Here is a 56,744-nt window from a genome sequence, read left to right on the forward strand (position 1 = left end):
CTTTTGAGCCAGCGACGCGGCTTGCTTAACGAAGCGGAAGAGGAGTTTGGACACATTCGGCTCTTCCGCTTCGCTTCCGCCTTCAGAGCGACGCTATCCTGCTGCCTTCTGCGGATTCAACAGAGCAGACTCCTCGAAGTGCGTCCGTAGCTGTTCTTGATCTCCTTCGGGTAACTCGTCAGGGGTACAGATCTCGATCCCTTCGTCGGCGAGCGTCGGTTTGAGAACAGACTGCCAGTATTCCGACTGCTGCGCAAAGAGCGGGCGTGCGGTGTCGAGTACTTCGACCCACTGCTCTTTCGGTGTCCGTCCATCGGGCGTCGTCTTCGTCACACCGGCGTCGATCTGCTGTTTGAGTCCGCCAACGCGCTTCATGAAGAACTCGTCGGTGTTTTTCGTGAAGAACGCGAGAAATCGGAGCCGTTCGAGCGGCAGATTCCGATCGTCCATTCCCTCTCGAAGAACTCGCTCCTGAAACGCCAGTTCGGAGAGTTCTCTGTTGAGGTAGTACTCTGGGTTCGTGAGGTCTCTGTCGGTCACAGAATCACCCGCGTAAAGAGCGTTGATACCGTGAAGCGGCTCCTGTATCTGTCAAACTGAAAGATTCCTATCATTTTTGGGTCAGCGGAAACGACATCTTACAAATGAGAGAGTAGCACTCATGTTCTGGGTTCACCTGACTGTGATCGGGTACCTTTCGACATCGAGTTAGCGGGACGAGATCTCGACTGACGGTTCGGGTGCTGACAGAGACCCTTCGCCACCGGACAGGGCACCATCGGGAAGCCATGTGTCGTCGCGTTCCGTCCACTCCTCGATCGGAAGTCGCTGGTGAGTCCCCGAGGGAATGACAATCTCAGTAGCGTCAGAAACGATCCCGTACTTTCGAATCGCCATTTTGGGCTCGTTGAGATCGTGCCTACCTAGATGTGGCTTCACGCGAGCGTACAGATCCTGTTTCGAGTACTCGCTTCGTCGCCCTTCGAGTGCGCGAATGGCGTTACAAACTGGACAGCTAAGGACCATAGCCGATTCCATGACTTACAGATGCTACGCTAACTACAAGAAGCCCGATTAATAGTCGTCTATATCAATATATAATAGTTGAGAGCCAAATATATTTGCTACACTCAGTCCCAACGTCCCGATATAGTTGACGCCGCTGAAACCGTCCGTATTCAACTCGCCCTGAAGTCTGGGACGGTGACGCCGAGTGGCAAATTCACCGTTACTTGGCCGGTTTCGAGGCTAAGCTCACGGATAAGAACCTCTCCCACCGAGCGAAGTCGGTAGACTGAGCGAGGTAAGGTGGGGTTGTTGACCACGGTTGCTCCGGTCAGTGGGGGCGCTTCGCCGACGCGTCGGCAATCGTCTGAAACTGCGTCGGGTCTTGGAGGAACTCCTCGCCCATGTCGGTGATCGCCGACTGATCGATGTATTCGACGCCGTCGCCGTACACCGCTAGCACGGGCTCATTTTTGAAGTCGCCGATCGGGCGAGACGTGGCGCACTCTATTCCAACGTACGTTCCTCCCGGGAGGGTGGGCGCGTCGGCGTACGCCGCCGGGAGGTCGTCCCTGTGAACGCCCGCGAGCATGTGACCGGGAAGGATCACCATCGCGGTCCGGTAGCCGAACGCCGGCTGCGAAAGCATCGCGACTAGCAGATACGTGAGGTCCTCGCAGTCACCGCAGCCATCGACGAGCGTCTCCTCGACGGTTCGGATGTAGTCCGGCGCTCCCGTCGATTCCGCATCCGTCGCGTATTCGAGCGAGTGTACGAGTCCGATCGCCCCGTCGATAAGGACCGACTCAGGAAGCGACCGCCGAGTATACTTGCCCGTCGCGCTCGCGTTGACGAGCGCCTCCGTGAGCCGCTCGGCATGAGCACTCGCCTTCGCCGCTTCGAAGCCACTCAGATATCCGTGCATCTCGTCGGCCGCTTCTCTGTACGCGGACCGTTCGATCGGAAACTCCAGACGCCACTCACGCCCGGACCGGTCCGTCCACTCGTACGTCATGGCGTAGCCGTCCGCGGTCCGTTCCCGAGCGACCGAATCTCTCGCGTCGATGGGTGTCGGCCGCGTCGGCTCGCTCGCAGAAAGGGACAGCGCCGCAGACCACAGATCGGACAGTTCGACGACTGAGGAAGCGACGACCCCGAGCGCTACTCGGTCCAGCGCTTTGTTGAGGAGTTTCCGTCGTTTCATCCCCACCGACGGATCACCTCGGATTCGTCCGTCACCGGTAGAGGCGTCCGAATCGGCGGCAGGCGAAACATCCGAGTCCACGTTGACCAGGGCATCGGATTCGACATGGGCCGGCACCGTCGGGCTTCTCGACCGTCTCGCCCGACGCGGTCGCGGTACATCCGGGCGGTTATCGGAAGCATTCGGGCTTGACGACGGGGTCGACATCCACCGTCACCCACGTCGACAGCCGCTCGTCATCGGTCGCCTCTGCTGGGAACACCGTGACCCGATCGGGACCCGACGACCGCCTGTCGACTTGATGTACCAGACCAGTGAACGCGGGACTCACCGATTTCCGCCCGGTCGTCTCGTCGTTCCTCGACCCCCGGTTGGTATCCGTTGTCATCTGTTACTCGTTCGGGTTGTTCGGCAGCCTGCGCTTGAACCCTTATAATAGGTGAACGGACGCGTTAGAAGCCGACCGGTGGGATATATACTCTCGTGACCAGTCCGTCGTGCCCGTTCTCGCTCGACGAAGGCGAGTCCTCTCCGACATTTAGATCGCAGTTTTTCAGATTGAGATAATCAGACTATGGCGTAGGCCCGGACGGGACTCCGGAGATGGGCGATCATGTCATACTCGGTTTGATACAAATTCGATTCTCTCTTGATCAGAGAACGCCCCTTCGGTCGCTGATTTCGTACGGAGCAATATATATCACTCATAGCAACGAAAACCGTGCCTCGGTGAAATCCCCAGGTGTATGGCCTCGCCCGAATGCGGGACACTGTCGCCGGTACTCGATACGCTCCACACCGGTGTGGCGATCTATGACGCCGCCTCTGGGGCTGTTATCGATGCGAACGCGCGACTGGAGGAAATCCTCGGTTACAGTTCGGACCGACTGCGTGAGCTCTCCGTGGCCGAATACACGGCGAACACGTACCCACACACCGAGTCTGAGTTCCACAATCGACTCTCCAGGGCCGCCAACGGAAGCCCGCAACAGTTCGTGTGGCGAGCCAAACGAGCGGACGGCGAACTCATTTGGATTCAGGTATTTACTTCTCGACAGCGCCCGACGGTGGACCGCTGTGTCCACGTCGAGGTACGGGACATTACGCGTCACTACGACACCCATCATCGGGCGGAACTGTTCTGGCGCGTCCTCCGGCACAACCTCCGGAACGAGGCCGCGATTATCATCGGATGTGCGGAGCAGGCGATGAACGGCCCCGAGAGCGGACCGTCCGAAGAAGTGGTCTCAACCATTCTTTCTAGAGGCGAGAAGCTCGGGAACATCGCGACGTCCGTGAAACAAATCGAACACGCGGTGACCGACTCAAAAGGAAACCTCAACCGAGTTTCCGCCGTGAGCGCCGTACGGAACGTCGTGAGCCGGATCGGTGCCGAACATCCCGGCGCGGACATCCGGGTAAACGAACGAAAACAAATGTGGATCGACATAAACGACGCATTCAATTACGCGCTCGCACACGCCATTGAGAATGCGATTGTCCACGGCAACGACGAGGCGCCGGCAGTCGAGATAACGGTCGGCCCGTCGCCCAACACCGGTCGCGCAGAGATCCGCATCGAAGATACAAATCCGCCGATCCCGCCCGAGGAGATCGCCGCGCTGTTTTCGCCGACCGTCACCACGAGCACGTCCCACGGCTCCGGGATCGGCCTGTTCGTGATGAAGTGGTGCGTCGAATCGCTCGGCGGAGAGGTATTGTTCGAATCGCGGAATTCCGGGGGAAACGCCGTCTGTTTACTCCTGCCACCTAAGCAGTTCCCGGATTCGATGATGACCGATTGAGTTCGCTGTTCGCGACGGCGCGTACGTCTCGGTGGGAGTTACCCTCCCTCAGTTAGCACGAATAGGTCTCCAATTCGCTCCATTCGATATCGATCCGAGCGCTGTCGGCAGCGACATGTCCAGAGGCGAAACGGGAGGGTTCACGAAAACAACCGAGGCGACCGCACCTGTGAGTCACACTTGAGAATCGCAAGCGGCTCTGTTGAAATCCTCAAACGATAATATGTTTTCGGCGGCATGCTGAATATATCGCGCGAGTCGGTTAGGTGGGTGGCAAACGTGCCCGCGGACACCGGCCCGCTCACGAGTCGACACAGTCAGTGCCCACTGAGCCGACGGCGACGCTGGGAGGCCCACCCTGCGACCGCTCCGAGGGGAACGAGCAGGGCACCGACTAGCGGACTCCACGCAGTAGCGACGGTTCGAGTAACATCGACAGCAGTCCACAGCGGTTCCGGATAGAGCTGTATTGCGTAGTGTAACCCCTGGCCGGTAACGATACTGAGGAGGAGTGGAAACAGTAGTACGTACACTCCTGCCAGTATCGGGACGAGTGCCACGATTCCGAGGGCCATCGCGCTACCCACGAAGGCCCCCTGTTCCGGAGTAGATACCCGAGACATGACCCGTCGCCAGACGATGGTGCCCAGCACAAATCCCGCGACAAACGCGAACTGTAGCGCGTGTCCGACCCAGTACTGCGCGTCTGGCGACAGCCGTAACGGGACAACCATCGCCACGAGCAAATAAAGGATGGAGGCGGCGAGTGCCGCCGCCGCCGTGATGACCCCGGCACCCATATCCCGCCACCACGTCACCGAGCGTTGCTGCCACGTGACCATACGGCCTTGAACGCTGCGTGGGAATATAACTGAGCGCAACCGGTCGGTGACAGTTGTATCCTCTGTATTCAGCAGCTGGTTACTGTCAGCATCTGAGGATTACAACGGATGCTAATATACCAGCTCTCCTTTCAATTCTGCCAGACTGACTTGAATAGAAGACACGCATCAAACACATCCTCCGAGATTGTGGTGGTGTGTCAACGACGGGTATCTCGAGGCGCACTACGCGCAGCCGGGCGAGTGCGATGGCGCCGCTGCCGGAGGACGACGGCCGCAAGCCCGGTGACCAGCAGGCCTGGACGTCGGAACAGCGCCACGCCCTTACCCGCTACGTCGACGAACAGGCCCGCGACACTGTCGAGACGTACACGACACTCCCGGAGGAACTTCCCCCATGAATAAGCAGCGAGCACGCTACGCGGCGCTGAAGGCGGCTCGTGACCGGGCGCTGGTGTTCGTGCTCGCGTACACAGCTGTCCGCGTTGGGGAACTCCTCCGAGATCCAAACGACCCGCGTCGGCGCGGCGTCCGCTGGGAGGATCTCTCCCTCGACGACGGAAGTATGGACGTCTACCGGAAGAAACAGCAGTGGGACGCCGCCAGTCTACCTGACCCGGTGATCTCGCTGCTCCGGAGCTACCGCCAGCTGATGGATCCAGCCACGAAGCGCTGGCCGGTGTTCCCGACGTTCGACCAACGGACGCTCGCAGAACTCGTCGAGGAAGAGCTAGCCGAACGAGGGGAACGCCCAGAAGCGAGTACTGAGTGTCGTAACGAATACGCCCGCGACCTCCTGCTGGCGCTCGATGAGGGAATTCGACCGCTGTCGATCACGACGGACGGCGCACGGTCGATTCTTCAACGACTCTCGGAGGCCGCAGAGATCGATATCGATCATCCAAAACACGATTACCTCGCTCCGCATGGCGGTCGACGCAGGATGGGTGAGGTGCTTGTCCGGGCGTTCGGGTACACGGTGGCGGCCAGGTATCTCGATAACTCCGAAGAGATGGTTCGGGAGCGGTACTCTCACACCGAGGCTGGCAAACTCGGTGATGTGGCGACAGAAGCACTCAACGAAGTCGACTCTCTGAACCGTACGTGAACGAGGAAACGAGACGAACTTTGATGAGTAATCCGGACCGCACGGCGGTCGGCCACGCAACGGGATCGGGCCAGACAGTTCGACGCGGTCTTCAACGATTCGCGAACTGCGACGTGGGTGCTCGACCCGGATGGTACACTTGTCGGTGTGAATGAGACAGCACGAGAGGTGGTCGATGAAGCTATCGACACGCTCGTCGGCGAACCGTTCTGGACGCTTCCGTGGTGGTCACAGGCCGATACAACGAACACGGATGTCCACCAGCTCGTGGAGAAAGCACTCGACGGGACGTTCGGCAACGCGGTCGTCCCACAGCCGCCAGACGTCGATGATCCGCGCGTTATCGACCTCTCCGTGCGCCCCGTCGAAAACGAGCGCGACGATCTCGTCTCGATCGTTGTCGAAGGCGTCGATATCACCGAGCGTGTTGACCTCGAACGGAATCTCAGAGCGTGCGGGAGTCATCCGCCTCGACAGATTCGGATGCGGGCGTGAATCGAACGGCAGGATCGACGATACAGAGTGTCACAAATGCGTACGCGAGGTTTGTTCCGCGGTCTGGATTGACCGCACAGACGTGCGGTGTGTCGTCAGATCCGTAGTAGAGCCATTCGTGAATATCGAGCGCAACATCGACAGGACGAGTGAATGCCCGCCGACGGCGGGCGTGAGCGAACGTGGCTGCCCGGACGCCATCGAACTGAGCGTCGATGGTGTCCGGGCTCAGTCCACGAAGATGGTAGAGCAGTGATTTGGCAAGTGGACTTCGTTGCTGGAGAGCAATCTCTTCATTTCGAGCAAGCTGAAGCTCTTTGGCGGTTGTATGGACGAATTCGCCGTCGAAGGAACTCCGAGCGAGGACTTTCTGGAAGTCCTCGCTCGGATACTGTCCGTTCGGCTTAGTCGCAAAATCGAGATGTGTGAATAACAGCCTAGAAGCAGCACGAGACAGCTGTTTCGCCTCCGTTGCGTGAATCATGCCACAGATTAGTCACCAACAACGAAAACAACAACTCAGCTACTTCGGCACCTACTGTTCAGGCGCGGGAGGAGGTCAATGCTGTTCAGAATATCAGTATCTGTGCGAGTGTGCCGACGAAAAAGAGCACTACCAAGAACGCGACCCCGGTCTTTTGGATTCGCTTTCCATAGGCGTCAAGCTCATAGTTGCCGATACAGATGGTGACGAGCCGCGTTGGATGTGTGAACGGGCTTGGCGGACGTGGGTCCGGGATCCGGTCACGGAGTCGCCTGTATTCGGTGAACGACCAGACGCTGTAGAGCGATACTGAGATGACCAGCGTGATCGCCGCCAGAAATACGATCCCGAGTAGCACACCGCTCGGATCCGTCAGTTCGACTTGTAGGTGGACTGGTTCGTCACTCCCGGATCCCACGAAGAGAAGAACCGCCGCAACACTCACTACCGAGGCCGGTAGCACGAATAATGCTATCTTGAGTAGCCGTATACTGAGGCTGTGGACTGTCCCTCGGTCGACACCGAACAGTGTTTGATACCGTGTCGAGGTGTATTCGTGTTCGGAACGGAGCCCTGTCTCAGCCCCTGGTTTTCGCGCACCGATTGCGTTGAGCGCGGTAAGGAGCAGACCGAGCCCACCGATAGCCATGAATTCGAATGAACTTGTTATCGTCTGCCGCTCAAGGAACCCATCACTCGGGTCGGCAGGGTCGACGTATGCCGTCACCGTCTCACCTGCTTCATATGGCTCAATCGCTGACTGGGCGTCTGCTCGCGTATCATACGATGGGCTAATACTACCGGGGAACAGTTGGTCACCGGTATATTGGGTTCCCTGGAACTGATAGGCAAACTCGATTTGAACGTAGTAATCCGAGCTCCCGCGGCTCTCCGACTGGTAGACGGATGCCTCCTCGATCGTCGCTTCGACTGTCACGGCATCGTCGACCGCTTCGGACTGTTGAACATAGTCGTACCCGCCGAAGGTGATCCCTGATAGACAGACGAGCACGATAATAATAGTGCCCTTTGTGACTCGAACCGGTGTGCCTCGAACGGCGAACTCCATTTATGTAAACACCGTCACACTTTGTGGATGTAGTTTGGTCGATTGTATCGAAGTCTAATACCGAGAGGGTGCTACTCCGCGTGTTTCAGTATTTGTGGGGTGACGATCACCTCAATGGCAGCAATTCCGAGTGCGACCCAACGGATTGTGCCTTCAAGAAAGGCGAATGCAATGAGGGCGATGACCGCGGCATTAACGAAGCTTATACCATAGCGGATGGTTGGACTGTCAAAGATGGAGGGCATCTGTAGGGTTTGATTCGGAGCACAATCTTATTTTTATTGAAATCCTCTTGTCTCTCATCCGGTTGGGAGCGCAAGGATAAACGCGAAGAACGCTAATGAGATGATGAAGACTGTAGCGTACCAGAGTGTTACGTGTGGTCTATTTCCATAGTTTGCTGAAACTTACGTCTAGTCGTTGTTCTCTTCCGGCTGGAAGATGTCCTCGATGTGGCACTCGAAATGGGCGGCAAGCTTGAAGGCCAACTCCAGCGATGGATCGTAGCGCTCACGCTCGATGGCGTTGATCGTCTGTCGAGTGACCCCGACTGCCTCAGCCAATTCACCTTGGCTGAGTCCTGCCGCCTCGCGTCGTCGTGGAAGGTTATTCTCCATTATGGTTATCGTCGCTTGACGATCCCGTAGGAGACGCCCCACATCAAAAAGAGCCCCGAAGCCAGGAATATCGCACCGTTCACTTCTGGCGGCGTCTCGATGCGTCTCGCAGCCTCAAGCACGTAGATCACCGGGATGACGGATAGTCCACCCACGAATAAGACACCCAGCGTCAAGCCGCTAGCACGGTTGTAGAGATCCGTATCTCGTTCGTCTTGGAGCGGTACGTCGGTGAGTTTGGGAGCGAGAAATGAGATTCCGCCGCCGAGCCACACGCCAACACAGTAGATGCTCGTTCCGATGAGTTCTCGTCCTGTGGCCATCCCGGCGAGTAATCCGACGATCGACACGGTCACTATAGCGTACACGCTCCGATAGTACAGACGGCGAGCTCGTCCTGGGTCACCCGTCTCAGACACTATGTTGTCAAACATGCTTTACAGTAAAGTATGTTTTACAGCCAAAATAAATCTTTGTCTGCGAAATGATCGTGTTCAACCCAGCCGGACCCACAGCAAATTCCAGTACTGTAGGAGCCAGTACAAGACGCTCATCGCGCCAACAACCGCCGAGTAGTGGACACGAGTGACGAGCGACCAGTCGTCTCGGAGCCACGCACGAGCCGCGTAGGCGACTGCGCCAGCGGTGGCGATGACTCCCAGCGTCGGCACGACGAACACGACCTCGAACCACGCGGGCGGACGATTGAACAGCGTCGGCCTGTCCATCGACGCCACGGCGACGATGACACCGACAAAGGACAACACGAACAGCAAGAGTCCGGCGAGGCCTGCGCCAGCCACCCATCGAGCGCGAGTAACAGATTGTGGTGGTGACTCGCCACCGCGATACCGACGCCACCCGCGGGCTGCCGGCCATCCCACCAACCCGGTCAGCGCGATGACAGACGCCGCCACCGTTAGCCATCCCTGTACCGATAGCTGCTCGTGGTAGCCGATCTGCTCGTACGCGCTCAGCCCGCTCAACAGGTGGGTCACTTCACCATCCGTCTCACGGAACAGCAGCGTCGAATCATCCTCAACGTGTTCGAATACGAGCGGTTCAACTTCGACCCATTCGTCTGTCCTGTCTCCCTGTTTGGTTACGAGCCGCCCGTCGTCAGCGATTCGGACGTCGACCGGCTGGCCCGTGAGCAGTCCGTAGACGAGTTTTTCGGCACTGACGGTGTCGGTCGTGTTCACCGACCGGTATCGACCCTCGAGTTCGTCGGCACGCTCGGGCATCCCGTCGGGCGTTCGTCGATCTCCGCTCGAATCGACGGGTGCGAATCGGTCGAAGAGTGCGTCTACGACTTCCTGCTTCGCGCCGGACGCCTCGTTGCCGTGGGCGACGACGAAGAGGCCGACATCTTCCTCTGGGATCAGTGCGAACTCAGCGGCGAACTGCGGGACACTGCCGCCGTGACGCACTAGTCGAGTATCACCACGCGATCGCTCGAAGAGTCCGAACGCCATCCCGTCGACCCGCTCGTGCGGGGTGAACCACTGCTGGTGCATCGAATCGATCGCACGCTCCGAGAGGACCCGTTCGCCGTCGGCGACGCCACCGTGTAGATGCGCCTGGAGTAACCGCGCCATGTCTGTCCCGGTCGTATGAAGCCCAGATGCGGGCGACACGTCGGAGTAGAAACTCACAACGTCTTCGACGGCTGTTTCCTCGGCGGGCACGAGATCGGGCGGGGCCGGTTGGAACGTGCTGTTCGACATGCCTAACGGCGCCAACACGTTTTCCGTGACGAACGACCCGAACCGTTGTCCTGAAATGTCCGCGATCAGTTGGCCGGTGAGCGCAGCGGCGTAGTTGGTGTACTGGTGGAGTTCGCCGGGTGGCCGGACACGTGCCGGTACGTCTGTCGATACTGCCTCAGCGAGCGGCCGGATGTACTCAGGCTCGCGTGCCGAGTCGCCTCGTCCGCGGACTTCGAATCCCGGTGTGTGGGTGGCGAGATGTTCGAGCGTGATCGGTTCGTCGTACGTTTCGGGAAGATCGACAGTTTCGAGGTGGTCGTCCACCGGTGCGTCTAGTGTGATCTGCCCGCGATCGACGACCTGCATCGCAGCCGTCCAGGTAGCGACCTTCGAGACGGAGCCGACGCGAAAGAGCGTCTCATCTGCTCGAACCGGGACGTCCTCGCTTCGAAAGGCGTGGCCGTAGCCGCTCGTGTGGACCTCGTCGCCGTCGACGACGGCGACCGTCAGCCCGCCCGCATCGTGGTCAGCTAACGCGCGGGTGGCCGCGTCGTCGATGAGCGCATCCACGCTGGTCGTCTGAGTCGGTTCGGTCGAACCACTGGCGAGACCGCTGGCCGCGACGGCGGTGCCAGCGCCGACGGCCGCGGATCGCGACAGGAATCCGCGTCGTGAGAGTGTGGAGGGCATCGGTGGGAATGTGTGAAAGACGATTCACGCCGTGAAAGGCGGGACAAGTCGTCTGATTGAGCGTGTACCTGCGTTGCTCCGGTGAAGGTGGCCAGCCGGATGTTGTGGTTTGAGACAGCCATATCTCTACCTAACCCGGTAGTCGCGCGAGGTGACCACCTTCGCACCATCATCACGGGAGTCGTGGTGTCAAACACACTTTACAGTAAAGCTTACTTTCCATGTTATATGAATCTTTATTTTCAGAATCGGTTGTCAGCTCGATCCCACGAGGGTGAGAAGCCCAAACGCACCTGCCAAGCCAAGCGCCGCGACGACTAAATCAATCGTCCAGCGAAGCAACCAGTCTCGCACCCGCGCTCTCTCGGGGTGAATACCGAACCGGACCGTTAGGTGTCGAACGATCACGACCCACGTGACAAGCACGAACCCGAACAGAAACGGCCACACGTCGATTCCGAGTCGAACCTGTACGATATAGACCGGGAGTACGCCGATCAAAATCGGCGTTGTTGCGATCCGGGCCACAGGACGGAGCGGCCGGCGCTCTGGCGTCGGGCGATCGCCAGGCGTCAATTCCGGGACTGGCACACCACATGACCGAAAGTGGCCCGCAATTTCGCGTACCTGTTCGCGCGGTATGAAGATCCCTTCCGGTTTCGTGACAGTAGGAGATTGATAGCGGAGTCGAACGGCAACGATCGGGCCGAGTGGAATCAATTGAAGCGTATCTACCGTGTCGAGGCCGATCGTCCGTTCATCGGTGCCGGTGGCCGCTGCGAACTGTTCTGTCTCGGGATCGCCGAATTCAGGTTTGATCGTCAACGTGCGCTTCTCGGGATCGAGCCGGTAGTGATTCGTTTTGAGTCCTGCGCTCGAAAACCATACCATCAACCACAGACACGCACAGAGGATCACATATGCGACGGCTGCCCGAGAGCCGAAGACAGTCATCGAACCGAGAACCGCAAACGGGAGTATGATGAAAAAGCCGACCCAGATCACAGGATGCATCGTGACGATGAATGCCGCCATCCGGTGTGGGAGCCGACGAATGCCGTGTAGGTCCGTCTCCCAACTGAGACCAGAATCTGCTCGCTCGATGTGAGTGGAGGGCATATCGGACTACTATCGGGACATCGAGTTAGAAGTAGTGGTGTCGTTATTACCTCGCCGTTCTCATAGTGGCCGCCAGATTAACCTCGTTGATCGACGCTATCTTCCAATTCTCGCTCTGTACTTCACGTCATCGTCGCTATCACAAACTACGAACCCGGAGCCAATCTGGGAAGCACGAGCTCACGGTATGGGAAGAATTCTATGATACCCTCGCTATACGGCTCATATGACGCGGCGACGGCGTTTCCTGACAGCAGTCGCAAGCGGGACCATACTGGGGCTGGCAGGCTGTAACTCGGGGACCTTCGGACCGAACGAACGCCAGCTTGACGCTCGACGGACGGACCTACAGGAGCGAAACGACGCGGTCGTCGGAATGGTGACTCCCGACAACGCGTTCGCGCCGGCGACAGTGACCATCAGCGTCGGCGAACGCCTCGGCTGGATAAACGACTCTGAGTGGGGTCATACTGTCACGGCCTACGAGGACGGTATCCCTGACGAAGCCGTATTTTTCTCGACCGGAGAGTACGACACGGAACAGGCGGCGCGAGATGCCTGGCCGGACGGTGACCTCGAAGTCGGTGAAGCATACGAACACACCTTCGAGGTTGCCAGCGAGTACGACTATTTCTGTGTCCCGCACGAGGACGAGATGGTCGGCACAGTGATCGTCAAGGACGAGTGATTGTCTGGGGTTCGTGAACCGGGCCGCACGACGCCAGGGGGGGGGCGCTGGCTGGCGACCACACCAGTGCAGAGTGTGGCCACAGGTGTCGTGTACGCAGCCACTATCGGACAAGTGTCAACTGGTTTTCTGTTACACAAGAATTGAAGCTATTATCTGATCCCAGATTCTAATAACTAGCTTCGAGATCAGTTTGAGTCAACGGAGCGAATATATGCTTCTTTTTGAATTAGGCAGTATGGATATGGATTGGTTGTTCGACCAGGACCTGCCAACGTATGTGTATGCGCTTTTCGGCGGCGTGGTCGGTATTCTGGTGGTGACAGTACATAATCTGTTTATCGGGGCAGAATCGTATTATCACCTCTCAGGAGTGATTGTCGGCAGTGGTTTCGCCGGTTTTCTCGCTGCGGACGGCTCAGGGCATTTCAAAAGAGCGGGGATGGGTGCCGGTATCCTCGGAACGGTTCCCGCCTTTGCGTGGTCGTCTGACTTTCTACGAGGCTGGTTTATCACGTCGGCTTCCGAGGGTGGGCAAGTATTCGCAGTCGTGCTTCTGTGTTTTCTTATTCTTGCCACGGGGATGTTGGGGACACTAATCGGCGTATTCGGCGGTTTCTTCGGCGGATGGGTCGCTAAGAAAACTAATTCCGAGATCAGTGGGTAAGATCTCAAAAATAGGTTCCAAGACTTATCGATCGCTGGCTGTGCGAAGCCGATCGATTCGATCCCCGAGCGCCACCTTGATTGAGAGCGGATTCGGGACTCGCATTCGTGTTGGTTCTAAGGTGTGTACGTTGGCGTATTCAATGAGCGCATCAGCGACGGTTGTCCGCCCGGCCTGTTCGGCAGCGTACTCGTCAGCTGTGCGAATTCGTCGACGGGCAAGCCAAAACCCGATAAGAACCACTCCAAGTGAGAGTCCGAGTAACGGCCACTGTGGTCCGATACCGATGACGGACGCGATGAGTGCGATACTCGCAACGAGGACAGTACCAAGCCTGATCTCGAAAACATGGGTCCGGAGTTTCCCTGCCTCGATTGCAAGCAGCGCAGTGGCTGTCTCATCGTCGAATACATCGAGAAATGTACTTGTGACGAAGAGGCGTCGGTAGGTCGGTGGCCCGCGAACGATTGTACTCGCCGTTTCTTCGTTTTCAGTATCGAGGATTCGGGCGTCTCGAACGCTGAGACCGGCCCGTGAACGGAGTTGTTCCAGTCTGTCGGCACGTTCTCCAGTTGGTGTCGTCGTCGAACGAAGTAGCGGGATTACCCATGGGGACGCGTACAGCAAACCAAGTATGAGAACGATGAGTGTGAGAGCTGGGGCAAGTAGTGAGGATTCAAGCGAGAACACTTGTAACGGTATGAGTATGACCGTGAGAAGGACGCTAAGTCCAACGATGTACCGTACCATCTTGCTGATCGCGGTGCTAGTGGCAAGTTCGAGATCACGTACTTCGCGGACACCTCGTACCGTCGGGAGATACGAAACGAGCCAGATACAGCCGGCCGCGAGGAACGTGATGAACTGCGAGAGCACTCCGTCCAGCAGTTCCGGAATAGCTGGGAGCGCCGTCAGGAACGCGGCCCCGGATCCAGTGAGAGCGAACACGCCGTAGGAGAGTAATGCGTACGGGAAAAGCACGGCTCCATACAGCAACCGGTACTTTCCGACGGGGTTTCGAAGTCGGCGAACCACGACGGTACCGACGAGCCCGATGAGGCCGCCGACGAGCGCAAGTCCAACAAATGCGGCGATCGCGGCACTAATCGAGGGTGGCGTGGCTTGGAGGGCAGCCATACTGGTGTCTTCCTGAAACACGCACTAAAATCACTGCGATTGATGGGAAACGATAGCCGTTTCTCAAAACAGATTTTGAACGTTCGAGATAGTGACATCGCCTGCTCTCTGATGCTGTATATGGTCCTCCACCAGACACGTAGTCAGTGTTCGAACAGTACCAACAGACGCCGATTCCTCGCCGCGTGTGGCGTTGGATTCTTCGGCAGCACAGCTGGCTGTACGACGATCGTGAACAGCCTTGCCGATCTCGCGTTAGGCGATGTCAATCTCTTCAACGAAACTGAGAATGTCCTTACCGGTACTGTGACCATCACCGGTCCGGGAGATGAGACTGTTCTCTCAGAATCGTTCGAGTTACCACCAGAATCCGACGATGACGATACTGACGAGAACAACGACGAAGACGGCGTGACGGCCTACGAAGACGTGTGGACTGAGCCCGGCACCTATGAAGCCAGTGTCGAATTGGATGGTGATTCCGAAGTTCAGGGAGAATCCACTACATCAGAGTCAATCTCGATTGATGACACGTCCGAGGAGATGCTCGCCATCGCGTTCGGTATGGAAGGGGTCGATGACGCGATCGGCTTTATCGTTGGCGAGTCGTTGAGTGACTTCGCACAGGCGTGACCGGTACCATCTGGATTACCTACAAAGCGCTGCGAAACTCCTCTGTTCGTTCCAAGCCCATTTTGACTCTTCCAAGTTTTTATACGTGCTATTGTTGAATCCTGCTACAGATGCCCTCCATCACGCGACGAAAGGCGATTGGCCTGCTCACAGGGTGTGTTGCCCTCAGCGCAATCGGCGGTGCCGTGGCACATACGACACAGAAGAACGCACCGCATCTGATCGTGAACAATCAAACGGAGCGCGAACTGGACATCACGACGGTCATCCGCACTGTTGAAGATAGCGAGGTTCTCGTCGACGACACGGCAGCCATTTCGGCGAACGGCGATCACGGATACACGGGTCTCGCGTCCAATGAACCACTTGACGTGACGATTCACACGGAAAACGGGTTGGAGAACACGTATCGATGGGAAGAAACCGATCCAGAGAACGCGTTGTCAATCGGAGTCTCCATGGACGAAATCGGCTTTGTCGTTGCAACGCCGCCCTAAATTGGTGAGTCAGTATGGCCTCTAAATACCGACGCGGGTTCGACATTACCCGTGACAGCCTGCGTGTGTTCACTCGCGAACCGAGTCTGATACTCCTGCCGGTGTTGAGCCTTCTCGCCGTCGGGAGCGCCTTCACTGTGCTCGCAACGATCGTCTTCCAGCAGGGACTCGTCGAGTCGCTTGTCACCAACGATCTCTACCAGTACGGGGCGTTGTTCTGTGTGATTGCGATTTCGTCGAGCGTGGCGACGTTTTTCAACGCTGCCGTGGTGCACTGTGCGGCCCAGTTGTTCGATGGTAACTCAACATCCGTTCGAGATGGACTCGCCGCAGCGTGGCGTGCCCGCCGTCAGATCGCTGTGTGGGCCGTCGTCGCTGCGACGCTTGGCACGGTTCTGTACATCCTCGATGAGAAGTTCGGCGTGGTCGGAAGCCTGACGCGAGCAGTCTTCAATCTCGCGTGGGCGCTCCTGACGTTCTTCATCGTGCCAGTCATCGTCCTTGACGAGCGACGGAGTCTGCGCCGCCAGCTCCGGCGAAGTGGATCGCTTTTTCGAGACACGTGGGGAGAAAGCGTCTCCGCTACGCTCGGCGTGAGTTTCGTCTTCCTACTCGTTGCGTTGCCCGGCGTCGCACTGGGTGCGGTTGGATATTTCGTGCTCAATGGCGTGCTCGCTGCGGGGGCGCTCGTCGGTGGTGGCGTGATCATCGTCACTGCCATCGTGGGCTCGCAGACGGCATCTGCAATCGTCCGGACGGCGCTGTATCGGTATGCGACGACGGGTGAAGGGGTCGGCCCGTTCGAGGCTCGGGATCCGGACACGGTCTTTCCCGAGAGCTGACGATGCCGATCTACGACCGGTGTCCGGCTTCGGAGTACGAGGTCATCGATCGATGGGACGATGGGATCGGGTGGCTCGCACATCCGAACGAAACCGGTCGCCGGACGAGTCATGCCGTCGTTGGAGAGAACGGCGGCGTGTGGCTCATCGATCCGATCGACGCGCCACGAATTGATGAAGGGCTTTCGACGCTTGGGGATGTACACGGCGTGATCGTCTGTTCGAACTACCACGTCCGTGACGCGGACGTGTTCGCGGCGCGTCACGACGTACCAGTGTACTGTCCCTCGTGGCTCTCTCGGGCGACATCTCAACTCGATGCTCCGATCGAACCGGAAACGAGTACCGTCGGTACGTCCGGATTCGAACTCCATCGCTGCCGTCCGTTCCCGGGCTGGTCTGAAGCGATTGCCTATCGCGGGTTCGACGATACACTCTACGTCCCCGACGTACTCGGGACTTCACCGCTGTTCACCGTGGGTGAGGAGCAGCTCGGAATATACCTTCTATGCCGGTTCGCACCACCCCGAGCCGTGTTCGAAGGGCTATCTCCACAACGAATCCTCGTCGGACACGGCCAGGGAATCTTTGAGAGTACCTCGGCTGCCCTGCGGACAGCACTTAATGGAGCGCGTCGCCGCTTGCCTGCAGCGCTTCGATCCAACGGATGGGGGCAAATCCGGGCGTTGACAGCGGCACTTGGCGATCGAAGCTAAATCCGATTGCTGTTGAAATCTTATCCTTCAGGCATATTTCATCCGAAACAGCTGGTCGCTGAAGAGTGCGAACCTACCGACCAAAGAATGTGTCTCGGCGTACCAACAGGAGAGTGATCACGACCGTTGGGACCGATAGGTAGATGATCAATACCCCAAATGGAATATCTATTCTCACAGCCTGAATCGCACTAACTATCGCCGCTATGAGTGTTCCGTACCAGCCAATAGGCCTTTGTTGATAGACAAAGCCCGTCAGTATACCAAGTACAATTCCTACCACACTCCATTGGAAAACAGCGACAGTTTGGGGACTGACCCCCGTTTCAACAACTGGCCCCGATAACTGAGATAGTGCCGCAAACAGGAACGAAAGGGCTGAGAACACCGCTAATACGGCTACGAGACCGAGAACATCTACTGGTGGGTGTCCCTCACCTTTCTTTTCAAAAAGTATAGAAGGACTTGTGTTTGGCATAATTCATAATTTTGATCGAGGCACTTAATCAATCACCTAGTTATACAGACCGCAACCAGACCAAAAGCTATCAGCTGGTGATTTCGTTCAGGGATAGACAGCTAACTCGAATTCGTACCAACTTCCGTCGTAGACCGCGTGCATATTCGGAAACGTTGTATATTCGGTATACTCGCTGTGTTCCTGGACGTGGTCGGCGGCGTTGAGCTGCGTGAGGACTGTGTCGAGTCCGTCCGATATTGGTGGCGACTCTTCATAGAACCCCGAGACTGGTCGTCCGTCCGTTGCCGTGTCGAGTACGTCCGCCGCCTCGCTTGAGAGCGAGACTGTAGAAAAGTCGACTTCGAGAACGGTGTCGCGGACGTGTCGCTCGTATTCAGATCGTGATCTTCCGATCTGCTCGGCCGTGAACGTCCGTTCGGTCACGGGGATGGCATTCTGCTCGGCTCGTGCTTGGAACAGATGGTCGTTGTGTTGCAGATACTCGAACGGCGGCGATGGGACGAGATCGCTTGCTTCGGTATCGAGGTGGTGGTGATACGTGACGCCGCGTGAACTAGGCTTCTGATCACCGACATCGATCGCCGGGTCTCGATCCGCCGCTGCGGCTTCCATCGCCTGCTGGAGTATCTGTTGGTCTCGGTCGGACAGTGACGTGACCGGTACTGTTACCGGATCAGTACTGTCTGGCTGTTCCGCATCCTGCAAGTCGAGATAGAATTCCTACCAGTCTCGTTCGACAGTACGAACGGTATCGACGTGGATCCCGTAGTAACTATCGCTGTCCGTAGCGAACTGGGTGCGTTCCCGTTGCTCAGAGCCGAACTCGTACTCGTAGGCCAACTGGTAGTTCAGGACAGTAACCGAACCACTCGTAAGCAGTTCATCGCAGACGGCACGCTTGTACTCGTCAGGGTAATCGATAGCGAACTGGGCCCGGTGTCCCGCTGGATCTATCAGTAGGAACGCTTCGTACGGATCCTCTGTCGGATACGCACTCAATCGAAAGCGACTATCACCTGCCGAGAGACAGCCAGCGGCACTCGTGACGCCCGCCGCCCCGAGTGTCGTCAACAGTGTCCGTCGAGTATAGTGATCACTCATTTGTCACGTCTACCGATCATCGATAGGGTTCGAAACGGTTCTCTCTCACAGAACTGGTCGAAGAATATACGATACTGACGTAGTATCACGAGTAGCCAGTTGTCGCTGGGCGGGATGCTTCAAGACCCCGATAGCTCAAATCGAAACTGTGCTTTGCGTCGTGCCCGCGAAACAGGCGGTAGAAGGACTCAAATAATTAAATCTGGTTTTGATACTACGTTCGACCTAATATATGACAGGGGTAACCCGTAGATACGATGGTCATCGTCTCCGCATTCAAAGATGGATTCACCGCCCTCCGCGCGAATCCGATCCTGTTCGTCGCCGGCCTTCTTGTCGGGGCCGGCAGCCAGCTGCAATACGTCGATCACCTCATCGAGTCGCCATATCTCTCGGCAGGCGTGTCGCTCGCCTGGCTGATCGTCTTCCCGTTCGTTATCGGCGGGTTCATCGGCACTGCCCGAGCCGCGATCGACGGCACAGACGCATCGCTCACCCACTTTTTTACTGTAGCCCGGACTCATTACCTTCGGCTTCTCCTTGCAACTGTGGTGTTCGTGCTACTCGTGTTTGGAACCGCGATCGGATTTGGGCTCCTCGGGTTCATCCTCGGTATCGGAACGATAGCACTCGCCGCGATTCACGAGATGGCTGCGTTCGCAGCAGGCGTCATCTCTGTGCTTATCTGGCTGGTGTCGATCCTCGTTGTCATTATGTTCGTACAGTTTTACGACACGGCGATCGTCATCGAAAACGCGAGTGTCACTGATGCGTTCCGGAGAAGTATTGGGCTCGTTCGCTCGAATCTGAGGAGCGTCACTGGATTCTCCGTGGCGTGGCTCGTCCTGCTGAACGTCTTCTTCATTCCCGAATACCTGGTCCAGCTGACAATGACAGATGCTGGCCCAGCTGACGTATTACCGATCGAGCTCGGGATTCCGATCGGTGTCCTGCTCCCGATCGGGATCGTTCTTTCCGCGGTCGGCTTCGCGTACTTCTACACGGTGTACACGGCCTACTATATGCGATTAATCGCTGCCTCAACTGATACTCTGGACTCAGTATGACCATCCACCAACAATTACGTACGATAGTTTCGAACAACCACCGAACAGATCAGGTCCCCGCGATCGCCGCCCACAGAAACTAGCCAAACCCTATGTCACGGATCCTCCCGACACAAACTGACGCAACCGTCGAACGAAGCGATACTCCGGCCGTCCTGAGTCTCGACGACGACGGGACGCGAGACGTGATCGAAGCATTATCTTCCGAGACCGCCTACGAGATCTTTCGACTGCTCAACGAAACGCCGGCGACGCCGTCACGGATCGCTGATCAGCTCAATCAGAGCGTACAGAACGTCCATTACCACTTGGAGAATCTCGAATCAGTTGGCGTGATCGAAGTTACGGACACCTGCTATTCGGAGAAAGGCCGGGAGATGAGCGTCTACGTCGTTTCTGAAGACCCAACACTGCTCTTTCTCGGCACCGAGGACGATCGGCCGAGTCTCAAACGCGCGTTCAAATCCTTCGCCTCACTGCTTGGTCCACCGTCGATCCTGCTTGCCGCCGGCGAATCTATCTCTCAGTTCGTTACTGCCGAATGAGCGAACATACCGACACACCGGCCCGAAGCGCTTCTACTGCCGACACAACCACGGGTGACGTGGCACCGACGATCAAGGCCCGAGACGATGTCGATGGCTGTGGATGTCTCGAATGCCGCAACATCGAAATACCCGCAACTCGTCGAAGCGTTCTCGATGCGTTAGTCTGGTCCGTTCGCCTGTTTCGATCCTATCCGTCAATCGTCGTTTTCGCGGGCGTGATCATTGTGGCCAGACGGCTGCTCGAAACGGATAGTGTCAACGTGCTTCCGATGCCTGTAATCGGCGTGGTTGAGGTCCTGACGGCGTTTGCGTTCATCATCTTGATCCGTGCCTACGTGGGAACGATAGTCGCCGGCGAACTGACCGGGGAGCCCGTCACGAGACGTGAGGGATTACATCGAAGCCTCGCTCGGACGCCATCACTACTCGGGGTCGTCATTCTCACCGTGGTTTTGGTGATGACAATACCGTTCTTCCTGGCTCTACCACTCTTCCTTATTTTCGGTGTGCTCCCGGTCACGCCGGTAGATATGATCAGTTTCCCCGTCGCTGCAGCGATCGGTGGAATCACCTTTGCCGTGCCGTTTCTGTTTCTCCTGTACAAGTTCTGGTTCGCACTTGAGGCGTGTGTCATCGGCCAGTACGGCCCGCTCAAATCATTCCGCGTGAGTTGGCGCATCACGACGAACTACCGAGGAAAATTCGTGCTTATCGGGGTGATCGCTATTGGAAGTGCAGTTAGTCTCTTTCTCCCAATATATCTCCCCGAGATGGGGACGAGTCTGGCCCGGTTAAACCCCGTTTTGAGCGTACTCTCATCGAGTGTCAGTGAACTACTCACAATCGTGTGGGCAAGCGCCTACGCGCACATCTACGTCCAAGGTATCGTGTCGTGAACTGGGGCTTATGTCGGCGATTCAATGCCCCATAACTGGATGGTATCTTGAACTACTGTACTTTGATTCTGGCAGCGCGGCGTAAGAGACGGATTGCAACCGAACCCAATAGAAGATTGAATCCCACGAGAATGACCACTGCGGACACGACCGTGTTCCAGATTCCACCGAATGCCGTCACCTCGAAAACCGTCATCACGTCCTGTCCCAGCATGATAGCACGGACGCCATCGACGCCGTAAGTGATGGGGTTGAGTATAGCGACAGTCCTGATCCATCCCGGGAGTACGCTGAGGGGGAGAAAAGCGCTCGAAATGAATACTAGCGGGAATGTGAGCAGGTTCGCGAACATAATTGTCGCCTCCTGATCGCGGGAAATCAGGGCAACGATGTTCGAGTACGCTATGAATGCGCCGCCGAAGATCACTGTAACGAGAACGACGCCAACGATACCAACGGCACCCGTACGGAGATACTGATCGAATGCTGCGCCGTTTTTGAGAATCAACAGTAGATACCCAAGGAAGAGGATTATCACTGTCTGGACAACGATTCGAGCCACCTCGGACAGGACTTTGCCGAAGAACATGGCCGACCGGTTCATCGGCGAGACAAGCATCTTCTCGAACATTCCCTCCTCCATATCGTCAACGAGTCCGATGCCAGAGGTGGCTGCCGACGAGAGTGTAGACATAATAATGATAGCTGGAGACAGGTACGTGACGTAGCTGATATTGGGGCCAAGTGCCTCCGAGAGCGCACTACCGGCGATTGCCCCGAACACCTCGACGAACAAGACAAAGAAGATGATCGGTTGCACCAGCGATGTAAAGATGACATAGGGGTTGCGCAAATTCTTGACCAGCCACCGCTTGAAACTGATGCGAATGTCAGCTGTGGTGCTGTTGCCTGAAGCTTCCTGTGCGGTGTCGCTTACGACGGGGCCTTCGTCGGTCGAGTGACTGCTCATGTCGACACCTCCTGAGCGGAGAGCGACGCCATACCTGTGTCTGCCCTGCTAGTGGTGTCGGACGAACCGTCCGTCAGCGCGAGGAAGACATCGTCAAGCGTGGGCGAGCGAATGTCGAAGTCGCTGACTGAAACACCTGCGTCGTCGAGAGCAGCGAAAAGATCGCTTGTAGCTTCGCGGGCTCGCGCTGACCTGACAATGAATCCGTCCTCGGTCGTTCGTATCGTCGGCTCATTGAACGTGTCGATGCGACGAACGGCCTGTACGGCGCGCTCGATACGTTCTTCGACGGTATTTTCGATCGTTATCTGGAAAATATCCATCCCAAATTCGGATTTGAGTGTCTCCGGAGACCCGGTTGCGATAATCTGTCCATCCTGGAGCAGGGAGAGGCGATCACACAGTTGGTCGGCTTCTTCTAGGTACTGCGTCGTGAGGAACACTGTCGTCCCTTTCTCATTGATCTGTTCGAAGTAGTTCCAGAGGCGCAATCGTGCTTCTGGATCGAGACCGGTCGTGGGCTCGTCGAGAAAAACTACTGGCGGGCGATGTACTAGGACACTCGCGGCATCTAATCGCTTTTTCATCCCGCCGGAGAACTTCTCCGACCGCGTGTCAGCGACATCCTGTAGATCCACCAGATCGAGTAGTGCCTCGATCCGATCCTCGCGCTGGTCTACCGGGACACCGTACAGTCTACAGGCTAACTGAAGATTTTCTCGCGGAGTCAACTCTCTGTCGATACTCGTTTCCTGGGCCATATACCCGATAGATCGCCGGACCTTCTCTGGCTCAGTTGCGGTGTCATAGCCATTGATTCGTACTGACCCCTCCGTTGGATGTAGGAGTGTGACGAGCGATTTGATAGTAGTCGTCTTTCCGGCCCCATTCGGTCCGAGGAAGCCAAAGAACTCGCCTTTCTCGATGCTTAACGAGACGCCACGAACTGCTTCTGTTCCGTCTTCGTAAGTGACAGTGACGTTCTGCGCGTCAATTGCGAGGTCTGTTTCCTGAGACAGATCAGCGCTATTCTGTTGAGGGTGTGTTTGTCGGCTCGTCATCGCATTGTATCGTTTCAGTTGGGACTGGGTAGCGCCTTCTCGAATTGATGGTGTTCTTTATAAGGCAGCCCTCGCAGCGGATATCGATGAATGTCTCAACCGCCACCCCCATTATCGATGATATAAACAGGTTGGTATGGGACTTGTCGCTGAATTCAAAATCTATTGCGACGCGCTCCCACTCGTCGGCGCAGTCGCAGCAGTGCCCGAAGCGAGGATGATTCTCAACCTCCAGTACAATCACGGGAAGCGACCATTGTTCCTCATCACGGTGACGGGCGGGTCTGAACAAACACTCGAGACAGCACTCACTGACACATACGACGTCGGGGACTGGACGCAAATCGGACAGGCCAGTGATACCCGCCGGTATCAAATTCAACCGGCGCTCAGTTTCGAAGAGCAACTCGGGGATGATATCGACGATCTAGCTGGACTTGAAGAGCTAGCCACAGCAGATGCGTTTATCGACCGGATTAAGGTCGAACCGGATGGCTGGCGACAAACGGGCTGGTTCGCCGACCGAGAGGAGTTCAGCAAATTCTCGTCTTTCTGGCAGCACAACGCTGAGTTCCAACTAGACCGTCTTAATCAGGACGAGACGCCAGAGCCGCCGGGGGAAGGGCTCACTAATCGGCAATACGAGGCACTCCGGATCGCGTACGAGCGGGGGTATTTTGAGATTCCGAGACAGGTCTCACTGGAGGAGATCGCGTCGGAGTTGGGTATCACTGCCTCGTCGGTAACTGAGCGGTTGCGCCGTGCTCAAACACAACTCATCGAGGAAACAGTAGCGACAACGTGGCCGACGCTCCCTGAGTCAACCCAGTAGCAGCGGGAGTGTAGTCTCAAGAAGCAGATTTTGAGATCTCTTGAAGCTACCACAGAGGAGTTAACGGATATTTCTGAGGCGTGACTACGTCATCATACGCAATCGTTGTGCTATCTGTAGCTGCCGAAGCCCGAACTCGACTCCTGCCACAATGAGGAGAAGACCGAGGTAGAGAAACCACGCGCCGAAGTACAGTGCGTGTGGGTCATCGGGGCTGGCTGTGAACTCCGCTTGTACGTTGAGCAGGATGAACACGGTGAGGGCTGTCGCTGGCCCAACCACGAGATGACGAACTAAGAGATACAGTGGAACGGCAGCGAGTATCCACATCCCAAGGGTACTACTAATGTATATGAGCCAGCCGAGCTCGCCCGAAACGGTGAGACCAAGTCGGAGTGTAAACCACAGCATCACGACCGCGTGGAGTACGCCACCAACCGTGGCAATACGTACCGCCTGCTTCCGTGAAGCGGGGATCGAAATCAGCGCGATCGGTGAAGGTACTGCCGGAAGCCGCTTCCACCCTGTTCGAACGGTGTATTCGATCAGGCCGAGAAATAAAAATCCAACCGTCCAGACGGAGGCGTTCAGCATATACCGGACGATATACAGTCCGTTCTCGACGACGGTGATACCGGTCGGCTCAGCAAGGCGTTCTAACTCTGCAACATCACGAAAGGTCGGTCCCGGTGGTACGAGTTCCATCCCGAGCACGTAGCCAGTAGTCAATACGAGGGCGATTAGTGGAGCGATTATTCGATACCGAAGCCCAAGCAATACTGGAACGGCAGCCACGATGACGAGACCGCCATAGCGCCATCCCATTCCGAGACTCGTGTATTCGGATGGACCGATCGAATAGCTGAGCGTCAGTGCCACAGCAATGAGTGTTCCCGCGTGGACGAGACCAACGAGAAGACTGACTAGGGGAGATCGGATGGGGGGCATCACATTACTGTGCGTACTCCAATTGTGTTTAAACTACCCAGGGAGCCAGTGCTTGTTCATGACGCGGCGAAGATTATCGATCTAAAATATCTCCGTGACAAGCAACAGTCCGATCGTGATGGCGCGTCTTTAGCTTGATATAGGCGCTAGGCCCCCTCCCTCAACGAGTACCGCAGTCCACGCCAGCGGACAAGGAACGCAGTAGGGAGGAGATACAGGGCCGTCATCATCTGTTCATACAGCGATACGGTTGTAGGCACACAGGCCCACGTAGTCGCTATGTTTTTACATTGAGTTACTATATTCTAAGCTGAACCCAATGGAGTATGACCTCGATTCGGGAGCGCACTCAACATTTTCCCTACACTACCACCTGATACTCACCACGAAGTATCGGCGCGGAGTGCTAACCGAGGAGCGAACCCAATTCATTCACGAGGTCATCAGGGGATTCACGGATAACTACGGTGTCGAACTGACCAACCTCGATGGCGAAGACGACCACGTTCACATCCTGTTCCGAGCGAAGCCAACCACAGACCTCGTGAAGTTCATCAATACGGTCAAGGGCGCGACTGCTCGCCGTATCCGAAACGAGTACGCAGACGAAGTAACCGACCCCACCCTACTTCGCTCGCCCTGAAGGGCTCGCTCGTTGAGGGTGGGGCTTTGATGTGGTCCTCGCCGTCAGTTGACGCGACGGGGCGTTTTGTGCGTCCCGCCTACCGAACGCCCTTCGAGGTCGACGAACCCACCATTTGGGGCCGGGCTACTGCGGCCCGTACTGAACGGGACTTGTGCCAGCACCGCACTAACTGGTAGTACGGGAGGGTGCAACTTAACGGTTGGTCAGTACCATGTCGGTTTCCTCGCCGGCCTACTCGCTCCCTCCGGTCGCTCCTTGAGGCCGGAGGCTCCACCTCGAAGTATGCTGAAGACCGAACTGTGGGGCGACTCGTTCTGGAACGACTCGTACTGCCTCATCTCGACGGGGCAGGTGTCGCTAGATGTGCTGACACAGTACATAGAGGACCAACGCGAGTAGCGCCATGTACTACGCCTACAAGTACCGTCTCAAGCCGTCCGACGCCCACCGCGAGGAGTTGGACCGCCACCGAGACATTTGTCGGCAACTGTACAACCACACGCTCTATCGTCTCAACGAGTACCGAGACGAACACGGCGAACTGCCGTCCATGACCACGCTTCGGTCGGAACTCCCCGACCTCAAGAAATGGTGGGACGGCCTCTCCGACGTGTACTCGAAGGTTCTCCAAACCGTCGTAGAACGGCTGTTCGACAACCTCAAAGGCCTCTCCAAACTCAAGGAGAACGGCTACGGCGTCGGTCAGCTCAAATGGAAGCCGCCGCGGGAGTTTCGCAGTTTCACGTACAGTCAGTCTGGCTTCAAGCTCGACAAGAAGGGCGGTCAGACTGTGTTGTCACTCTCGAAACTCGCGGACATACCGATACGACTCCACCACACCATCCCCGACGACGCGACGCTCAAGCAGGTCACGGTCAAGAAGGAACCGACTGGGGAGTGGTTCGCCACGTTCGGCGTCGAAATGGACCGTGAACCCCCTGAACCGCCTGAGAATCCCGAGCGGTGCGTCGGTATCGACACGGGAATTCTCAAGTATGTCCACGACACCGACGGCGCGGCGGTCGGGTCGCTCGACCTCTCGGACGAACGCGACCGCGTGGAGCGCGAGCAACGGAAGCTCTCGCGCAAACAGCACGGGTCGAACAACTACGAGAAGCAACGGCGGCGCGTTGCGGAGTGTCACGCCGAACTCCGCCGGAAGCGCCGCGACTTCTTGCACAAGCTCTCGAACTACTACGCTCGAGAGTACGACCTCGTAGCGGTCGAAGACCTGAACGTGAAGGGGATGATGGAGTCGCCGTCGAACGGCCGCAACACGGCGTCTGCGGCATGGCGAACGTTCCTCTCGTTGCTCGAATACAAGTGCGAGCGCGAGGGGACGCACTTCGTCGCGGTGGACCCGAGAGGGACGACCAAGGAGTGCGCGTCCTGCGGCGTCTCGACGGAGAAGCCGCTGTGGGTCCGCGAACACTCCTGTCCTGCCTGCGGGTTTGAGGCGGACAAGGATGCGAACGCGGCGTGGAACATCCGTTCTCGCGGCCTCGAAGACGTAGGAGTGGGATACTCCGAATCAACGCCTGTGGAGACTGCGCTCCCTGTGGATACGCCTGTATCTGCAAAGCGCGTCGTCGAAGCAGGAAGCCCCACCCTTAAGCGCGAGCCATCAGGTGAGCGGTAGGGTGCGGTAGTTCACTCGGTATGATTTGGAGACGATAAATCCGGCTGTGGCGGATCAATCGCCGTAAGATAGCCGCTTACTGCCGATGAAACGACTGTCCCCCCAAGCGTATTCATGCCGAGATCGACGACTGTGTCGACAACATACTTCTGAAGCGTCCACTCGTGCCAGAAGGCTTTGAAGGCGAATTCGTACACCTCGAATCCGGCGCCGATCGCGACGATCGTCGGGACCACCCACCAGACCGAGCCGTACCTCGCAACGCGGTCTCGGTGGGTTAGCACCGCCAATGCGGCGATACCGAAGCCACTCATGGAGTGAGTGAGCAGGTCCCACCACGAGATAGCGGAGTAGATCTCGAGGGTTAGCCCGGCAAAATGTAGAGTGGTCACCGTCACCGACCAGGCGATAAGTCCTATCCAAACGATGGCGAGTTGATCCAGTCGTCGAATGTCGGCGACTGATCGGACGACAAGTCGTGGGAGCCACAGATGCGGATCAGTTGGAAACCCCCGCATCGAACGGGCGAAAGACCATCCAACGACTGCGATACAACTAGACCCGATACCGACCACAATGCGTGAAGAGAAGTGTGGGAGGGCAAACATGTGGGTATACGATGGATTATTTTGACATCGATCAGTTGGTACTCGCGATTTGCGTCTACATCTGGCCGCCTTCCTCGTAGGGTTGAACGACGACGAATCCCTCGGAGCCAGTGAACTGCATCTGTAGGTGTTCACCGGACGTCTGCCCGATCTCGATCGTCTTGTTCGTCCCGATCGACGGCGAGAGGTTGGCGCTCCACGCGACGGTGGCGTCGGGATCGGTCGTGACCGGCGGCGTCATCACGACGGGATCGCCGTGAGTCGTGACCGCAACCTCTCCGGGACCGGTGAGGAACACGTTCGTGAGCCCGCCCGCAGCGGCTTGCGAGAGCCCGCCAACGGTGCTGATCTCGTAGTCGATCGTTTTCTCGAACGCGAGGACATCAGTCCCGTTGACCGAGATCGACTCGTCGGCGTCGAGTGAGAGGATCTGTACCTTCTTGCCCTGTTCAGCCACGTAGAGTGTTCCGGAGCCTTCGGCCTCCATGATGGGTGTCCCTTCGCCGCTAACGGCGTCTTTCACGAAGCCAGCGATCCCGCCTTCGGCGGAGGATTTCCCGGTGAACGTCGCGTCGCCGGTGTAGGCGATCATTGATCCGGCTTTTATTATCACCGTCCCCTCAAAAGGGATCTCCAGCAGTCGCTTGTTGACTTTCCGGAAGCCGTCACTACTCCTCTCGGGCGCGTTCGCATCGGCAAATTCGTCCAAGTCCATTGGGCGTTCGGGAGTGCCAGTGTCAGCAACAAAGCCATTTCTTCGCGTTTCTGATGCGGCAACACGGTGGTCGGTGTCGATCTGTTCGAACTTTCGACGTGCGGATCCGTCGACACGTGTTTCAGCTTGCGCAGCGGGAGGCAGACATTAAACCGGACGGTGTCTAGAGTCGGTAGCAGGATGGTTATCCGATCGACCACGCATCTGAACAGACCGAGGTGACGATGAGCGATCCCAGCGTGCTACGGGTCTCGCTCGCCTCTCATCCCGCCCCCGTACTCACGTACGAAATGCGGGACGACGTCCCGACAGTGATGGCGACGAACGACGCGTTCGACGCGACGATCGGTGTCGATCCTGGGGAGCCAATTTCGGCTCTTTTCGAGCGGTTCGACACGGTAAAATCGTCTAACGAGGAGACTCTCAAAGAACAACTCCGTGCTGGTGAAGCGGTCGAGCTCTTCTTGAAGACTACCGATGCCAGCCAGTACGTAGCTCACGTACTCGCACCCGATACAGACGGCGGAACGATAGTTTTCGTCGACCACGACGTCGCCGTCCCGTTCACCGATGACGTCGACGTCGGACAAGTCGCGAGCGTGATCAGTCACGATCTGCGAAACCCGCTCGATGTGGCCGGCGCACACCTCGAAGCCGCACGCGAGACGGGGGCGGACGAGCACTTCGACGCTATCGACGCCGCTCACGATCGAATGGAGCGAATCATTCAGGACGTGCTGACGCTTGCTCGTGGTGAGGCAGCGCTGAATCCTGAACATGGTGTCTCAGTCCGCGAGATGGCGGAGCGGGCGTGGCAGACCGTCGAGACCGAGGCATGGACGATCCGGTTCGACGGGTCGCTCCCGACGGTGAGAGCAGACCCCAATCGCTTCCAACGACTGTTCGAGAACCTCTTTCGGAACAGTATCGAACACGGGTCCGAGGCCGGAACTGTTCGCGTGGGAACACTGACAGATGGAACGGCCGGGGTGTTTGTTTCCGACGATGGCCCCGGTATCCCTGCCGCCGAACGTGATGCCGTCTTCCGACCGGGATACACGGTCGATGGCGGCGGCACTGGGCTCGGCCTTGCGATCGTCGACCGGATCGCAGAGGCCCACAGCTGGACGGTTTCGATCGCCGAAAGCGAACGTGCTGGGACACGAACCGGGATCCGGTTCAACGCGGAGCCGTGACGATGGAGGACCGTCTCCAGAACGCACCGATCGGTGTGATCACGGTGCGCGATCGGACCGTGATGGCGAGCAACGAGATCGCGTCGGAGCTCCTCACGGCCGACGATCCCAGCGGCGAGAAGATCGCTGACGTGTTTCCCAGATCAGTTGCGGACTCACTCTTGCGGGCGTTCGACGAGGAGTCGCTGACTGACACGACGTTCGAGGAGTACTACCCGACGATCGACCGGTGGTTATCTGTGTCAGTCGTTTCAGATGACGGAACCTCGACTGTCTACGTTGACGACGTGACCGAGCGAAAGACCCACCAACAGGCGCGTGAACGGCTCCGTGCCGAACACGAGCGGGCCGCCGTAGTCGACCGACTGATCGCCGACGTTCTCCGGGGACTGGTCGGTGCCGCCTCACGAGAGGAGATAACGAAGACGATTCGGGAGCGACTGGGGAACTCCGACCAGTATCAGTTCGCGTGGACCGGTGTCCGCGTTGCTGACGGCGAGGGCCTGGAGGTGGAGGGCGCCGCGGGCGACCGAGGCGAGACCTTCCCGGCGGTCCGCGCGGCGGTTGAGCGCGGCGACACCACTCCCGAACAGCGGGCGGTCGAGCGACAACGTCCGCAGCTAATCCAGTCGCTGAGCGGCGACGAGACGGTCCCGGAACCCGTCCGCGTCGCCGGGTTCGCCGACGGTGTCCAGTCGGTGCTGGCCGTGCCACTGGTATACGGGTCTAGCGTCTACGGGGTTGTCGGCGTCTACGCGGGAACGAAGAAGGCGTTCAGCGACCACGAGCGATCGAGCTTCGAGGCGCTCGGTGAACTTGCGGGGCTGGCAATCAACGCGACCCGAAACCGTCAGCTCCTACTCGCGGACACGATCACCGAGGTTACGTTCGAGCTCGGGGCGCACTCCGCGCTCGCCCGGCTCAGTGAGTCCTGTGACGCGGAACTCACGCTTGACGGCACGGTTCCGGCTGGCGACGACGGCCTCACCTGTTTCCTCACCGTCTCGGGGGCTGCCCCTGAAGCGGTCGTCGACGCGACTGAACCGACGCAGAACGTCGATGGGGGGCGGGTCGTCCGACAGTCGGACGAAGGCCACGGACGAATCGAACTCACGCTCGGGAGTGAGACACCGCTCGTGGCAGCCGTCACCCACGGGGCGACCATTCGGACGGCGACGTTCGAGGGTGGCACCGGTCGATTAGTCGTCGAACTGTCCACCGACGCTACTGTTCGCCGATTGGCGGACGAAATCGGTGACGATAGGCCCGCACCTGTCCTCGCCCGCCAAGATCGGACGCGGTCGCCGACGACGGCGCGAGAGTTTCGGGACGAACTGAATGAGCGGCTTACCGACCGACAGGAAACCGTGCTTCGGACGGCCTACCTCGCGGACTACTTCGAGTCGCCGCGGGGAAGTACGGCCGAGGAAGTTGCCGAGTCACTCGAGATTACGGGATCGACGCTGCTACATCACCTACGCGCGAGCCAGCGGAAGTTACTTGAAGCGTTCTACGACGAGCACAACGATGACAGATCGTAGGCGTTCATCGCCCGTCGCGGTCGATGTCTGCGAACTCTGCGAGCACCGTTTCGTCGTCCAGTAGCCGCCGTGTACGTCGTTCGAGCCGGTTCGCGCGTTCGCGTACTACCGCAAACTCCTCGTGATTCTCGCGCTGTTCCCGGCTAGTCTGGGACGCCAGAACCGTCTCTGTGGACTTCGCACTGAAGTACTCTCCGAGCGTCTCGTAGGCGAGGACCCGGCGCTGGTGGTCGACGACCGAACGGATATCCGCACGGTCGACCGGTTTACAGAGATAGTCGTCGAAGGGGAGGTCCAACACGTCAAACCCCGGATCGATCGCGGTCACCATCACGACACGGCCCTCGAACTCCTGTTCATCCAGTGTTTCGAGTACCTCATCGCCAGAGATATCGGGCATGTGACGGTCGAGGAGGACGATGTCCACCAGTTGATCCTCGACCGTCGACAGCGCCTCTTGACCCCCGTAAGCCGTCTCCACCGCACATTCGCCGCGAAGTCGGAGTGCGTAGGCGTCGGCGACTTCCCGCTCGTCATCGACGACGAGAACCCTGGGGCCTTGGTCGGTGTCGGTATCCGCCATGATGGAGCGTGTTTAGGACCTTCCATCGGATCCACATAACTGATTTCGTTCGACGTGGGGTGCTGTGGTTCCCCCGAAATCTGTATAGTGAGATACGTGCGTATCCGCTCGTCTGGATACTGAGCATGTTCGACCAAGGGGGTTCCACCACACCGTAGTCGTATGGCTGTACGCCCTCAATCACGTCACGAACACGCGGAGGAACCGACTTCCCCACCGACGACCGCAGAACTGCTCGATCTCCTCGGCGACGAATACACCCGTCGCGTGTTCGAGGCAGTCTCGGAGTGCCCCCGTGGCGGGCGTGCCGTCGCGGAAGCGGCCGGGGTCTCGCGGGCGACGGCGTACCGACGTCTTAACGAGCTCAGGGACGCCGGGCTCGTCACGAGCGAGCATCATATCTCTTCTGACGGTCACCATCGCGAACAGTTCACTGCGTCGGCCCGACATCTCTCGGTCTCGCTCGACGATGGCGACATCGAGGCGGCCGTCAGTTTCGGTCTGTAGCGTCGCTGGACGGGTCGTCTCTCTCGTCAGTAGGCCTATTGGAATCGTGGAATCGGACGACGACGGTCCCTTCGTCGCTAGCCTGCTCGAATTCGAGTTCGGCACCGAGTTGGTTGACCGCCCAGTTGACAAACCATAGGCCCACACCGAGCCCGTGTTCGAGCTGGGTTTCTCCCGCCCCGGTGAGCAGTTCGCGTTCGCGCTCGGGGATGCCGGGACCGTTATCGGCGACGCGGAGTCGTGGAGTCCCGTCGACTGTCGTGTCGACCTCAACATCGACGCATATGGGATCAGTCACGTGAACGATCGCGTTCTCGACGAGTTCGGCCACAAGACGGCGAACTATCGTCCGATGGGAGGATATTTGTAGGCTTTCGGGTGTGTCGACAGAGACGCTGCTCTCTGGATGGTCCTCTCGGGCTGTCGTAGCGACCTCCTGGGCCACGGCGGCGAGATCGACCGGCGATGGGGGGCCGCTGCTGTCAGTCATCACCGCCTCGGCGTCCCGGGCTTTTCGGCTAATTGACGACAGATCGGCGGCACTGTCCTGGATCGCCGTCCGATGGACCTCATCATCGACGTGATCGGCGTGGGCGAGGATCACGTCGAGCTTGTTCCGCACGTTGTGTCTCAGAACGCGGTTGAGCACGGAGAGTCGCTGCTCTCGGGTGCGTTGGTCGGTCACATCTCGGAGTAACACCGCTCTGGCAACCGGTGTTCCTCCGTTGTCAGTATCGTCACCTTCGACGGCGGAGACGGTGAACTGGAACTGGCGGCGGCCCTGGGTCGTTCTGAGCGTGACGTTGCCGGTCGTCCCAGGCGACAGGTCCACATCGTCGATCCCGTCGACGATCGATGTCATCGGTGTGCCGATCATCTCCCGAGTCGATCGGTCAAACAGGCCCTCGGCCGTTGCGTTGGCGTCGAGGATGTGGCCGTCCCAGTCGACGACTATCACGGCCTCCTGTAGCGCTTCCACGACGCGTGAACGGGCGACATAGTCTGCTTTTGGGAATCCCGTCAGCACGGGATAGCGCCGGATCGAGATCGCTAACAGCAACCCGGAGAGGAGCAGTCCGGCTGTCACTCCGTCGACGATCCGACTGCCGTCGAGCCACGTGCCGACTACGTACGGTGCTGAGACCGCACCGAGCTGCGCCGCAAGCTGCGCCTTCGAGATTCGTCCATGGCTCCATCCGTAGCTGAGGAAGACGACGGCCGCGTAGACGTACACGATGAACAGGAGCATCAGTTCGGTCCCCACGAGAGACGCTAGCGAGCGTTGGACCGCCTCCGTTGATGGGTCGCCCTCGAACGTGGCCGCCGCGCCGACAAGCGGAAGCGCGAGGAGGACGAACAACGCGATCCGCGGGCGGGTCAGTCCGGTACCGCGACCGGTGTAGCCGAGTACGTAGACCAGCCATATCGCGGGGATGAATACGATCGGTAGAATCTGTGCGACAGCGGCCATCCCCGCACCCACCGACCACTCGTGCGGGAACTCTGAAAGAAGCGACAGAAGCGCCCACAACGACAATCCGGCGGCCATGGCAGCGAAGGCGGTCGCGTTCGGTGGTGATCGATCCCTGGCGGCCCGCCACGTTACCCACGCCAACAGCCCGACGGCAACTCCGTCGATGGCCAGTGAGGCTGAGAGGGAGAAGATGTTCATCGTGTCGTCGATACTGTTCGCCTCTTCCGGCGCCGTATTGAGGCCGGTGATCGATCATCGCGGCGTCGATGGAAGCTCACTGTCGGTCTCGCCTCCGAAGTTGTCGGAACGTGTTGTCAATAGTTCCCCCGATTGTGATACTGCCACCGCCGGCACCGTCGGGTGTACTCGTACTAGGGACGACGTCATCGACGAGAGCAGTTGACGGTGAGCGGAACATCGACAGAAACACGGCCATACCAAAGCGTAACAGCCAATATTTCGGTCCATGATCGACCGACCGGCTGATGGAAACCGCCATACTGGATATTGGTGTGGCCCCCAATAACCTCCTAATGTGTGTTGCAGGCTCAGAAACACGATGAAGACCTGTTTCAGACTGCGAAACACTCCATCTCCTTATTTTCCTCCTGCACACAAAACAGAAGATGCCCGTCGTGACGAACGACGGGTTATGGTCCGCACCTCTCCCCCACCGGCATCCCCCTCCCTGCCGGCAGTTCCCCCGCTGGCCTTCCAAGACGCTACGATCCGCACTCCTCCGGGAGGGGACAAAACGCCCGGTCACTACCGGTCTCCCGCTCTCGCTGTGCGTCATGGCTCCATCCGAAGCGCTTGACATCCTCCCCGCACTGAAGCGCGATGATTTCTACGGTGGAATATTGTGGTTCACCTATTCCGCGCGGGCACGTCACCAAGGGCCCCGAGACCGTCGATGTGCGTGGCCGTAAAGAATACAGCTCCGTCGACCAGTACTGGTGGTGATGTCACTTGATGATGAAAGCCTGGATCGAACGCGTAGTGCCAGCGCATCTCTCCTGATTCCCGATCGAACACGCTGATTGTCTTCTTCCCAGGGGCGAACTCGGGGCTTCCGACCGGGAACACGACCGTGTCTATTCCGATACAGAGCCCCGGTTTGTACACCGGAGTCTCGCGGTGCCATCGCTCTGTTCCGGTTTCGGCGTCGATTGCGACGGCACCTTCCGAGTTCGTAACGAATACGGTACCGTCGTCGACGGCAACCGTCCGAGGGATGACATCGCCGTCCTCACCGAATGAAGAAAGTTCGCGGATCCGATCGCCGGTTTCCCTGTCGTGAACGACGAGTGTTCGGTCATCAGAGACGAACACACCTTCCTGGGTGACAACGGGTGCGGCGGACTCTGGTGTGGCCGTGAGTTTGCTCCGCCAGCGTTCCGACCCATCCTCCAGTGCGAAGGAAACGAGAGATGGCGATCCATCCACGTCTCCAACGGCGAACACGCGCCCGTCGTCCACGGCAGGCACACACGGGAGTCGGATGACCGTGTAGGTTTCCCAGCGTTTCGCCCCATCGACTGCCCTGAACGCCTCGATACCGATGTCAGAAGCAACCAGCACGGTCCCGGCGGTTTCGTCTGCGACGAGGTGTTTGAACCCGTTTGTGGGTTGCGTCCAGAGCTGCTCGCCTGTTTGCGGATCAAGCGCAACGAGTTCCGCATCGTACGCCATGATACACCGGTCGTCGACGACGACAGTCGCGTTCTCCCCACTGGCGTCGAGGGTTGTTCGCCACTGTTCGGTCCCATCCTGTGCGTCGAACGCGATCGCACTCCCCTCATGGCTGGGATCGAAGTTTGTCGTATATACTGTTCCGTCGGAAACTGCGGGCTGCCAGCGTGTGAACGCCTCTGATGTCCATGCCAGATTCCCTTGGGAGGGGACAGCGACGTTCGGTGCGGATGTATTCGCCCCGTTGGCTCCGTGCTGTGTCCACGCTCCCGTGGGTGTTTCCGGCAGAGGTGTCTCCGGATCCACCAATGGAAGCCTCGACAGACACCCTGATAGTGTACTCGCGCCGACAACCACTGTCGACAAGAATGTCCTTCGATTCATGTATGATATGACATCGTATCTCGATATGATGATCGCCAAGCATTCCGAAATTTTGCTATATCCTGTCTTTCACCGAAATGTTCCAACCGTCTTCGATTTTGTTTTCCAGCGACAATCGAGATACTGAGTGCGGACGATCGAGGACGAAGCTCATTCACCATCACACGTACCGATATATCCTCGGCTGGCGCACTTTCCTATACTGATAACTCAAATCGATGTTGTTCTTTCCCAGGTTGAAGGCGAGTGTTTCGGTGGTAAACGATCGGTTCTAGGGTCTCAAATTCGTGAGAGCGCAGCCCACAACAGCGCGCCGATTGGGATGAGAAAGAATGGTCCAAATGCAGCCAGAATTCCGAATGCTTCGGTCTGGCTGACCTGTGATGTGAACAGTAACCCGACAGGAACAGCGCCGAAGCATAGGATTAGTCCGATTGACGCAGCAATGACGGCGGTATCTCGTGATGGGCGTTCTTCGCGTCGCACTGGCAGATCAAGCGTCTCAATCGCCTGATCAAGATCTGTTACTGGGCCGAACTGTGCTTCATCACTCGGTACCGTGTCGACTCCAGAGATAGTGAGGGTTCCTGTTCCGAAGATTCGATCCGGGATCGCATTCTGTATCGAGAATTGGGCCCCGGATCGGATCGAGACAACCCACTGTGGTGCCTCAAGTAGCGTGTCGTAGGCGACGAGCGCTTCTCCACGCCGCTGATACTCGATGGTACCGTACCGAAGATAGTAGCTCAGGACCCTTACACCAGCGATGGTGAGTATCACCCCCAGCCCGAGGGTAATCCAAACCATGTGTCCGGTTCCGACGGCAGCAATGAAGCCAAAGACAACAAGAATGCCGACACGGTTAGCGAATCCAAGCCCGATCGCTGAGAAACTTCCCAGCAGGACCGATTTGGGATTTACCGTCACGCGGGCTTGTACTGACTCGGTCGGGAGATCAAGTTCCGGCTGTGGCCGGCTGAGATCATCGTCACCCAGTCGTTCGACAAACCGACGGACTGTGCCACCGAAACGGCCCGTGGAAACGTTCGAGATGGCGAGTATTGTTTTCGCTCCAACGATACCGACAAGCAGTGTGAACCCCATCTCTTGGCCGCCTGCCGCCCCGAGCATCGCAAGAAACATGACGGCGAATGTCAACTGAGCAGGCGTTCGCAGTATCTCTCTCGCAGAGACGTCGGTATACTCCTGCCGTCCAAGATACTCTACGATGAACTCGGAACCATGAGCGATCACTAATGCACCGATTCCAAGCAGGAGATTGATCGAGGGTACTGTTGTATGATCAACCGAAAGCCAGTATAACGCGCTTGGTGGGATAACTGTGAGTGTCCATGTTCCAAGCATCGAAACCCCGAACGGGATGTTTCGTGGATATATTGGCGGCCATCCTAGTCGAGGGCGCCACCCGCCTCGCTTCTCCCGGAGTTCGTGTAACGGCTCGATCTGGCCAACAACCTCGGGTGAGCCACGCTCAGCAAACAGTGCTTTTGCTACTCCTAGCAGGACTGTGCTGAACGCTTCTATCCAATAAATAATGAGCAGTGACCAGAGATCCCATCCCCAAGCTACGACACCGACGAGCGGGACGAGATTTGCACCGATGAGGATGGGACTTGGAAGCGACCGGGATGATTGAATGGAAGGCACTACGTACATACTCAGATACGGCGTATTGGTCACTTGAAGCGACTCTTGAATATATTGTTTGATCGAGATATCTTTGACGGCGGACTCTCGGAACGACAATATCGGAGTCCGGAAAGCACCTATCCAGCTCTGTTGAACTCCTCTTCTTCAGACAGATTCTCATCTGAAACAGCCGGTCGATGAGTCCTGCGAACTATTCATAACTCTACCTCTGAGATAACCCTCAAAGATTAATGAGCATTGAGTATCAGACGTGAGTTATGGAAAAGCATCCGAAACCACAACTAGGGACGAATGGAAATGTGATCTGGCACCGAGTGGGCGCATTCTTCATCGATTCAATTCTTATGGGGCTAATCTGGGTTCCCGTTATGCTCGCTGGGGCGGCCCTCGGCGAGATCGGTTTCCTCGTGTTCACGGTAGCGGGGCTGGTCGCAACAGTCGTGTACGGTTTTCTGCTTGAGGGGCTGTACGGCTACACGCCGGGGAAATACCTACTCGGACTAGTCGTTATCAAGCCCGACGGTTCCAACTGTACAATCGGCGCGTCAATACTACGGAACCTGTTATGGATCGTTGACGCACTCCCGACTTTCAACCTCATCGCAATGGTGTCAATATTGCTTACTGACGACAATCAGCGGGTCGGCGACCTCGTTGCAGATACAGTCGTCGTTAAGCAACAGTGAACTACCCCACCCTACCGCTCGGGCTGACGCCCTCGCGCTTGAGGGTGGGGCTTCCTGTTTCCACGACGCGCTTTGCATCCACAACCGAGGACACAGGGAGCGCAGTCTCCACAGGCGTTGATTCGGAGCGTCCCGATCCTAACCGCTTCCTGATACCGCGAGAAAGAATGTTCCACGCCGCGTTCGCGTCTCTGTCCGCCTCGAACCCACACGTCGGGCAGGAGTGTTTGCGCATCCACAACGGTTTCTCGGTCGAAACGCCGCAGGACGCACACTCTTTCGTCGTTCCGCGCGGATTCACAGCAACGAAGTGCGTTCCTTCGCGTTCGCACTTGTATTTGAGCATCCGCAGGAACGTCCCCCACGCCGCACCTGCCCGGTTCCGCGAGTTGCCCGGTAGTTCGACCAACCCCTTCGCGTCCAAGTCCTCGACGGCCACGAAGTCGTACTCCCGAGCGTAGTAGTTCGAGAGCTTGTGAAGGAAGTCGCGGCGCTTGTTCTTCAACTCGGCGTGGCGTTCTGCCACGACCCGACGCTGTTTCTCCCAATTGTCCGACCCGTGCTGTTTCCGCGAGAGGTCGCGCTGTGCGCGTTCCAACCGTTCGCGTTCGTCGGACAGGTCGAGGGATTCGACGGCGGTTCCGTCGGTGTCGTGGGCGTACTTGAGAATCCCCACGTCGATACCGACGCAGTTCTCGGGATTCTCCGGCTTCTCCAGCGGGTCGTCGGGCGTCTCGATGCCGAGAATGGCGTACCACTTCCCGGTAGGTTCTTGCTTGACCGTGACGGTCTTAATGTCGGCGTCGTCGGGGAGGTCGCGGTGGAAGGTGAGCGGGATTTCTCCGAGTTTTGAGAGCCACAGTCGCGTCCGACCGCCCGTGTTCTTGAGCTTGAAGCCGGATTGACTGTAGGTGAAACTGCGGTACTCGCCCGGTGGCTTCCACTTGAGGGTCCCGACGCGGTAGCCGTTCTCTTTGCGCTCTCGTAGTGTCGAGAGGTTGTCGTACAGCCGTTGCACGACCTTCTGTAGTACCTTCGAGTGAACGCCTTTCAGGTCGCTCCACCACTTCTTGAGACTCGGCAGGAGCTTCTGCTCGGAGTATGCCGAGGTGTCGTCGGTGCGGTTGAGTCGGTGGAGAAAATGGTTGTAGACCTGTCTACAGGTATCGACAGTCCACGCTAACTGTTCTTCGAGAGCGTCGGACGGTCGGAGTCGATACCTGTAGTTGTAGTTCACGAGCGTTCTTCGATGAGTTCGTCAAGTTGTCCGCGAACGAACGACGAGAGGTTGAGGTGGTTCTCCTCGACCCACTCGGCTTGGTCTTCGCGGATGGTGATGTTCTTCCGCCTCACGACATACGCATTATGCGCATCTGTGCGCATAGTTGTTTCGATTGCGTGGGCCTGTGGACCGAGCGTCGAACGTGTTTGAGAACCGTGCGGCGTTGACGAGACGCGCAGCGTCTCGTTCGCACACCAGAAATCTCCGGTTTCTGGGGACGCTGTATCTCTTCCCTACTCACTCGCTTCGCTCGTTCGTTGAGGAAGGGGCCTTAGCGCCTCAATTCAGGTAATCGGAACATGTCTGCTTGCCCTGTACTGATCGCGACTGGGCCAGAATATGTCACTTGCTGAGGATTTCACGTATGGAAACGCTGCTAGCTAACCAAACCACGGCTAACAACAAAATGATTACGCCGTCTGGGAATCTGCTTCTTCCACAGCCGGTAGGCGGTCGAAACGTGTGTGCGGTGCGGTCGCTGTCTAGCGATAGCGGATGCTAAAGAAGGGCCCCGACCGACCGCTGAGGGCCGCCGATTTGGCGGCCCTCAGCTCCCTCGTCTGTCTGCCCGGCCAGTGGTCATCATCATTCGGAGAGGCGATCTTGTGACTCGGGACGCCAGCACGTGAAGCAGAGATTCACGTATTCGGGCTTTCCCGGATGCCGCGCGCCGCGGCATCCGGGCTGTAGCGCCCATGACTCGACTTCTTTCGCGCATGGACCAGTCAACAGAACGTGCTCTATGGCACGGAATCCTTATCGGTCTCTTGCGCCCCATATCTTGGTTCACGTTCTCTAGGGATAGCAGCGTTTCCATCGAGTCAACAGAGCCACCTATCCTTTTTTCAATCCAGTTGAACGCATCGTACTGTGACTAGACTGCTCTGTCACAAACCGTGTTGCTGTGTCTAGCTTCCTAGCGCTCTGCCGGTCGTGTTCTCTGTGCCAGCGGAACTGTTCGTTGGTGTCCGGATCTCGACCGATTCGTCGCCGTACACAGTCATGGTCTCGATCACAGTGCCGTTCTCAGCAACCCGTTGGACGATGACTGTCGGCGTCTCCGCAGTCGTTTCACTTGGATCCGTCTCTCTCGCGAGCCGATCTCGGCGTCGAAGCCGACGACGGTCAACTGGTCAGTCGTCGAAAATCCCGTCGTCTCGATGTCGAATGCGATCGTCGCGAGTGTACTCATTGGGATTCCTCACTGGCTTCTTCATCGGGTACTTGCGCATCGATGCTCTGTTCGTTGAGCCGGCGTTCGAGCACTTCGAGGCGTTCCTCATGGTCTTCTAATATGGCCTCCTGTTCGAGATCGATACTGAACAGCGCCCGCACCAGTGGATTCTGATGGTTCAACAACCCGCTCGCATCGGCGTGTTCGCGAGCGTACTCGAACAGCCGGTCGAAGCGCGGCTGGTCGCGACGACGGAGCGCCCGTCGGAACTCCGTCCAGCGGTCTTCGATAGCCCGCAGTGCATCCCAATATGTCGGGTTCGTGCGTCCCATTGTTAGCGCCCCCCAGATGCTGTCCACGCATCGAGAAGGGAACTTGCGGTGAGCGACATCGCCTTGCCGTCAGCGGTCACCCCTGTCCCGACACCTGCCGGACTCAACGTCGACGACGGAGGTGTCGCGGGTTCGATCCCGACCTGTGTCGCCCGCGTAGCGAGCAGCTGTCGCCAGTAGGCGAACGTGGTCTGATAGTACGCACCGTCATCAACGGGATAGACAAGTGTCTCGAACTCGTTACCGACGAATCGCGGCCCCATCCGGGTTTGCTCACACTCAAGATGGTTATTGGCGGCCGTCGTGACCGGTTCTGTGAATTCATTGATCGTACTCCGAGTCACGAGTACCGGGACGTCGTAGCTGTCGGCGTACGTCGCTAGTCGAGCGAGGGTTCTCGCTTGGAGTATTTCTGCGTGCTGCTCGCTGAGTGTGTCGTCGCTGCGGTACTGGGCGTCGACGGCCGGCGCGACGATGAGCGACGGGGTGTGTGGAGACGAGTCTTCGCTATGAGTCGATGACTGTCGACCGGGTGTGCTGGTGACGGCGGTCGATTTCTGCCGTCGGGAGATCGTCGACAGCGCCGTAGTGCTGGTACGCAGTAAATCCCCGTGCGACGTGGATCCGGTCGAGCAACCGCTGGTTCGGTGTGATCTGAGCCAGCGTCGTCGTCGTCGCGTGGCCGTTCGCATCAACCCAGAAGGCGGGCCCATCGTGTACCAGGAGATGGTCAAGCACGAGCGACTGGAGGATCGGGACGCCACGGCCTCCCTTGACGTCGAGCAGCGTGATGCCGTCGCCGAGTGACGGTAGGAGCATCTCTTCTGTGGCTGGGTCAGCTTGATCTGCCAAGCCCAGATTGCGGTCTGCGCCCCGTGTCGGCCGGCATTCGGTTCGATGGTGGGTGGTCTCCCATACTCGATAACTAGTCACTCTCCCAATAAGCGGCGGCGCGGCGCTTCCGGACTTCCAGAAAAGAATGTACCAGACACCGGTTCGACTTCTGTCACCGGATCTTGAGGAGTGGTAAACTGTTTCCAAGACTCTTTCCGAGGTGGCCGTCACCTTTAATCACCAGATTAACCAACATTTCGGTATATCCCGGCAGGTTGTTGGTTAATTTAGCTATCCTCATTGTACCGAGCCCGCCGATGATACCTGTGGATATGATATTCTAGAGGGTTTTATACAACTCTTCACAAGGTATTATTTTCGATCAGCATGAGTTGAAACGTCTGCTCAGCAGGTCTGCATACGTATCGACCACTCCTGCTGACGACCACACAGGTCCGTCGTTTTGTGATCGTGGCTCTGTTGAAATCCTATTCTTCAGATATATTTCCACCTGAAACAGCCAGTCGATGAGAGTTGCGTATTGAGTAACTGTCCCAAACCGCCGAGTCGAGGACTTGACGCTACCGCCGAGTTCTCCGAAAGAAATCACTGCTCGTGTACCTCGTCCGTGGCGTCTACTGACGACACTTCGACCAGCCGGTCAAGGTAGACTAGCGTCATTCCTGCGATAATCAAGACGGCTCCGAGATCGATGATCACAAGGACAGGCGACTGGCGAGCTGAGAGGACCGCAGTCGTCGCAATGAGCGCTATTGACAGTATCGTTGCAGGGAACAACAGGAGGTCGTCAACGAGGCCACGAACGAGTGCGAACGCCGCCATCACGACGGAGACGATTACCGCCATCACTGCTCCGCCAAGCGTTACAGGGGCCAGCATCACGTCGAACTATTGGGCTGTAATATTCAAAGTATTCTATGAGACAACCGCTACGTTAGCTTTGGTGACACTGGAGCCACCGCAGTCCGCACCAAGTGGTCCGTGGACACGCTGTATTGACCGCTACCGGGGCAGAATATATCTCTTGCTGAGAATTTCAACAGAGCCTCATATCCGGTTCATTAGTCCGGTCTCTATCCGTTATTAGTGGAGCGGGCCGGGCGCGATTTGAACACGCGACCGACGGATTAAGAGTCCGTCGCTCTCCCTAACTGAGCTACCGGCCCTCGAACGTCCGTACCCGAGTCACGGTAAAAGGCCTTTTCATTCGCGGGGCGGCGCGGCGATGAGGATCCGACCGCCCTCGGACGGGCGATCCAGGGATCCACCGAAGAACGGTACGAACATCGCGAATGCGGTGCTTTCACCGACTTCACCGCCGCGGCGAGAGCGCACTCGTTAAGTGTCGTCCCGCGGAAACTCGCTTCAATGAGTGGCGCATCCGGCTCGGCACGCACGCGATACGCGATCCTCGGTTGCGGGAGCGTCGGCCACGCGGTCGCGGAGTCGCTCTCCGATCGCGGCAAGGACGTGCTCATCCTCGATCGCGACGAGAGCCGCGTCGAGGCGCTGCGGGACCAAGACCTCAACGCCCGCGTCCAGGACATCTCGGATCCAGACGTCGTCGACGCGCTCGACGACCGGGACATCGTGTTGATCCTCGCCTCGGACGTCGAGGCCAACAAGGCGGCCGTCTCCGCGATCCGCGAGGTCGACGGCGACCAGTACGTCGTCGTGCGCGCGTCCGACCCGGTCAGCGAGGACGAACTCCGCGAGCGCGGCGCGGACGTGGTGATCAACCCCTCGACCGTGATCGCCGACAGCGCCCTCCAGTCGCTCGAGACGGGCGAGCTGGAGTACATGGCCCGTCAGCTCGCGGAGATCATCGAGGGCGGGGGCGACCGGATGGCGATCCTCACCCACGACAACCCCGAGCCGGACTCGATCGCGTCGGCGACCGCGCTTCAGGCGATCGCGGGCGCCTTCGGCGTCGAGGCGGACATCCTCTACTCCGGCGACGTGGGCCACCAGGAGAACCGCGCGTTCGTGAACCTGCTCGGCATCGACCTGCGCTCGCGGGCGGACGCGCCGCCGCTCTCGGAGTACGACACGGTCGCCGCGGTCGACCTCGCGAAGTCGGCCGAGAACGACGTGAACCCCGAGACGGGGATCGACGTCTACATTGACCACCTCGAGTCGGACGCGCCGCCGGACGCGCGGTTCGTCGACGTCCGAACCAACGTCTCCTCGACGTCGACCATCCTCACGAAGTACCTCCAGGAGTTCGACCAGTCGCCGACGGAGGCGGTCGCGACCGCGCTCCTGTACGGGATCCGCGCGGAGACGCTGGATTTCAAACGCGACACGACTCCCGCGGATCTCACCGCGGCCGCGTACCTCCACCCGTTCGCCAACCACGACACGCTCGAGCAGGTGGAGTCGCCCTCGATGAGCCCCGAGACGCTCGACGTCCTGGCCGAAGCGATCCAGAACCGGCAGGTTCAGGGGAGCCACCTCTTCTCGACGGCCGGGTTCATCCGCGACCGCGAGGCGCTCGCGCAGGCGGCCCAACACCTCCTCAACCTCGAGGGGATCACGACGACGGCCGTCCTCGGGATCGCGGACGACAACATCTACCTCGCGGCCCGTTCGAAGGACATTCGGCTCAACATCGGCAACGTCCTCCAGGAGGCGTTCGCGGAGATGGGCGACGCCGCCGGCCACTCGACGCAGGGCTCCATCGAGATCCCGCTCGGCATCTTCACTGGCATCGAGGCGAGCGGGGGGAACCGCGACACGCTCCTCCATCTCACCGAGGAGGCGGTCCGACGGAAGCTGTTCGACGCGCTCGGCGTCGAGGGCGCGGCCGAAGGCGGAAACGGGGCGTAACCGGGACGCGATCCGGGTCGGAGCGAACTCGGAGGCGAGACGATGCGCCGTCGGCACACGCCGGGGACGGCTTTTTATCCGCGGTCGGCGACTCATCTCGTATGACCGACCCGTTCGTCGTCGTCGGTGCCGACGCGGCCGGACTGAGCGCTGCCAGCAAGTTCCGCCGGGAGGCTCCCGACCGCGACGTCGTCGTCTTCGAGAAGGGCCGCTGGATCTCCTTCGCGTACTGCGGGATGCCGTACTTCATCGAGGGACGGATCGAGCACATGTCGAACCTGCTCTCGCTGTCGCCGAGCGAGGTCGACGACCGCGGGATCGACCTACGGCGCGGCCACGAAGTCGTCGGCGTCGACCCCGAGGCAGGGACGGTCGCGGTCGAGACCGCGGAGGGCGACCGGTTCGAGCAGCCGTACGGCGACCTGCTCGTCGCGACCGGCGGCCGCGCCGTCACCGGCCCCCTCGACGTGCGGGGTGTAGACGGCGCGTTCACCCTCCACGACATGGACGCCGCGGCGGCGATAGACGCGTACGTCGCCGAGCCGGACGCCTACGACCCCGCTCGAGCCGACGTGTCGGCGGTCGACCGCGAGCGCGTCGACCGCAACGCGGCCATGCCCGCGCCCGAGACCGCCGCGATCGTCGGCGGCGGGTACGTCGGCGTCGAGATGGCCGAGGCGCTCACCGGCCGCGGGCTCGACGTCCACCTCTTCCAGCGTTCGGAGCACCTCCTCCCGCCGTTCGGCGAGGCGGTCGGCGAGCGCGTCGAGACCGAGCTCGCGGAGCGGGGCGTGACCGTCCACACCGGGAGTCCGGTCGAGGAACTCGTCGGCGACGACCGGATCGAGGCGGTCGCGTTCGATGGCGAGTCGCTCGCCGTCGACCTCGCGGTCGTCGGCGTCGGGATCGAGCCGAACACGGAGCTGCTGTCGGGAACGGGCGCCGAACTCGGCGAGGGCGGCGCGATCCGGACCGACGAGTACGGCCGGACGAACCTCCCGGACGTGTACGCCGCCGGCGACTGCGCGACGGCGATCCACGCGGTCACCGGCGAGGAGGCCTGGATGCCCCTCGGTCTCACGGCGAACCGGTCCGGCCGCGCGATCGGCTCGACGGTCGCCGGCGACCCGACGCTCGTCGGCGACATCGCCGGGACGGCCGTCGTCAAGGCGTTCGACCAGGAGTGCGGCCGCGTCGGGCTCGTCGAGGAGGACGCGGCCGTCGAGGCCGGGTTCGACCCCGTGAGCGAGACGGTCACCGCGGGGTCGCGCTCGGGCTATTACCCTGGTGCGGCCGAGACCGACGTGACGCTCGTCGCCGACCGCGATACGAAGCGGCTGATCGGCGGGAGCATCGTCGGGCCCGATCGGGCGGCCGTGCGGGTGAACACTCTCGCGACCGCGCTGGAGGCGGACCTCACCGTTCCCGAGCTCGAACGGCTCGACCTGGCGTACGCGCCGCCGTTCAGCCCGGTGTGGGACCCGATACTGGTCGCGGCGAAGGTGTTGACCGGATCGCTCGAGGGGTGAGAGACGAGAACGCGATCGTCGGCGTCGGCGGCCGTCGGTCCGGCCTCAGTCGTCGGCGTCGGCGGTCGTCGGACCGGACCCGGACCGAGCCCCGGTGACGGCCGCGATCCCGCGGCCGACGAGGAATCCGACGGTTCCGAGCACGGCCGCGCCGGCGACCGCGAGCGCGAGGGGTTCCGCGAGCGCGAGACCGGTCGAGAGCGGACCGCCGGCCGCACCGTCCGGCCCGCCGTTCCCCGCACCGACCGCGATCCCGCCCCCGGCGACGAGGTGGATCCGGGGACCGACCAGTTCGAGGAGCACCGCCGCGGCCGGCCCGTACGCGAGGAGAACGCTCGGGAGCAGCCCGCCACCCCCCCGCGTGAAGCCCGCGACGCCGATGGCGAGCACGGCCGTACAGGCGGCCGCGACCGCGATCCGGTCCGCTCCCACCGCTCCCGCGGCTCGGACGGCGCCGAGCGCGAGCGCGAACCCGGTCGCGCTCCAGACGGCGGCCCGCTCGAACCCCGCGTCGCCGAGGAGAGCCCGCGCGAATCGCGTCATTCCGGTCGCGTCGCGCCCCGCCCCTCCCGGTCGGGGGTGAGGTTCCCGTGCTCGTCTATCTCGCCGGCGACGATGCGCGTCGAGGAGATCCGATCGCCGTCGGCGGCGGGGACGTGGTCGACGACGACGATCTCGAGGGGGTCGTGGCCGTGCGACTCGCGGATCTCGTTGATCCGTCTCCCACCCTCCCTCGTCTCGGGCGAGACGATCAGCGCGTCGAACTGCGGTTCGACGGCGATCCCCGTCGGCTCCTTCAGCTTCCTGACCGTGAACTCGCGCCCGTACGCGGCCGCGAGGGGTTCGAGTTCGGCCTCCAGGTCGCGCTTCCGTCCCTCGTAGGGGCGGACGTACCGCTCGACGTGTCGGGTCTTCGGGGCGAGCTCGTCGGAGGTCAAGCCGACGGTCACGTCACCCAGCTCGAACGCCCGTTCGAACAGCTTCCGGTGGCCGTCGTGGACGGGGTCGAACGTGCCGCCGAGCGCGACGTTCATGTCCGTGGGTTGCGCGGCCGGAACTTAAATCATCCCGAACCGACCGCGGCGTCGGTCGGTTCCGTCCCGGTCCGCGTCGTCCGGTTCCGTCGGCAGTCGACTCGACTGCCGGTCGATCCGGTTACCGCTCGTCCGCGCCGCCGCCGGACCGGTCCTCGGCGTCGCCCTCCTCGGCGTCGCCCTCCTCGGCGTCGCCCTCTCCGTCCGCGTCCTCGTCCGCCCCGGCGACCGAGATCTGGACCGGTTCGTCGTCGCCCTCGGCGGACTCCCCGCCCAGCCGTCGGTCGAGATTGAAGACGGCGTTGAGCTCGGCCTGGACGTCGCCGACGACGCCGCGGACCAGCTCGCTCGGCGCGATCGCCTCGTACTCGTAGGGGTTGTTCCCCGCGCCGTCGGCCTCGCGTTTCCCCCGCGAGACGGTACCCTCCTCGTGGAGCTCCGCGAGCGCCTCTCGGACAGTGCTCGGGTAGAGCCCGGTCCCGTCGGCGACCTCGTCGCTGGTGCTGTGGGGGTTCTCGCGGAGGTAGACGTAGATCCGCGCCCGCGTCTCGGTGTCGAGCAGCCACGAAAGCAGGTCAACGACGTTGTCGTCGAACCCCTTGACGGCCTTGTCGGCCCCCTCGCCGAGCCGCTCGCGCGTCCGTCGAAGCTCCTCTTTGGTCCGTTCCGTCGGCGACTCGTCGGCAGCCTCGCCGACGATGTCGTCTCCGCGTTCGGCGTCGTCGTCCGTTGTCATGCTCGAAACCTCGCTCCGCGCGCTGAAAAGGGTTTCTCGTCGCTTTCGTTCCGACGGAACACGGATCGGACGGCGTCCCGACCCGACTCCCGTCCGGACTCAGCTCCCGTCCAACACGAGGTCCGCACACAGCGCGTCGAGCCCGCGTTCCTCGCGGATCCGGCGCTGGCGCTCGGTCCCGCTCTCGGCGTCGTACACGTCCCGGATCCCGTCGATCCCGAGCCGGTCGCATTCCTCGTCGACGAGTTCGCCGAGCGGAACCGTCCCCTCGCCGTCGCGCGTGACGAACGACGCGTCGCGGCCGTGACGGATCGCGCGCCACTTGTTCTCGTCCAACAGCTCGCGGCGGAGGGCGGGGTCGGGTCCGGAGCCGGAGGCGGGCTCGGATCCGGAGCCGGCCTCCCCGTCGTCGTACCGCTCCGCGAGGTCGACGACGAGCGCGTGAACGTACTCGACGAACGCGAGCGTCCGATCCGGGTCGCGCTGGGCGTCCGGCGCGCGCACCTCGACGGTGCCGTGGCCGGTGTGGGGACGCACGTCGAACCAGAGTTCCCCCCGGTCCTCGATCGAGCCCTGCTCGACCATGCGGCGCTCGAACCGGTCGAACGACTCGAAGTCCGCGAACGCCGAGGGGATCCCCGTGTTCGGGAGGTTCTCGAATATCTTCGCGCGCGCCGACGCCAGCCCGGTGTCGTAGCCGTTCCAGAACGGGGAGTTCGCCGACAGCGCGAGCAACACCGGACAGTACCACCGGAGGCGGTTGGCGATCCACACAGCCTTGTCCGCGTCGTCGACGCCGACGTGGACGTGGAGGCCCGCCGTCGTGTTTCGGTGTTGGGGGTACCGTATCCGGTCGAGCTGCGAGCGGTACCGCGGCTTCTCCGCGTGAGCCAGCTCGCGCCACCGCGCGGCCGGGTGGAGTCCCGCGGCCGCGACGCGGTAACCGTCGACGGCGGCGTGGTCGACGAGCGCCTCCCGGACCGACCGGAGCGCGTCGCCGGCGCGGTTCGGGTCCTCGATGAGCGGCGTCTGCGCCTCGATCGTACACTTGAACAGTTCGTGGTCGAACCCGTGGGGGACGGCCGCGGGTGGATCGCGACCGTACACGAGGTCGTCGGTCCCGGAGGTCGGGCGACCGTCGGCGTCCACGATGAAGAACTCCTCCTCGATGCCGAGCGTCCCCGTCCGGGTGAACGCGTCCCGCGAACCGAGCTCCATTACGAGCCAATTAGCCCGGCCGTTCTTATAAGGATTGGATGGGGGAAATCGCTTCGTTGCGGGATCGTGGCGTTCTGAGAACGCCGCACGACGGGGCGATCGACCTCGCCGGTTCGGTCGACGTTTCGGCACGATGATCGGCCGAAAACGGAACCGAACCGCGAGAACGCGTCGAACCGCGAGAAAACGAGTCGGCCGGGGGTTCGGTGCGTCCGCGTCCCCGGCTCAGCCGAGGAGGTATCGGGCGACCGGGAACCGCTCGATCAGGGGCGTCCCGCCGACCTCGATCCGCTCGATGTAGGCGTCGAGGCCGAGGATCCGGCCCGCGCCGAAGGCGGCGACCGTGAGGAACACGACCGCGTATATGAGCGTCGAGTCGAGCAGCGCGAGGAACTCGCCCGCCCAGCCGCCGAGGTAGAACATGGTCATCTGGATGGCCCCGCCGAGGGCGGCCAGCCGGACGAACGCCCCGGCGATCAGGGCCACGCCGATGAGCACCTGCGTCACCGGAACGACGACGTTGACGATCTCCATGAGCGCCGGCATCGACGCCATCCAGGCGTAGAGGCCGCTGACCGGGCTCGCGGGGTCGACGTTCGCGAGGTAGCCGCTCGCGTTGAACGGCCACTCGAGCACCTTCCCGATGCCCGCGAACAGGATCATCCCGCCGATGAGCGCCCGGAGCAGGACGATGAACAGCGCCGACAGCGAGTGTGCCTTCCCCAGCAGCGTTATCCCGCCGAACTCCCCGCCGAACTCGTTGGTGGTTTTGGTGGACATAGTGTCTCTCTCCGGTTACGGATACGCCGGACGACCACATAAGGGGAGAAGGGAGTTCCCCGACGGAGAGAAGGAGGTCTCCGACTCCCCCGGTGAGCGGGGTCTTTATAAGCTCTCGCGGTCGCGAGCCGGCTCCGACTCCGGCCGGTCTACCACTCCTCGCCGCTCGCGAGGTCGACGGCGGCGTCGGGTTTCGCGGAGGGACAGACGTCGGCCAGCACGCACTCCCCACAGTCCGGGTTGATCGCGGTACACGTCGCGCGCCCGTGGTCGATCATGAGGTGCGTGAACTGCTGCCAGTCCTCCTCCGGGACGATCCCGAGGAGGTCCGACTCGATCGCCTCGGGCCGCTCCTCGTCGGTGATCCCGAGCCGCCTCGTGAGCCGCTGGACGTGCGTGTCGACGACGATCCCCTCGACGACGTCGTGGCCGTGCTGGAGGACGACGTTCGCGGTCTTTCGCCCCACTCCGGCGAGGTCGGTGAGCTCGGACATGGTGTCCGGGACCTCGCCGTCGTGTTCCTCGACGATGTCCGCACACGCCGAGCGGATGTACTTCGCCTTGTTGTTGTAGTAGGTGATCGAGTTTATCGCCTCGGCCAGTTCCTCCTGGGGCGCGTTCGCGTACTCCTCCGGCGTCTCGTACGTCTCGAACAGGTCCGCACACACCGCGTTGACGCGCTCGTCGGTACACTGCGCCGAGAGGATCACGGCGACCAACAGCTCCAGCCGGTTCGAGTAGTTGAGCGAGATCGTGGAGTCGGGGTACTCCTCGTAGAGCCTCTCGAGAACTTCCTCGACCTGCGCCTCGCGCGTTTCGAGCGGCGTTCCCATACGCGTCGCAGTCGCCGAGCGACATAAAGCGATCCGGAACCGCTCGGTTCCTCCCGGTGAGTCGGTCCGGTCCGGCGGCGGAGCGACAGCTTCAGGGTCCCTCCCGGCGACGGGCCGACGTGTCACGCTCCCGCGACCGGACCCGACGCCACCCGGCGTACCTCCGGCGGCCCGAGGAGTTCTACAGCCTCTGGATCGCCGCCACGTCGACGTACGGCGTCGGCGACATCGTCTCGACGATCGCCTTCCTCACCTACGTCCCCGCCGTCGAGGAGGCCAACCCGGTCGTCGCCCTCGCGCTCGACTCCTTCGGGCTCGCCGGGCTCGTCGGGCTCAAGATCGCGGTGTACCTCGTCATGCTGTGGATCAGCGTCCTCGGCGCCCGCGAGGGTGACGGACTCCTCTATTATTTCCCCCCGGTCCTTCTGACCGCCGTCGGGCTCTACCTCACCGGCTCGAACGTCCGGCTGATGTGGATCGCGAGCTGAGCGAAGGGCTCCGTTGTGTTCCTCACCAGGCGAGACGGTGTGAACTACCCCACCCTACTCCCTCGGCGCTACGCGGCTGTTTCGGATGAGGACCTACCCGAAAGGTCGGGCCGCGACGGAACCAGGTGAATCGACACCCGTCCGTGTTCTACCATCGTCGGTCGAATACCGATGGCCGGCTTCATCCGCGTCGTAGGACGGAGTTCGGCGGACAGCCGGAACGCGGTGCGTTTCGGTGGCGCCTCGAACACGAGACGCTCGCTCGGACGGTCGGTGAACTCCGGACGTCACCGCGAGAGCGGCACCGAGAGTCGATAGGCCGCCCACAGCTGTGCGACGGTCACGACCGCGAACGCCGCGAGCGCGCCGCTCGTCCACAACAGGGGGTCGACCGCGCCGACGACCGGCGCGCCGAGTTGGGCGGCGAGCACGACACACAGGGTCACGACGCCGAGCAGCTGGTACAGCTCCGTCCAGGTGAACCCGTAGCCGGCCACGACGGTCATGTAGCGTTCCACGTCGCGTGCGCCCCGGCACGCGCGCACCTCCTTGCGCGTGCGGTCGTACTCGACGACGCCGAGTTCTTGGAGCCGCGGCAGGTGCGTCTGGTGGAGGGAGGCGTACACGCTCTCGCGCACGCAGCGCGGCGCGGGCGACTCGCCCGTCTCGTCGGCGGCGATCGCCTCCGAGAGCTCCCGGACCGAAACGGGCCCGCCGTGCGTCCGCAGCTCGCGGAGGGCGTTCTTCCGGCGGCTGTTCGAGAGCACGTCGTGAATGACGGTCTCCGGGAGCGAGTCGGGTCGGATCTGTAGGGAAATGGGAAACACCTCGTCTGAGAACGTGAACGACGGATGAGGACATATGTATGCGCCCCATACGTTCGTGTTCCATGCTACCACGCCGAGATCGGATCTCGACCCGGATCCACGGTAGGCGGTCCCACGAGATCCGGTAGGGGGTCGCGTGCGGGGCGGTAGGCATCGCCACGTGGCCGGTATGGCCCGCCACCCGGCCCTTCCGGGCGTTCCTTCGAACCCGCCCGAAACCCTCGAATTCGGTCGAACGAGGGGTTAGTTCCGTCGATGGCGCGGTTCGATCCGTCGATGGCGGCGTTCGGATCCGACGTGTCGAGTCGTAACTATCCCCCCTTCCGCTAAGGGAGGGGTACTGGCCGAAGACGCCAGGGATAACCAATGGACGATAACAACAACTTCGGACTCTCGCGGCGGCAGATGCTCGGCGGCCTCGGAATGATCGGCGTGGCCTCCGCGGGTGCGGGACTCGGAACGACGGCGTACTTCAGCGACGAGGAGAGCTTCACGGACAACACGCTCACCGCGGGCTCGCTCGACCTCCGGGTCGTTTACGAGGCCTCCTACGACAGCGACGGCGCGGTCGAGAACACGGCCGACAGCGCGATGGGCACGCAGGACGGCGATCCCGCCGGCATGTTCTACGAGCTCGACGACGTGAAACCGGGCGACTCCGGCCACGTGGAGTTCTGCTTCGAGATCGTCGACAACCCCTCCTACGTGTGGGCGTGCGGTGACCTCTCGCAGCAGGAGAACGGGATGACCGAGCCCGAGTCGGCCGTCGACGACACCCCCGACCTCGGCGAGCTCGGCGAGTCGATCGTGGCGAGTCTCGCCTACTGTGACGAGGACGGCGAACCGCTCGCGGACGGAGAGATCGCCTCCGGCTCGCTCGTCGACGTCGTCGCAGCTATCACCGGCGGCGCGCCCCTCGACGGCGAGGGCGTCGCAGGCGTGGCGCCCGGCGACCAGGCGGAGTACTCCGAAGTCGTCGAGCCTGAAGACGGTCCTTCGTACATCACCGGTCCGTGCGTCTGCCTCTTCTGGGAGGTCCCGACGAACGTCGGCAACGAGATCCAGACGGACTCGCTGACGATGGACTTCGAGTTCCACGCGATCCAGTCGCGCCACAACGACGGCACGGCCAACCCGTGTGAACCCACCGTCACGACCGAGACCGGCGAGGGCTTCGCCAAGCAACAGGAGTTCGCCACCGAACAGGAGACCTCCTTCGCCCGCGGGCGCTTCGGCAACGACGGCCCGTCCGGCTCCTGGGAGGTCGCCGTCGGCCCCGACGTCGGGAGCGCCGACACGGCCAACTACGAATGGACGCCCGTACTCGGCAATCCCGTCCCGTTCAGCTACACCTACGACGGCGGCGGGAACGCCTCGTTCACCCTCGACGGCGTGAACGTCGACGAGGGGATCCCCGCCCCCAGCGGGAAACTCGCGATCACGACGAAGGCCGACGAGGCCTCCGTCTCCGTCGCGAACCTGGCGCTGGACCTGGACGGCACCCCGGTCACTCTCAGCGGCCCCGACGCGGTCTCCGCGACCAACGACGGCTCCGGCCGCGAGGTCACCTACCTCGTGTTCAACACGGACGCCGCGGACGTCGCGAACGCGTTCACCATCAGCGGCGACGTGACCGTCGACGTACAGGGCGACTACTCCGGCTCCGAGGAGGGCGTCGCCTTCGACATCAGCGTCGAGTAGGCTCCGGACAAGACACCCAGTGCTCGTCCTGGGGTCCCAGGCACCCCATCACGGTCGCAGCAAGCGACGATCGGATATCTACCCACGCGGCGTACGACGGTTCGACTCCGTCGGTGGGACTTCCCCTCGGGGAATTACACTCATGACAGACAACGATACCATCGACACGATCGGACTCTCGCGGCGGAAGATGCTCGCCGGCCTCGGGGCCATGGGCGTCGCCTCCGCGGGGGCCGGCCTCGGGACGACGGCGTACTTCAGCGACGAGGAGGGGTTCACCGACAACACCCTGACCGCCGGCCGGCTGGATCTCATGCTGGACTACAAGGCGACGTACGACGGTCCGAACGGGCCGGAACTCATCGGACAGCGTCCCTCGGCCGAACAACTCATCGAGCAGTACGGGGAGGACACGTCCGAGGGGCCGCTGACCTGGGAGCAGCGGGCCGACCTCGGCTTCTCGTGTGATACCGAAGGCCTGATCAACGGCGACGAGATCCCGATCTTCGAGCTCGACGACGTGAAGCCCGGCGACTACGGCGAGGTCACGATGTCCTTCCACATCTGTGACAACCCCGCGTACGTCTGGATGCGTGGGAGCGTCTACAACGACGACGACAACGGGCTGAACGAGCCCGAATCGCTCGTGGACGACACCGGCGGGGAGGGCGAGGGTGAACTCGCCGAGAACATCGACGTCCGCATGTGGTACGACTCCGACTGCTCGAACACCTACGACGAGGAGGCCGGCAAAACGGACATCCTCCTCGTGCAGGACATCTCCGGCTCGATGGAGTACGATCAGTACGGCGGCATCATCTCCGACGGAGAGGGTGGTCAGACCACGAAGCTCGCGGAAGCCAGAGAGGCCGCAGAGAGCTTCTGTGAGGTCGTCTTCGACGAGACCGCCGACACGTACCTCGGCGTGTTGACCTTCGGGAACGAGGACTACATCGGGAGCGACTACGCCGACGGCGTCCAGTTCGCCCCGTCCGGCGTCGAGAGCGACGTGAAGGACGCGATCGACGACATTCAGGCCGCTCCCGACGACGTCACCGGCACCGCGCTGGGGCTCGCGGTCCAGGAGGCCCAGTCGTTCCTCGCTTCGAACGGTCGATCGGACGCGCAGAAGGTCATGATCGTCCTGACTGACGGCGAGCAGTTCGAGAGCAACGTCGACGAACTGGACGAGGCGAACGTCGCGAAGGACGCGGGAACCCGAATCGTGACGATCGACATCAACGAGCCCGGAGATGGCGAGCCCCAGCTGCTCAGGGACATGGCCGGCAGCAGCCCGACTCCGACCGGTGACGGCGACGGAACCGACTACTACAACTCCTCGGCGGACGACCTCTCCACGGTTCTGCCGCTCATCTACGACGACATCCTCCAGGCGATCATCGTCGGTGAGGAGATCATCTTCGAGGGCACCTTGGAGGAGTTCGGCGACGAGATGAGCGACGGGATGCGACTCGATCCGGCACCCCTGATCGGCTCCACCGACGCCAATGCGGCCTGTTTCCGTCCGGGAACCCACTGCGTCGCGTTCGAGTGGTCCATCGACACCGAAGTCGGCAACGTGATCCAGACGGACTCCGTCGAGTTCGACTTCGACTTCCACGCCGAACAGTGCCGCCACAACGACGAGCCTGGCAACCCGTTCGCAGCCTGATCCGTCCTAGTTTGTGAACTCCCCCCACGCGAATCCGCGTGGATCCCGTTCGGAGTACGGCGGTTCGACTCCGCCGGCGGGATTCCCCCGCGCTCACACGAAGCGCGGTAGCACACTCATGACACGAAAAAGAACGGAAAACGGCCTCTCACGCCGGACGCTACTCGGCGGCCTCGGAGCGATCGGTGTCGCCTCCGCGGGTGCGGGCCTCGGAACGACGGCGTACTTCAGCGACGAGGAGGGGTTCACCGGGAACTCCCTCGAAGCGGGCGAACTCGACCTCAAGATGGACTACCGGATCACGTACGAGGGCGGGCCGGGACGCCTCGAGGAGCTTCGGGCGGTCTACGACGACGACCCGAACTACAACGAGAACGTCAACGTGACCGAGTACCCCGAGGGGTCCGGGACCTACGTGCTCGACCAAGTTCCGGAGCGTAGCGACTACCCGGAGCCGGACGGCTGGATCGAGGCCGCGAACGTCGGGGTGGAGTCCAACGGAGAGCTCGGCGGCTTCGAACGCGAGGAACTCACCGACTCCGGCTTCCCGCTGTTCAAACTCGAGGACGTGAAGCCCGGAGATTACGGCGAGGCGACGATCAGCTTCCACCTGTTCGACAATCCCGCGTACATGTGGATGGGCGGGAGTCTGAACCGTAACGCGCAGAACGGGATCAACGATCCCGAACGGACCGCTCTCGAGGACGCGGGGTACACGGAAACCGAAAGCGACGACTCCGAGTTCTTCGCGGATGCGGTCGCGGACGACGAACGCTATTACAACGTCGAGGGCGACTGGGGCGGCCAGCTCGCGGACGCGATCCGCGCTCGCGTCTGGTACGACGACAACTGTAACAACGTCTACGAGGAGGGGCAAGAAT

Annotated in this window: 53 protein-coding genes, 1 tRNA gene and 6 pseudogenes (1 of these 60 running past the window's edge); 26 read left to right on the top strand and 34 right to left on the bottom strand. The window is 60.3% G+C overall.

What is annotated here, in order from left to right:
- Positions 1-120: 120 nt before the first annotated feature.
- The 3 genes and pseudogenes from NO889_RS09685 to NO889_RS16545 form a co-directional block, all read right to left on the bottom strand.
- Positions 121-540 (bottom strand): annotated as a pseudogene (locus tag NO889_RS09685) (polyphosphate kinase 1); the annotation flags it as partial.
- A gap of 796 nt (positions 541-1,336) precedes the next feature.
- Positions 1,337-2,209 carry a hypothetical protein gene (locus NO889_RS09690; RefSeq protein ID WP_256412053.1) on the bottom strand — a complete coding sequence of 291 codons (873 nt, stop codon included), beginning with the start codon at positions 2,207-2,209 and terminating at the stop codon, positions 1,337-1,339.
- Positions 2,210-2,378: 169 nt separating this feature from the next.
- Positions 2,379-2,597, bottom strand: a complete 219-nt coding sequence (locus NO889_RS16545; RefSeq protein ID WP_425498817.1) for a DUF7511 domain-containing protein — start codon at positions 2,595-2,597, stop codon at positions 2,379-2,381.
- A 358-nt stretch (positions 2,598-2,955) separates the two neighbouring features.
- Here NO889_RS16545 and NO889_RS09695 point away from each other — a divergent pair, with 358 nt between their 5' ends.
- The gene (locus NO889_RS09695) at positions 2,956-4,014 is read left to right on the top strand and encodes a PAS domain-containing sensor histidine kinase (RefSeq protein WP_256412054.1); all 1,059 of its coding nucleotides are present in this window, start codon (positions 2,956-2,958) and stop codon (positions 4,012-4,014) included.
- Between the two features lie 317 nt (positions 4,015-4,331).
- Here NO889_RS09695 and NO889_RS09700 read toward each other — a convergent pair whose 3' ends face one another.
- Positions 4,332-4,856 (bottom strand): hypothetical protein, encoded by a 525-nt coding sequence (locus NO889_RS09700; RefSeq protein ID WP_256412055.1) that lies wholly within the window; start codon positions 4,854-4,856, stop codon positions 4,332-4,334.
- Between the two features lie 193 nt (positions 4,857-5,049).
- Here NO889_RS09700 and NO889_RS09705 point away from each other — a divergent pair.
- Positions 5,050-5,964: pseudogene (locus NO889_RS09705) on the top strand (site-specific integrase); the annotation flags it as partial.
- Between the two features lie 30 nt (positions 5,965-5,994).
- Positions 5,995-6,414 (top strand): annotated as a pseudogene (locus NO889_RS09710) (PAS domain-containing protein); the annotation flags it as partial.
- Here the strand turns inward: NO889_RS09710 and NO889_RS09715 are convergent.
- From NO889_RS09715 to NO889_RS09740, 6 genes are all read right to left on the bottom strand, one after another.
- On the bottom strand, positions 6,410-6,943 hold the full coding sequence (locus NO889_RS09715) for a hypothetical protein (RefSeq protein WP_256412056.1): 534 nt from the start codon (positions 6,941-6,943) through the stop codon (positions 6,410-6,412). The pseudogene NO889_RS09710 and the gene NO889_RS09715 overlap by 5 nt on opposite strands.
- An 85-nt stretch (positions 6,944-7,028) precedes the next feature.
- Positions 7,029-8,012: a DUF3592 domain-containing protein gene (locus NO889_RS09720; protein ID WP_256412057.1), complete on the bottom strand. Its 984-nt coding sequence runs from the start codon at positions 8,010-8,012 to the stop codon at positions 7,029-7,031.
- 413 nt (positions 8,013-8,425) lie between these two features.
- Positions 8,426-8,629, bottom strand: coding sequence for a helix-turn-helix transcriptional regulator (locus NO889_RS09725; RefSeq protein ID WP_256412058.1), 204 nt, complete (start codon positions 8,627-8,629; stop codon positions 8,426-8,428).
- Between the two features lie 5 nt (positions 8,630-8,634).
- On the bottom strand, positions 8,635-9,063 hold the full coding sequence (locus NO889_RS09730; RefSeq protein ID WP_256412059.1) for a DUF2178 domain-containing protein: 429 nt from the start codon (positions 9,061-9,063) through the stop codon (positions 8,635-8,637).
- A 60-nt stretch (positions 9,064-9,123) separates the two neighbouring features.
- Positions 9,124-11,028 (bottom strand): serine hydrolase domain-containing protein, encoded by a 1,905-nt coding sequence (locus NO889_RS09735; protein ID WP_256412060.1) that lies wholly within the window; start codon positions 11,026-11,028, stop codon positions 9,124-9,126.
- Between the two features lie 255 nt (positions 11,029-11,283).
- A complete protein-coding gene (locus tag NO889_RS09740) occupies positions 11,284-12,063 on the bottom strand; it encodes a hypothetical protein (RefSeq protein ID WP_256412061.1) in 780 nt (259 codons plus the stop codon).
- A gap of 310 nt (positions 12,064-12,373) precedes the next feature.
- On the opposite strand from NO889_RS09740, the gene NO889_RS09745 reads away from it, so the two are divergent.
- Both NO889_RS09745 and NO889_RS09750 read left to right on the top strand, forming a co-directional pair.
- Positions 12,374-12,835, top strand: a complete 462-nt coding sequence (locus tag NO889_RS09745; protein ID WP_256412062.1) for a cupredoxin domain-containing protein — start codon at positions 12,374-12,376, stop codon at positions 12,833-12,835.
- 214 nt (positions 12,836-13,049) lie between these two features.
- Positions 13,050-13,502, top strand: a complete 453-nt coding sequence (locus tag NO889_RS09750; protein ID WP_256412063.1) for a DUF5518 domain-containing protein — start codon at positions 13,050-13,052, stop codon at positions 13,500-13,502.
- 24 nt (positions 13,503-13,526) lie between these two features.
- Here NO889_RS09750 and NO889_RS09755 read toward each other — a convergent pair whose 3' ends face one another.
- Positions 13,527-14,639, bottom strand: coding sequence for a peptidase (locus tag NO889_RS09755; protein WP_256412064.1), 1,113 nt, complete (start codon positions 14,637-14,639; stop codon positions 13,527-13,529).
- 120 nt (positions 14,640-14,759) lie between these two features.
- Here NO889_RS09755 and NO889_RS09760 point away from each other — a divergent pair, with 120 nt between their 5' ends.
- The 4 genes from NO889_RS09760 to NO889_RS09775 all read left to right on the top strand — a co-directional run bounded on the left by NO889_RS09760 (position 14,760) and on the right by NO889_RS09775 (position 17,327).
- On the top strand, positions 14,760-15,272 hold the full coding sequence (locus NO889_RS09760; protein WP_256412065.1) for a hypothetical protein: 513 nt from the start codon (positions 14,760-14,762) through the stop codon (positions 15,270-15,272).
- Between the two features lie 110 nt (positions 15,273-15,382).
- Positions 15,383-15,769 carry a hypothetical protein gene (locus NO889_RS09765; protein ID WP_256412066.1) on the top strand — a complete coding sequence of 129 codons (387 nt, stop codon included), beginning with the start codon at positions 15,383-15,385 and terminating at the stop codon, positions 15,767-15,769.
- Between the two features lie 14 nt (positions 15,770-15,783).
- Complete coding sequence (locus tag NO889_RS09770) at positions 15,784-16,611, top strand: DUF6159 family protein (RefSeq protein WP_256412067.1); 828 nt, start codon at positions 15,784-15,786, stop codon at positions 16,609-16,611.
- A gap of 2 nt (positions 16,612-16,613) precedes the next feature.
- A complete protein-coding gene (locus NO889_RS09775) occupies positions 16,614-17,327 on the top strand; it encodes a hypothetical protein (protein WP_256412068.1) in 714 nt (237 codons plus the stop codon).
- A 73-nt stretch (positions 17,328-17,400) separates the two neighbouring features.
- Here NO889_RS09775 and NO889_RS09780 read toward each other — a convergent pair whose 3' ends face one another.
- Entirely contained in the window at positions 17,401-17,805 is a 405-nt protein-coding gene (locus NO889_RS09780) for a hypothetical protein (RefSeq protein WP_256412069.1), read from the bottom strand.
- 87 nt (positions 17,806-17,892) lie between these two features.
- Positions 17,893-18,420 carry a hypothetical protein gene (locus tag NO889_RS09785; protein WP_256412070.1) on the bottom strand — a complete coding sequence of 176 codons (528 nt, stop codon included), beginning with the start codon at positions 18,418-18,420 and terminating at the stop codon, positions 17,893-17,895.
- 746 nt (positions 18,421-19,166) lie between these two features.
- Between NO889_RS09785 and NO889_RS09790 the strand changes: the two genes are divergently transcribed.
- The 3 genes from NO889_RS09790 (at position 19,167) to NO889_RS09800 (ending at position 21,420) form a co-directional block, all read left to right on the top strand.
- The gene (locus NO889_RS09790; RefSeq protein ID WP_256412071.1) at positions 19,167-19,976 is read left to right on the top strand and encodes a DUF7847 domain-containing protein; all 810 of its coding nucleotides are present in this window, start codon (positions 19,167-19,169) and stop codon (positions 19,974-19,976) included.
- 92 nt (positions 19,977-20,068) lie between these two features.
- Positions 20,069-20,521, top strand: coding sequence for an ArsR/SmtB family transcription factor (locus NO889_RS09795; RefSeq protein WP_379787259.1), 453 nt, complete (start codon positions 20,069-20,071; stop codon positions 20,519-20,521).
- A 59-nt stretch (positions 20,522-20,580) separates the two neighbouring features.
- Entirely contained in the window at positions 20,581-21,420 is an 840-nt protein-coding gene (locus NO889_RS09800; RefSeq protein WP_256412073.1) for a hypothetical protein, read from the top strand.
- A gap of 52 nt (positions 21,421-21,472) precedes the next feature.
- Here NO889_RS09800 and NO889_RS09805 read toward each other — a convergent pair whose 3' ends face one another.
- Positions 21,473-22,390 (bottom strand): ABC transporter permease, encoded by a 918-nt coding sequence (locus NO889_RS09805; protein WP_256412074.1) that lies wholly within the window; start codon positions 22,388-22,390, stop codon positions 21,473-21,475.
- The gene (locus tag NO889_RS09810) at positions 22,387-23,451 is read right to left on the bottom strand and encodes an ABC transporter ATP-binding protein (protein WP_256412075.1); all 1,065 of its coding nucleotides are present in this window, start codon (positions 23,449-23,451) and stop codon (positions 22,387-22,389) included. Before NO889_RS09810 ends, NO889_RS09805 begins: the two co-directional genes overlap by 4 nt.
- A 136-nt stretch (positions 23,452-23,587) precedes the next feature.
- Here NO889_RS09810 and NO889_RS09815 point away from each other — a divergent pair, with 136 nt between their 5' ends.
- Complete coding sequence (locus NO889_RS09815) at positions 23,588-24,283, top strand: helix-turn-helix domain-containing protein (RefSeq protein ID WP_256412076.1); 696 nt, start codon at positions 23,588-23,590, stop codon at positions 24,281-24,283.
- Positions 24,284-24,367: 84 nt separating this feature from the next.
- Here the strand turns inward: NO889_RS09815 and NO889_RS09820 are convergent, their stop codons facing one another.
- Positions 24,368-25,231: a hypothetical protein gene (locus NO889_RS09820; protein WP_256412077.1), complete on the bottom strand. Its 864-nt coding sequence runs from the start codon at positions 25,229-25,231 to the stop codon at positions 24,368-24,370.
- 319 nt (positions 25,232-25,550) lie between these two features.
- Between NO889_RS09820 and tnpA the strand changes: the two are divergent.
- The 3 genes and pseudogenes from tnpA to NO889_RS09835 all read left to right on the top strand — a co-directional run.
- Positions 25,551-25,844 (top strand): annotated as a pseudogene (gene tnpA / locus NO889_RS09825) (IS200/IS605 family transposase); the annotation flags it as partial.
- 318 nt (positions 25,845-26,162) lie between these two features.
- Positions 26,163-26,276, top strand: a pseudogene (locus NO889_RS09830) (transposase); the annotation flags it as partial.
- 4 nt (positions 26,277-26,280) lie between these two features.
- A complete protein-coding gene (locus NO889_RS09835; protein ID WP_256412078.1) occupies positions 26,281-27,516 on the top strand; it encodes an RNA-guided endonuclease InsQ/TnpB family protein in 1,236 nt (411 codons plus the stop codon).
- Positions 27,517-27,527: 11 nt separating this feature from the next.
- On the opposite strand, the gene NO889_RS09840 is transcribed toward NO889_RS09835, so the two are convergent.
- Positions 27,528-27,968: a DUF2238 domain-containing protein gene (locus NO889_RS09840; RefSeq protein WP_465261019.1), complete on the bottom strand. Its 441-nt coding sequence runs from the start codon at positions 27,966-27,968 to the stop codon at positions 27,528-27,530.
- Positions 27,969-28,179: 211 nt separating this feature from the next.
- A complete protein-coding gene (locus tag NO889_RS09845) occupies positions 28,180-28,839 on the bottom strand; it encodes an AIM24 family protein (protein WP_256412080.1) in 660 nt (219 codons plus the stop codon).
- Positions 28,840-29,063: 224 nt separating this feature from the next.
- On the opposite strand from NO889_RS09845, the gene NO889_RS09850 reads away from it, so the two are divergent.
- Both NO889_RS09850 and NO889_RS09855 read left to right on the top strand, forming a co-directional pair.
- Positions 29,064-30,035 carry a sensor histidine kinase gene (locus tag NO889_RS09850; protein ID WP_256412081.1) on the top strand — a complete coding sequence of 324 codons (972 nt, stop codon included), beginning with the start codon at positions 29,064-29,066 and terminating at the stop codon, positions 30,033-30,035.
- Between the two features lie 2 nt (positions 30,036-30,037).
- Positions 30,038-31,576, top strand: coding sequence for a bacterio-opsin activator domain-containing protein (locus NO889_RS09855; protein ID WP_256412082.1), 1,539 nt, complete (start codon positions 30,038-30,040; stop codon positions 31,574-31,576).
- A gap of 4 nt (positions 31,577-31,580) precedes the next feature.
- On the opposite strand, the gene NO889_RS09860 is transcribed toward NO889_RS09855, so the two are convergent.
- Complete coding sequence (locus NO889_RS09860) at positions 31,581-32,159, bottom strand: response regulator transcription factor (protein WP_256412083.1); 579 nt, start codon at positions 32,157-32,159, stop codon at positions 31,581-31,583.
- A 162-nt stretch (positions 32,160-32,321) separates the two neighbouring features.
- On the opposite strand from NO889_RS09860, the gene NO889_RS09865 reads away from it, so the two are divergent.
- A complete protein-coding gene (locus NO889_RS09865) occupies positions 32,322-32,666 on the top strand; it encodes an ArsR/SmtB family transcription factor (RefSeq protein ID WP_256412084.1) in 345 nt (114 codons plus the stop codon).
- Here the strand turns inward: NO889_RS09865 and NO889_RS09870 are convergent.
- The 3 genes from NO889_RS09870 to NO889_RS09880 form a co-directional block, all read right to left on the bottom strand.
- Entirely contained in the window at positions 32,650-34,338 is a 1,689-nt protein-coding gene (locus tag NO889_RS09870; RefSeq protein ID WP_256412085.1) for a histidine kinase N-terminal 7TM domain-containing protein, read from the bottom strand. The genes NO889_RS09865 and NO889_RS09870 overlap by 17 nt on opposite strands.
- A 669-nt stretch (positions 34,339-35,007) precedes the next feature.
- Positions 35,008-36,138 carry an outer membrane protein assembly factor BamB family protein gene (locus NO889_RS09875; RefSeq protein ID WP_256412086.1) on the bottom strand — a complete coding sequence of 377 codons (1,131 nt, stop codon included), beginning with the start codon at positions 36,136-36,138 and terminating at the stop codon, positions 35,008-35,010.
- Between the two features lie 357 nt (positions 36,139-36,495).
- Positions 36,496-37,893 (bottom strand): DUF6498-containing protein, encoded by a 1,398-nt coding sequence (locus NO889_RS09880; protein WP_256412087.1) that lies wholly within the window; start codon positions 37,891-37,893, stop codon positions 36,496-36,498.
- A 251-nt stretch (positions 37,894-38,144) separates the two neighbouring features.
- Between NO889_RS09880 and NO889_RS09885 the strand changes: the two genes are divergently transcribed.
- Positions 38,145-38,573 carry an RDD family protein gene (locus NO889_RS09885; RefSeq protein WP_256412088.1) on the top strand — a complete coding sequence of 143 codons (429 nt, stop codon included), beginning with the start codon at positions 38,145-38,147 and terminating at the stop codon, positions 38,571-38,573.
- Between the two features lies 1 nt (position 38,574).
- Here NO889_RS09885 and NO889_RS09890 read toward each other — a convergent pair whose 3' ends face one another.
- The 5 genes and pseudogenes from NO889_RS09890 to NO889_RS09910 form a co-directional block, all read right to left on the bottom strand.
- The gene (locus NO889_RS09890; protein ID WP_256412089.1) at positions 38,575-39,810 is read right to left on the bottom strand and encodes an RNA-guided endonuclease InsQ/TnpB family protein; all 1,236 of its coding nucleotides are present in this window, start codon (positions 39,808-39,810) and stop codon (positions 38,575-38,577) included.
- Positions 39,811-41,043: 1,233 nt separating this feature from the next.
- On the bottom strand, positions 41,044-41,361 hold the full coding sequence (locus NO889_RS09895) for a DUF8156 family protein (RefSeq protein WP_256412090.1): 318 nt from the start codon (positions 41,359-41,361) through the stop codon (positions 41,044-41,046).
- 2 nt (positions 41,362-41,363) lie between these two features.
- Positions 41,364-42,277 (bottom strand): annotated as a pseudogene (locus NO889_RS09900) (P-loop NTPase family protein).
- A 524-nt stretch (positions 42,278-42,801) separates the two neighbouring features.
- Entirely contained in the window at positions 42,802-43,095 is a 294-nt protein-coding gene (locus NO889_RS09905; protein ID WP_256412091.1) for a hypothetical protein, read from the bottom strand.
- 213 nt (positions 43,096-43,308) lie between these two features.
- Positions 43,309-43,382, bottom strand: a tRNA-Lys gene (locus NO889_RS09910).
- Between the two features lie 202 nt (positions 43,383-43,584).
- Here NO889_RS09910 and NO889_RS09915 point away from each other — a divergent pair.
- Together NO889_RS09915 and NO889_RS09920 are read left to right on the top strand one after the other, a co-directional pair.
- Positions 43,585-45,045, top strand: a complete 1,461-nt coding sequence (locus NO889_RS09915; RefSeq protein WP_256412092.1) for a DHH family phosphoesterase — start codon at positions 43,585-43,587, stop codon at positions 45,043-45,045.
- Between the two features lie 101 nt (positions 45,046-45,146).
- Positions 45,147-46,574, top strand: a complete 1,428-nt coding sequence (locus NO889_RS09920; RefSeq protein ID WP_256412093.1) for an FAD-dependent oxidoreductase — start codon at positions 45,147-45,149, stop codon at positions 46,572-46,574.
- A gap of 45 nt (positions 46,575-46,619) precedes the next feature.
- On the opposite strand, the gene NO889_RS09925 is transcribed toward NO889_RS09920, so the two are convergent.
- The 6 genes from NO889_RS09925 to nth form a co-directional block, all read right to left on the bottom strand.
- The gene (locus NO889_RS09925) at positions 46,620-47,117 is read right to left on the bottom strand and encodes a hypothetical protein (RefSeq protein WP_256412094.1); all 498 of its coding nucleotides are present in this window, start codon (positions 47,115-47,117) and stop codon (positions 46,620-46,622) included.
- On the bottom strand, positions 47,114-47,608 hold the full coding sequence (locus tag NO889_RS09930) for a phosphopantetheine adenylyltransferase (protein WP_256412095.1): 495 nt from the start codon (positions 47,606-47,608) through the stop codon (positions 47,114-47,116). Before NO889_RS09930 ends, NO889_RS09925 begins: the two co-directional genes overlap by 4 nt.
- A 121-nt stretch (positions 47,609-47,729) precedes the next feature.
- Complete coding sequence (locus NO889_RS09935; protein ID WP_256412096.1) at positions 47,730-48,344, bottom strand: winged helix-turn-helix domain-containing protein; 615 nt, start codon at positions 48,342-48,344, stop codon at positions 47,730-47,732.
- A 99-nt stretch (positions 48,345-48,443) separates the two neighbouring features.
- On the bottom strand, positions 48,444-49,562 hold the full coding sequence (locus NO889_RS09940; protein WP_256412097.1) for a glutamate--cysteine ligase: 1,119 nt from the start codon (positions 49,560-49,562) through the stop codon (positions 48,444-48,446).
- A 225-nt stretch (positions 49,563-49,787) separates the two neighbouring features.
- On the bottom strand, positions 49,788-50,342 hold the full coding sequence (locus tag NO889_RS09945) for a DoxX family protein (RefSeq protein WP_256412098.1): 555 nt from the start codon (positions 50,340-50,342) through the stop codon (positions 49,788-49,790).
- 149 nt (positions 50,343-50,491) lie between these two features.
- The gene (gene nth / locus NO889_RS09950; protein ID WP_256412099.1) at positions 50,492-51,175 is read right to left on the bottom strand and encodes an endonuclease III; all 684 of its coding nucleotides are present in this window, start codon (positions 51,173-51,175) and stop codon (positions 50,492-50,494) included.
- A 119-nt stretch (positions 51,176-51,294) separates the two neighbouring features.
- Between nth and NO889_RS09955 the strand changes: the two genes are divergently transcribed.
- Positions 51,295-51,663 carry a DUF5658 family protein gene (locus NO889_RS09955; protein WP_256412100.1) on the top strand — a complete coding sequence of 123 codons (369 nt, stop codon included), beginning with the start codon at positions 51,295-51,297 and terminating at the stop codon, positions 51,661-51,663.
- A 287-nt stretch (positions 51,664-51,950) separates the two neighbouring features.
- Here the strand turns inward: NO889_RS09955 and NO889_RS09960 are convergent, their stop codons facing one another.
- Entirely contained in the window at positions 51,951-52,490 is a 540-nt protein-coding gene (locus NO889_RS09960; RefSeq protein WP_256412101.1) for a DUF7344 domain-containing protein, read from the bottom strand.
- A 366-nt stretch (positions 52,491-52,856) separates the two neighbouring features.
- Here NO889_RS09960 and NO889_RS09965 point away from each other — a divergent pair, with 366 nt between their 5' ends.
- The 3 genes from NO889_RS09965 to NO889_RS09975 all read left to right on the top strand — a co-directional run.
- Positions 52,857-54,191 (top strand): choice-of-anchor W domain-containing protein, encoded by a 1,335-nt coding sequence (locus NO889_RS09965; protein WP_256412102.1) that lies wholly within the window; start codon positions 52,857-52,859, stop codon positions 54,189-54,191.
- A 142-nt stretch (positions 54,192-54,333) separates the two neighbouring features.
- Positions 54,334-55,863, top strand: coding sequence for a vWA domain-containing protein (locus tag NO889_RS09970; protein WP_256412103.1), 1,530 nt, complete (start codon positions 54,334-54,336; stop codon positions 55,861-55,863).
- 118 nt (positions 55,864-55,981) lie between these two features.
- A protein-coding gene (locus NO889_RS09975) for a vWA domain-containing protein (protein WP_256412104.1) crosses the window boundary here: on the top strand, positions 55,982-56,744 show its beginning. Its footprint extends 1,037 nt past the window's final position; the window shows 763 of its 1,800 coding nt (coding positions 1-763); its start codon is at positions 55,982-55,984; the stop codon falls past the right edge of the window.

Source organism: Halorubrum rubrum (assembly GCF_024494685.1).
Lineage (GTDB): Archaea > Halobacteriota > Halobacteria > Halobacteriales > Haloferacaceae > Halorubrum > Halorubrum rubrum.

What these genes read in the sequence shown, in the direction of transcription:
- NO889_RS09690 (WP_256412053.1), bottom strand. Translation starts at nt 2,209, where the DNA reads ATGAAACGACGGAAACTCCTCAACAAAGCGCTGGACCGAGTAGCGCTC.
- NO889_RS16545 (WP_425498817.1), bottom strand. Translation starts at nt 2,597, where the DNA reads ATGACAACGGATACCAACCGGGGGTCGAGGAACGACGAGACGACCGGG.
- NO889_RS09695 (WP_256412054.1), top strand. Translation starts at nt 2,956, where the DNA reads ATGGCCTCGCCCGAATGCGGGACACTGTCGCCGGTACTCGATACGCTC.
- NO889_RS09700 (WP_256412055.1), bottom strand. Translation starts at nt 4,856, where the DNA reads ATGGTCACGTGGCAGCAACGCTCGGTGACGTGGTGGCGGGATATGGGT.
- NO889_RS09715 (WP_256412056.1), bottom strand. Translation starts at nt 6,943, where the DNA reads ATGATTCACGCAACGGAGGCGAAACAGCTGTCTCGTGCTGCTTCTAGG.
- NO889_RS09720 (WP_256412057.1), bottom strand. Translation starts at nt 8,012, where the DNA reads ATGGAGTTCGCCGTTCGAGGCACACCGGTTCGAGTCACAAAGGGCACT.
- NO889_RS09725 (WP_256412058.1), bottom strand. Translation starts at nt 8,629, where the DNA reads ATGGAGAATAACCTTCCACGACGACGCGAGGCGGCAGGACTCAGCCAA.
- NO889_RS09730 (WP_256412059.1), bottom strand. Translation starts at nt 9,063, where the DNA reads ATGTTTGACAACATAGTGTCTGAGACGGGTGACCCAGGACGAGCTCGC.
- NO889_RS09735 (WP_256412060.1), bottom strand. Translation starts at nt 11,028, where the DNA reads ATGCCCTCCACACTCTCACGACGCGGATTCCTGTCGCGATCCGCGGCC.
- NO889_RS09740 (WP_256412061.1), bottom strand. Translation starts at nt 12,063, where the DNA reads ATGGCGGCATTCATCGTCACGATGCATCCTGTGATCTGGGTCGGCTTT.
- NO889_RS09745 (WP_256412062.1), top strand. Translation starts at nt 12,374, where the DNA reads ATGACGCGGCGACGGCGTTTCCTGACAGCAGTCGCAAGCGGGACCATA.
- NO889_RS09750 (WP_256412063.1), top strand. Translation starts at nt 13,050, where the DNA reads ATGCTTCTTTTTGAATTAGGCAGTATGGATATGGATTGGTTGTTCGAC.
- NO889_RS09755 (WP_256412064.1), bottom strand. Translation starts at nt 14,639, where the DNA reads ATGGCTGCCCTCCAAGCCACGCCACCCTCGATTAGTGCCGCGATCGCC.
- NO889_RS09760 (WP_256412065.1), top strand. Translation starts at nt 14,760, where the DNA reads ATGGTCCTCCACCAGACACGTAGTCAGTGTTCGAACAGTACCAACAGA.
- NO889_RS09765 (WP_256412066.1), top strand. Translation starts at nt 15,383, where the DNA reads ATGCCCTCCATCACGCGACGAAAGGCGATTGGCCTGCTCACAGGGTGT.
- NO889_RS09770 (WP_256412067.1), top strand. Translation starts at nt 15,784, where the DNA reads ATGGCCTCTAAATACCGACGCGGGTTCGACATTACCCGTGACAGCCTG.
- NO889_RS09775 (WP_256412068.1), top strand. Translation starts at nt 16,614, where the DNA reads ATGCCGATCTACGACCGGTGTCCGGCTTCGGAGTACGAGGTCATCGAT.
- NO889_RS09780 (WP_256412069.1), bottom strand. Translation starts at nt 17,805, where the DNA reads ATGCCAAACACAAGTCCTTCTATACTTTTTGAAAAGAAAGGTGAGGGA.
- NO889_RS09785 (WP_256412070.1), bottom strand. Translation starts at nt 18,420, where the DNA reads ATGGAAGCCGCAGCGGCGGATCGAGACCCGGCGATCGATGTCGGTGAT.
- NO889_RS09790 (WP_256412071.1), top strand. Translation starts at nt 19,167, where the DNA reads ATGGTCATCGTCTCCGCATTCAAAGATGGATTCACCGCCCTCCGCGCG.
- NO889_RS09795 (WP_379787259.1), top strand. Translation starts at nt 20,069, where the DNA reads ATGTCACGGATCCTCCCGACACAAACTGACGCAACCGTCGAACGAAGC.
- NO889_RS09805 (WP_256412074.1), bottom strand. Translation starts at nt 22,390, where the DNA reads ATGAGCAGTCACTCGACCGACGAAGGCCCCGTCGTAAGCGACACCGCA.
- NO889_RS09810 (WP_256412075.1), bottom strand. Translation starts at nt 23,451, where the DNA reads ATGACGAGCCGACAAACACACCCTCAACAGAATAGCGCTGATCTGTCT.
- NO889_RS09815 (WP_256412076.1), top strand. Translation starts at nt 23,588, where the DNA reads ATGGGACTTGTCGCTGAATTCAAAATCTATTGCGACGCGCTCCCACTC.
- NO889_RS09820 (WP_256412077.1), bottom strand. Translation starts at nt 25,231, where the DNA reads ATGCCCCCCATCCGATCTCCCCTAGTCAGTCTTCTCGTTGGTCTCGTC.
- NO889_RS09835 (WP_256412078.1), top strand. Translation starts at nt 26,281, where the DNA reads ATGTACTACGCCTACAAGTACCGTCTCAAGCCGTCCGACGCCCACCGC.
- NO889_RS09845 (WP_256412080.1), bottom strand. Translation starts at nt 28,839, where the DNA reads ATGGACTTGGACGAATTTGCCGATGCGAACGCGCCCGAGAGGAGTAGT.
- NO889_RS09850 (WP_256412081.1), top strand. Translation starts at nt 29,064, where the DNA reads ATGAGCGATCCCAGCGTGCTACGGGTCTCGCTCGCCTCTCATCCCGCC.
- NO889_RS09855 (WP_256412082.1), top strand. Translation starts at nt 30,038, where the DNA reads ATGGAGGACCGTCTCCAGAACGCACCGATCGGTGTGATCACGGTGCGC.
- NO889_RS09860 (WP_256412083.1), bottom strand. Translation starts at nt 32,159, where the DNA reads ATGGCGGATACCGACACCGACCAAGGCCCCAGGGTTCTCGTCGTCGAT.
- NO889_RS09865 (WP_256412084.1), top strand. Translation starts at nt 32,322, where the DNA reads ATGGCTGTACGCCCTCAATCACGTCACGAACACGCGGAGGAACCGACT.
- NO889_RS09870 (WP_256412085.1), bottom strand. Translation starts at nt 34,338, where the DNA reads ATGAACATCTTCTCCCTCTCAGCCTCACTGGCCATCGACGGAGTTGCC.
- NO889_RS09880 (WP_256412087.1), bottom strand. Translation starts at nt 37,893, where the DNA reads ATGTACGTAGTGCCTTCCATTCAATCATCCCGGTCGCTTCCAAGTCCC.
- NO889_RS09885 (WP_256412088.1), top strand. Translation starts at nt 38,145, where the DNA reads ATGGAAAAGCATCCGAAACCACAACTAGGGACGAATGGAAATGTGATC.
- NO889_RS09895 (WP_256412090.1), bottom strand. Translation starts at nt 41,361, where the DNA reads ATGGGACGCACGAACCCGACATATTGGGATGCACTGCGGGCTATCGAA.
- NO889_RS09905 (WP_256412091.1), bottom strand. Translation starts at nt 43,095, where the DNA reads ATGCTGGCCCCTGTAACGCTTGGCGGAGCAGTGATGGCGGTAATCGTC.
- NO889_RS09915 (WP_256412092.1), top strand. Translation starts at nt 43,585, where the DNA reads ATGAGTGGCGCATCCGGCTCGGCACGCACGCGATACGCGATCCTCGGT.
- NO889_RS09920 (WP_256412093.1), top strand. Translation starts at nt 45,147, where the DNA reads ATGACCGACCCGTTCGTCGTCGTCGGTGCCGACGCGGCCGGACTGAGC.
- NO889_RS09925 (WP_256412094.1), bottom strand. Translation starts at nt 47,117, where the DNA reads ATGACGCGATTCGCGCGGGCTCTCCTCGGCGACGCGGGGTTCGAGCGG.
- NO889_RS09930 (WP_256412095.1), bottom strand. Translation starts at nt 47,608, where the DNA reads ATGAACGTCGCGCTCGGCGGCACGTTCGACCCCGTCCACGACGGCCAC.
- NO889_RS09935 (WP_256412096.1), bottom strand. Translation starts at nt 48,344, where the DNA reads ATGACAACGGACGACGACGCCGAACGCGGAGACGACATCGTCGGCGAG.
- NO889_RS09940 (WP_256412097.1), bottom strand. Translation starts at nt 49,562, where the DNA reads ATGGAGCTCGGTTCGCGGGACGCGTTCACCCGGACGGGGACGCTCGGC.
- NO889_RS09945 (WP_256412098.1), bottom strand. Translation starts at nt 50,342, where the DNA reads ATGTCCACCAAAACCACCAACGAGTTCGGCGGGGAGTTCGGCGGGATA.
- nth (WP_256412099.1), bottom strand. Translation starts at nt 51,175, where the DNA reads ATGGGAACGCCGCTCGAAACGCGCGAGGCGCAGGTCGAGGAAGTTCTC.
- NO889_RS09965 (WP_256412102.1), top strand. Translation starts at nt 52,857, where the DNA reads ATGGACGATAACAACAACTTCGGACTCTCGCGGCGGCAGATGCTCGGC.
- NO889_RS09970 (WP_256412103.1), top strand. Translation starts at nt 54,334, where the DNA reads ATGACAGACAACGATACCATCGACACGATCGGACTCTCGCGGCGGAAG.